The sequence below is a fragment of the Donghicola tyrosinivorans genome, from assembly GCF_003003355.1.
In the GTDB taxonomy this organism is placed as follows: Bacteria; Pseudomonadota; Alphaproteobacteria; order Rhodobacterales; family Rhodobacteraceae; genus Donghicola; species Donghicola tyrosinivorans.
Genome location: NZ_PVTQ01000011.1, coordinates 111,237 through 155,007 on the forward strand (window position 1 = coordinate 111,237; position 43,771 = coordinate 155,007).

Below are 43,771 nucleotides of genomic sequence, written 5' to 3' on the forward strand. Positions count from 1 at the left end.
AATGCTGCGCCGTACTCTGGAGGACAAGTAATTATGGTTGATATCGGAACCCTCAGCCTCATCCTGCTACTCGGGATGTTCGCGCTGCTGGCGATCGGGATGCCCCTTGGCTTTGCCTCGGCCTTCCTTGCGGTCGTCACGCTGGTCCTCAAGTTCGACGTCGACATCCTGTTCAAGACCTTCGGCAAGGGACCGTTCTCGGTTCTGGGACAGGCGGTCTACCGCCAGATGACGAACTACGTACTGATCTCGGTGCCACTGTTCATCTTTATGGCCGCTCTACTTGAGAGGTCAGGCATCGCTCGGGACATGTACAGCTCGCTGAACACATGGCTTTCGCGCACCCGTGGGGGTATCGCTCTGGTGACCTCGCTGATGGCGGTGATCATGGCGGCCATGTCCGGCATCATCGGCGGCGAAGTGGTTCTTCTGGGCCTCATCGCCCTGCCCCAGATGCTGCGTCTTGGCTATAACCAGAACCTCGCAATCGGCACCATCTGTGCGTCGGGCTCGCTGGGTACCATGATCCCCCCGTCGATCGTTCTGATCTTCTACGGTCTGGTGACCGAGACCTCGATCAAGGCCCTGTTCACCGCGTCGTTCCTGCCCGGTTTCATGCTGGCGTCGTTCTTCATGGTCTACATCCTTGTACGTACCCAGATGAACCCCGACATGGCACCCCTGCCCGCCGAAGATCCTTCTGCCCCCAAAGGCGGTGAAAAGGGTCTGATGTTCCTGGGCTTCCTTGGCCGTCTGTCGATCTGGATCATCGGTGCCCTGATCCTGCGCAACCTGTTCTTCACCGTCACCGGCATGAACGAAGTTGTCGAAGGCGTTGATCCGATCCTGCTTGGGATGGTCTCTGACCTGCCCTATCTGGCAGGTGCCCTGATCCTGTCGCTGGCGGTTGTCTTTGTCATCGTCGGCAAGGCGCGCACCAACGAAGGTTGGGAAATGGGCAAAGGTCTGGTCGCTCCCATCGTGGTGATCGGCGTTGTGCTTGGCTCGATCTACGGCGGTATCACCGGCATCACCGAAGCCGCTGGTATGGGTGTGGTTGCGGTCTTCGTGATCAGCGTCCTGCGCCGCGAGATGACCTTTGACATCGTCTGGGACAGCCTCATGCGTACGCTGAAGTCGACCGGCACCATCATCTGGGTGACCATCGGCGCTGCCGCTCTGGCTGCTGCATATACTCTGGCCGGTGGTCCGACCTATGTGGCGAACCTGATCGTGGGTTCGGACCTGCCGACCATGGGCGTGATCTTTGTGATGATGTTCATCTTCCTGATCATGGGCATGTTCATGGACTGGGTTGGTATCGTGCTGCTGATCATGCCGGTGTTCCTGCCCATCGTACTGCGCCTGCCCGTGGACGAGATCGGGTATCTGGGTCACCTTCAGCCCCAGCACGTCGCAGTCTGGTTCGGTGTGGTCTTCTGTATGAACATGCAGGTCAGCTTCCTGTCGCCGCCCTTCGGCCCCGCAGCCTTCTACCTGAAGTCCGTGGCTCCGGCACACATCAGCCTGACCGACATCTTCCGTGGGTTCCTGCCGTTCATCGCGATCCAGCTGCTGGCCCTCTCGGTCCTGCTGATCTGGCCGCCGATTGTGACGCTGTTCCTCTAACGGACCTCTGACAAAGGGGCGGCGCGGTAACCCGCGCTGCCCCGCCTCCACGACCGACCGGCAGCGGTTCTGCCGGACCCATTTCCGCCCCGTCCGATGCCTTTTACGGCGATCCGGGGCACCGGCCCGAAACAGGCCAACGTACATACCTTTGCCATACGTCTGCCAGACGCGAACCAGACCCTGATTTTTCGACCGTTTGCGCCTCCCAGACTCCCGCGATTTGGAGACCGCCATGAAGACCGTCCGCCTCTCGGAAGCAGACAATGTCGTCACCGCCAAAGCCCCTCTGGAAGTGGGTCAGGAAGGTGCCATCCAGCCCATTCCCCGCGGCCACAAGATGGCCACGCAGGACATCGCCAAAGGCGCGCCGGTCCTGAAATACGCGCAGCTGATCGGCTACGCCGCCGAGGACATCGCCAAGGGCAGCCACGTCCACACCCATAACCTTGAGTTCCGCAATGTGGACATGGCCTATGAGTTCGGAACCAACCTGCGCCCCGTGGAACCGTCTGAAAAGATTGATACTTTCATGGGCTACCGCCGCGCAACGGGACGCGTGGGCACACGGAACTACATCGCGGTTCTGACCTCGGTGAACTGCTCGGCCACGGCGGCGCGGATGATCGCGCAGCACTTTACCGACGACAAACTGGCCGCCTATCCCAACGTAGACGGCGTGGTCGCCTTTGTCCACGGCACCGGCTGCGCTATGGGCGGCGACGGTACGGGGTTTGAGCTCTTGCAGCGCACCCTTTGGGGCTACGCCCGCAACCCCAACGTGGGCGGCGTTCTGATGGCAGGTCTGGGCTGCGAGATGATGCAGATCGACTGGCTGATCGAGGCCTACGGCCTCACCCCCGGTCCCCTCTTCCAAACCATGAATATTCAAGACGTTGGCGGCCTGCGCCGCACCGTGGAACTGGGTATTCAGAAGATCACCGCCATGCTGCCAGAGGTCAACAAAGCCACCCGCCAGGAATGCCCCGCGTCCGAGCTGATGGTGGCCCTGCAATGCGGCGGATCGGACGCTTGGTCCGGCATCACCGCCAACCCCGCCGTCGGTTACGCCTGTGATCTGCTGGTCGCCCAAGGCGGCACCGGCGTTCTTGCTGAAACTCCTGAAATCTATGGGGCAGAACACCTGCTGACCGCCCGCGCCGCCAACCGCCAGATCGGCGACAAGCTGATCGACCTGATCCACTGGTGGGAAGGCTACACTGAACGCAACGGCGGCAGCATGGACAACAACCCCAGCCCCGGCAACAAAAAGGGCGGACTGACCACCATCCTTGAGAAATCCTTGGGCGCGGCAGCCAAAGGCGGCACCACCCCGCTGAATGGCGTCTACAAATACGCAGAACCCGTGACCGCCAAGGGCTTCACCTTTATGGACAGCCCCGGCTACGATCCCGCCTCGGTCACCGGCCAGATCGCAAGTGGTTGTAATCTTGTGTGTTTCACCACCGGACGCGGCTCGGCCTTCGGGGCGAAGCCTAGCCCTTCCATGAAGGTCGCCACCAACACCGAGATGTACAGCCGTCTGCACGAAGACATGGACATTAACGCCGGCACCATTATCAGCGACGGCACGACCGTCGAACAGGTCGGCCGCGAGATTTATGAGATGTGGCTGCGCATGGCATCGGGCGAGCAGTCGAAATCCGAGGCTCAGGGCCTTGGTGATTACGAATTCGTCCCCTGGCAAGTCGGAGCCGTGATGTGACGGCACAGCTTCCTCTTTGCGTGATCGGCGGCGGTTCCATCGGGATGCGCCATGTGGAGGTCGCCACCAAGTCCGAGCAAATCGCGCTGACTTGCGTGGTCGAACCCCACGCCCCCCGCCGTGCAGAGTTGCAGCAAATGGGCCTGAATGCGGTGGCCAGCATCGACGATGCACCAAGTGAAACCTGCGCGGCGATCTCGGCCACGCCCACCCAATTGCACCACGAAAGCGGCCTGCAGATCCTTGGCAAAGGTTGGGCGGGGATCATTGAAAAGCCCCTGACCGGCACTGTGGGCGAAAGCGATGCCCTGATCGCCGCGGCGGGCGATGCGCCCCTCTTTTGCGGCCACCATCGCCGCTGCCACCCGTTCAGCGTCGCCGTTCGTCAGGAACTGGCGCAGATCGGGGATATCGTCGCCGTGCAGGGCCTGTGGTCCCTGCGCAAGCACAACACCTATTACGACACGCCGTGGCGCTGCCAACCGGGTGCAGGCGTGATGATGACCAACCTCAGCCACGAATTGGACCTCATCCGCTTTATGGTCAGCGAGATTGCCAGTGTGCAGGCCATGGTCTCGAACGCGCAGCGCGGCTTGGCGGTCGAGGATACCGCCGCCATCAACCTGCGCTTTGCCAGCGGCGCTTTGGGCCAGTTCCTGATGTCGGACGCGGGCGCCTCACCTTGGGCGTTTGAGGGCGCGACAGGTGAAAACCCCGCCATCGCCGCCTCGGGCGAGGATTATGTGCGCATCATCGGCACCGAAGGCGCGGTTGCCTTCCCGTCCCTGACCCGCTGGGGTCGCAGCGACTCCGGTGAAATCGAATGGTCCAAGCCCCTGCGCCGCCATGAGGGCCAGAGCTTTGCCAAGATCGATCCGCTTCTGGCGCAGATCGAACGCTTTGCCGCCGCGGTGAACGGGGTATCAGATGACGTGCTGTGCACCCTGCAAGACGGGCGGGCAGCACTGGAAATGACATTGGCCGCCAAGCTTTCCGGCGCAACGGGACAGCCCGTCGCCGCAGGCGAAGTGCCACAAGATTACACGGGCGCATAACGCGCCAAAAGACGGAGATAACACCATGCGTTTGCAGGGAAAAAAGGCATTCATCACCGCAGCAGGCCAAGGCATCGGCCGCGCCATTGCCGAACACTACGCCCGCGAAGGGGCCATCGTCACCGCCACCGATCTGAAGGCAGACTTGCTGGACGGTCTGGATGTGGCCAAGACCATGGCGCTGGACGTGACCGACAAGGCCGCGCTGACCGCCGCCATCGAAGAGGCCGCGCCCGATATTCTGGTGAACTGCGCAGGCTTCGTTCACGGTGGCACCATTCTGGAAGCCAAAGATGACGAGTTCGACTTTGCCTTCAACCTGAACGTCCGCGCCCAGTTCCACACCATGCAGGCCGCCCTGCCCGGCATGATCGCCCGTGGTGGCGGGGCCATCGTGAATATCGCCTCGGTCGCCAGCAGCATCATCGCCGCGCCGAACCGCTGCATCTACGGGGCATCGAAAGCGGCTGTTATCGGCCTGACAAAATCGGTCGCGGTGGACTTCGTCAAACAAGGCATCCGCTGTAACTGCATCTGCCCCGGCACCGTAGACAGCCCTTCGCTGCACGACCGCCTGCGTGCGATGGGTGACTATGAAGAGGCCCGCAAAGCCTTTGAGGCCCGCCAGCCCATGGGTCGCATTGGCACCGCCGATGAAATCGCCCATCTGGCGGTTTACCTTGGCTCGGACGAAAGCGCCTTTACCACCGGCCAAGCCCACATCATCGACGGCGGATGGGCCGCCGCCTAAAAGGAGGCCCGATGGGCACGTCGAAACCCCGCGAGGAACGCTCTACCGCTGGCCTCTTACTAATGGCGCTGGCGGTCGGGTTCTTTACCTGCATCGATACCTCGGCCAAATGGCTGATCCTGTTCGGATTGCCCACGCTACAGGTGGTCTTTGCGCGCTATGCGGGGCACTTCATTCTGGCGTCCCTGTTCTACCTCCCCCGTGAGGGGCGCAGCGCGCTGGTGTCGAATGCGCCCGCGAAACAGATCCTGCGCTCGGCCTTTCTGCTGGGATCGACCGTCATGAATTTCATGGCACTCAGATACCTGCCAATCACCGTCACCACGACAATCTTCTTCGCCGGTCCCATCGTGACCAGCATCCTTGCCATCCCGATCCTAGGCGAGAAGGTTGGTATGCGCCGGATCATCGCCATCTGTGTGGGCTTTAGCGGCGTTCTGGTGGTGATGCAGCCTTGGGGCGCGGCGTTCCATCCAGCGATGTTCTTCAGCATCGCAGGCCTCTTCTGTGCCTCGCTCTATTTCATCATGACGCGCCTTCTGGCGGGGGTCGAGGCGAACGCCACCCAGCAAATCTGGTCCAGCGGCGTCGCCATGGCAGCTTTGGCCCCGTTTGCCTTGCAGAACTGGATCTGGCCGGACACCCTGCAAGCGTGGCTGGTCTTCTGCTTTATCGGGTTCTTCGGCTTTACGGGTCACGCCATCGCAACCATCGCGCACCGGTGGGCGGATGCGTCCTTGCTGGCCCCTGTGGTCTATGTGCAGGTCTTTATGGCCACCCTTGCGGGCATTCTGGTCTTTGACACATGGCCCACGGTCTGGACCCTTGGGGGCGGCGCGATCATCATCGCCTCCGGCCTTTATATCTGGCAGCGCGAGCGCAAGATCAAAGGCTGATCCCCCTCTTCCACACTTGGACAAAAAAAGACCCGCCAGACAATGCTGGCGGGCTCTAGTCGTCCGGGTTTACACCCAACAGGAAGCACGAAATTGGTTAACGAATGGTTAACCGCGCCCGATATAGGGCATGTTTGTTGCCATCACGGTCATGAACTGCACGTTCGCATCCAGCGGCAGTTCGGCCATATGCAGCAGCGAGCTTGCGACGTGTTTGACGTCCATCACAGGCTCGACCGCCATTGATCCATCCGCCTGCGGCACCCCTTGAGTCATGGCCTGCGCCATGTCGGTCAGGGCGTTGCCGATGTCGATCTGTCCGCACGCGATGCTATAGGGCCGCCCGTCCAGCGAGATGCTGCGCGTCAGGCCAGTGATCGCGTGTTTGGAGGCGGAATAAGGCGCCGAGCCCCAACGTGGCACATAGGCCGAGACCGAACCGTTGTTGATAATCCGGCCCCCTTGGGGGGCCTGTGCCTTCATCCGCGCAAAGGCAGCGCGGGCACAGATAAAGCTGCCCGTCACGTTGATGTCGATCAGGTTGCGCCACGCTTTCACGTCCACCTCGTCGATGGTGGTCCCTTTCAGGGCCACACCGGCATTGTTGAACAGCGCGTCGATCCGGCCCCATGTGGCCAAAGCCTTGTCAAAGGCCGCGTCAACCTGCGCCTCGTCGGTCACATCGCAAGGCAGTGCCAGCGCATTCTCATGGCTGTCTGCCATAGCCTGAACGCTTTCAGGCGTGCGACCAACAATGCCGACCTTCCAGCCGTTAGCCAGAAAATGCTCGGCGCAGGTTTTGCCGATGCCGCGAGCCGCGCCGGTGATGATGATAGATTTGGACAAATGCTCTTCTCCCCCTAAGAGGCCGCGCGTCAGTGGTTGTCGCGCGGCAGGTCCTTACACACTTTCTGATAAGCGGTTGCCAGTTCCAGACAGCCCCCCTTGTCGAGCTGCCCCACGTGGGTGCGGTAGATCTCTTGCCACGGGGTCTGGTGCTTGATCTCGGGGGCTTCCCAAGCATCAATCCGCGCCTGCCACTCGGCCTCATCCACAAGGGCGTTCATGGTCGAGTTGTTCAGGTCCAGACGCACCATGTCACCGGTCTTCAGGTAGGCCAGACCGCCGCCCACAACCGATTCAGGCGAGGCGTTCAGGATCGACGGGCTTTCCGAAGTCCCCGACTGGCGACCATCGCCCACGGTGGGCAGGTGGTTGATCCCCTGCTTCAGCAGAGCATCTGGCGGCTGCATGTTGACGACTTCGGCGCTGCCCGGATAGCCCACGCAGCCCACACCACGGATGAACAGGATGCATTTCTCATCGATGTTCAGCGAGGCATCATTGATGCGATCGTGATAATCTTCGGGGCCTTCAAAAACGATGGCCCGCGCTTCATGCACGCCCTCGTCACCGGGATGGGACAGAAAGCGCTTCTGGAAGTCCGCCGAGATCACCGAGGTCTTCATCAGCGCACTATCAAAGAGGTTGCCCGACAGCACCTTGAAGCCAGCGTTCTTGCGCAGCGGCGCGTCATAAGTGGTGATGACCTTCTGATCCTCAGAGCCCAGACCTTCAAGGTTCGCGCCCATGGTCTTACCAGTAGCAGTCATTGCGCCTTCGTGGATGTGACCAGCCTTTTTCAGTTCGGCCATCACGGCGGGAACGCCGCCTGCACGGAAGAAGCTTTCGCCCAGATATTCACCAGCAGGCTGCATGTTGACCATCAGCGGGATTTCGAACCCGACGGTCTGCCAGTCCTTCACATCCAGCTCGACGCCAGCGTGACGGGCAATCGCCTGAAGGTGCGGCGGGGCGTTCGTTGAACCGCCAATCGCGCTGTTGGTTTTGATTGCGTTTTCAAAGGCTTCATGGGTCAGGATGTCAGAGGGCTTAAGGTCCTCATAGACCATCTCAACGATCCGTTTACCGGTCTGATAAGCCATCTCCATCCGCTCGCGGAAGGGCGCAGGAATGGCCGAGTTACCGGTCAGCGACATGCCAAGAGCCTCGGCCATAGCGTTCATGGTCGACGCGGTGCCCATGGTGTTGCAATGCCCAAGAGAGGGCGCGGAAGAACACACACGGCTGATGAATTCGTCATAGTCAATCTCGCCTTCGGACAGCAGACGGCGGCTTTCCCAGACGATGGTGCCAGAGCCAGACCGCTTGCCTTTCCACCAGCCGTCCAGCATGGGACCGCCGTTCAGGGCAATCGCGGGCAGGTCAGCCGTGGCCGCGCCCATCAGCATGGCGGGGGTGGTCTTGTCGCAACCGGTGGTCAGCACGACGCCGTCAATCGGGTAGCCGTGCAGAACCTCGACCAGCCCCAGATAGGCAAGGTTGCGGTCCAGCGCAGCGGTCGGGCGCTTGCCGGTTTCCTGAATGGGATGCACGGGGAATTCCATCGGCACGCCGCCAGCGGCACGGATGCCGGCCTTGATACGGTCCATCAGGAAAACGTGGATCTTGTTGCACGGCGCAATATCCGAGCCGGTGTTCGCAATACCGATGATCGGCTTGCCACCTTGCAGCTCTTCGCGGGTGTATTCCTGGTTCAGGTAACGCTCAAGATACAGCGCAGTCATGCCCGGATTATTCGGGTTATCGAACCACTCTTGCGAGCGGAACTGCTTGTTCGCACGGGTATTAGACATAATTTCCCCTCCCAAGAAAATCCCCCCGCCCCTGCGAATCCCGTTGCGGGGCGGCGGTTCTTCAACAAAACTCATTTGGTATACCAAGTGCAAGATAATTTTGGTATACCAGAATCTGCGAGGCCACTCGCAAGGGAGGATACTTATGACTTTTCGCATGGGCGCGGTCTGCGCCGTATGCCTTGCTGCCTTCATGACACCGGCAACTGCCGAGGTCTCGATCGAGGCAGTGGACACCTGTCTGGAACAAGCGTTCACAGCAGGTACAAACCCCAACGAATGCGTGGATCAGGCCCATCAGACCTGTGGCACCATGCCCGAGGATATGCACTCGGCCTCGGCCCTGTGCTTTACCAAAGCGCGTGAGGATTGGGGCGCAGGCATTGCCGCACAAATGGACGCGCTGAAGGCAAAAGCCGACGACAAAATCATGTCCATCGCGGGAATCGAGGTGAAGTACGATATCCTCTCCAGCCTGCTACAATGCGACCGGATGGAAGAGTTGAACCGCCTTTCCGACCAAAGCGGTGAGCTGATCCTGCGCCAGAAGGCTGGCTGCGAGTCCACTGCCTCAGGTCTGGCCTATGTGCGGCTGGTCTGGCGTTCGCGTTCGCTGAAATGACAGAACTGACCGCGCGAAGAGCCTTCTGGCGCGGCTATCTGGACTGTGCGCCCTTCATCCTGATCGTGATCCCCTATTCAATGCTGTTCGGAGTGGTGGCGCGGGATGCGGGACTGGATCTGTTCCAGACCATGTCGATGACCATTTTGGTGATCGCAGGGGCTGCGCAGTTCACAGCACTGGCGCTGCTGCAAGACAATGCACCGGTGTTCATCGCCCTGCTGACCGCTTTGGCGGTGAACCTGCGGATGGCGATGTATTCGGCAGCCCTTGTCCCGCACATCGGCCATGCACGGTTCAGCGTGCGGGCATTGATGGCCTATCTCATGGTGGATCAGGCCTTTGCCGTCTGCGTAAAAACTTATGAAGAGCGCCCCGACATGCAGCCCGCCGCCAAGGTGGCTTATTACTTTGGCTGCATGATGCTGATCTGCCCGTTCTGGTACGGCTTTACATTCGTGGGTGCCTATGTGGGACAGGCCATTCCGGCCTCGCTGTCGTTGGATTTCGCCCTGCCTATCTGTTTCATAGCTTTGACCGGCCCGCTGCTGCGGTCGGTGCCGCACTATGTGGCGGCGCTGGTATCGGGCGTGGCGATCCTGTGCTTTGCGTGGGTGCCGTGGAACCTTGGCATCATGGTCGCCGCAACACTGGCAATGATCAGCGGCGCACAGACAGAACTTTACCTGCGTCGCCGCGCGGCGAAGGGGGCGGCATGATTTCCGATCTGGATTTCTGGGTTCTGACCATCCTTCTGGGGATCGGCACCTTTCTGATCCGCTTCTCGTTCCTCGGGATTTTCGGCGGCAAAAAGATGCCCGAATGGGCGCTGCTGCACCTGCGTTATGTGGGCGTTGCGGTGTTTCCTGCCATCTTCACACCGCTGGTGGTCTGGCCGCCAGCCACCGAAGGGCAGATCGATCCGATCCGCCTGACCGCTGCCCTTGCCGCCTTGCTGGTGGGGCTACGGGTGAACGTCATTTTCTCCATCATTGCGGGCATGGGTACATTTTACGCCCTCCGCTTTTTCTTCTGATTGAAAGGCCGAACACATGCTTGAAGAACCGCCCATCCTGCGCATCCGCCGCGGTTTCCCCCGCCCCACCGCCGCCCAGATCGAGGCGTTTCGCGGCGTTCCCACGGGTTTTGTCTGTGACGCGATGAATGGTGCAGGCTCGCTGGACACTGCCATCGCCCCCATCGGCGCGGCAACCACCAGCGGTCCCGTCGTTGGCACTGCTGTCGTGGCTGACAATGGCCCGGCCGAAATCCTTGCCACAATGGCGGCTCTGTCATTGGTTCAGGAAGGTGACATTCTGCTGTCGGCTGTCCATGGCTATCAGGGAACATCCGCTTGTGGCGACCTGATCCTTGGGATGATGAAGAACAACGGCGTCACCGCCTTTGTCACTGACGGCCCCATGCGCGATGTCGAAGGCATCGAAGAGGTCGGCCTGCCTGCGTGGTGCACGGGCCTCAACCCGAATTCGCCCTATTCCAAAGGGCCGGGCGCAGTGGGCGATGCGGCTGTAATTGGCGGTCAGCGCGTGGCCAGCGGCGATATCATCGTGGCAGACCGCAGCGGCGTTGTGGTCATTCCCCACGCCAAGATCAACGAAACCATCAAAGCTTTGGAAGCAGTCAAAGCCGCCGAAGCGGCCTTTGAGGCCAAGGTCAAAGGCGGCGCAAAGACCTTCTTCGACCTTGATGCAATGGTGGCCGAGGGCAAGGCCATCTGGATCGACTAAGCCCTGCCATCGGCTCAGGGGGGCGGGTTAGCCCTGCCCCTTTTTCACTTCTTCGGCCATGTTCATGCCGTTCATCTCGGCCACGATATCGCCAAGCATGGGCACATAATCACCGCCGCGCCCGATGGCCTCGGCATGGGTGTAGTACTGCTTGACCGCCGCCGCCATGATCCCCACCACACCTGCATCTGAGGCCATGTTGTTGGCATAGCGCACGTCTTTCGAGGCGTTGGTGATCGTGAACAGATGCGCATTGCGATCGCGATCCACGGTGTACTTCATAAAGGTGTCGAAGAACCCGTTTCCTAGCCGGCTAGAGCCGATCACCTGCCGTACGATCTGCGGCGAGATACCGACCTTGGCGCCAAGCACGGTGGCCTCGGAATAAAGCGCCGCATAGCCCATCGCCATGAAGTTCATCAGCAGCTTCATCTTGTGACCTGATCCGGTGCCGCCCGTGCGGGTGATGTTGCCTGCCCAACATTGAATCACCGGCTCAACCTTGGCGTAGGTGGCGTCATCGGCACCGACCATCGCGTCCAGATTGCCCTCTTCCGCTTCTTTCGGGGTTCGTCCCAAAGGCGCATCCACCAGCGTGCCGCCCTTGGCCGCCAGTTCCTCTGCCAGCGCCATGGTCGAGGTCGGATCGGCGGTCGATGTCTCGATCACGATCAGCCCTTCGCGGGCACCGGCCAGAATCCCGTCTTCATCGCGAAAGATCGCCTCAACTTGCGCCGAGTTCGACAGGCAGATGTGGATGATATCGCACTTTTCCGCCATCTCGCGGGCGCTGGCCACCTCGGCCGCGCCCATGCCGGTCAGGCTGTCCACAGGGGCACGGTTGCGGTTGCCCTTGATGAACAGCGTGTAGCCATTCTTGATGATGTTCTTGGCCATGCCGTGGCCCATGTAGCCAACGCCAATGAAACCGATAACCGGTTTGTCACTCATGTCTTTTCCTCCCCAGTAAAGACGGTGTGTGTTTTACAGACTTGCGGTGATGCCCCCGTCCACGAACAGAGTATGTCCGTTCACGAAGGACGCGCCATCGGACGCAAGGAAGATGCAGGCCCCGACCAGCTCTTCGACCTTGCCCCAGCGCCCTGCTGGGGTGCGCTTTTCCAGCCATGCGCTGAATTCAGGGTCCGCGACCAAAGCCGCGTTCAGGGGCGTATCAAAGTAGCCCGGCGCGATGGCGTTGCAGTTCAGACCATGCTTGGCCCAATCGGTTGCCATGCCCTTGGTCAGGTTGGTGATCGCCCCTTTCGAGGCTGTGTAGGGCGCAATCCCCGGACGGGCCAGCATCGACTGTACCGAAGCGATGTTGATGATCTTACCTTTTCCACGCGGGATCATATGCTGCGCCACCGCCTGCCCCACATAGAAGGCCGAGTTCACATTGGTGCGCATTAGGCGATCAAAGGCATCCACCGGAAACTCTTCCAGCGGGGTACGGTGCTGCATTCCGGCGTTGTTCACCAGAATGTCGATGCCGCGGCCCATTTCATAGGCGGCCACTGCCTCTTTCACCGCTTTCGCATCGGTCACGTCAAAGATCAGCGTGTCCACCTGCGCGCCAGTGCTACGCAGCTCTTTCGCGGCCTCATCCAGACGATCGGGGTTGCGGGCGTTCAGGACAATCCGTGCCCCGGCCGCCGCCAAACCCTTGGCCAGCGCAAAGCCGATCCCCATCGACGAGCCCGTAATCAGGGCCGTCCGCCCGCTCAAATCAAACAGTTCCATGAATCCTCCATAGGCAGCGGTCTTGGGTGGTTGACAAACCTTACCAAAATCGCCTTTTTGAAATGGTATACCATTTTGGCGATGATGCAAGTCGCCAACGGTTCGGGAGGAGACCGTCCGTGAAAGCGATTTATGCCCATGGCGCAAAAGATCTGCGCCTGACTGAGTGTGCCGTTGATCCATTGGGATCCGGCGATGTGCGTGTGCGTCTGGCCCGTGGCGGGATTTGCGGATCGGATCTGCATTATTTCAACCACGGTGGCTTTGGCACCGTGCGCCTGAAAGAGCCCATGATTCTGGGCCATGAAGTGTCCGGCTATGTGGCCGAGGTCGGCGCAGATGTGACCGGCGTAAAGGTGGGTGATCTGGTGGCCGTATCCCCGTCCCGCCCTTGCGGAGACTGTGTGGAATGTCATCGCGGCCTGCCGAATGAATGCCTGAACATGCGGTTCTATGGCTCGGCCATGCCCTTCCCCCATATCCAAGGGGCCTTCCGCGAAGAGATCACCGTCATGGCCAGCCAGTGCCACGTGGCCACGGGCCTGAGCGCCGGTGAGGCCGCCATGGCCGAGCCGCTGTCGGTCTGTCTGCACGCTGTGCGCCGCGCGGGCCAGATGATGGGTGCGCGGGTGTTGGTGACGGGCTGTGGCCCCATCGGCCTTTTGACCATTCTTGCCGCCCGCCGTGCTGGCGCGGCTGAGATCATTGCAACCGACATCTCGGACAACTCACTGGCGATGGCGAAAAAGGTGGGCGCGGATGTGGTGTTGAACACCATGACAGATGCCGATGCGCTAGCCCCCTACAAGACCGGCAAAGGCACGCTGGACGTGCTGTTCGAATGCTCGGGCGCGGCGGTGGCTTTGGCGGGCGCGATCCCTGCCCTGCGGCCCCGCGGCGTGATCGTGCAGCTTGGCCTGTCGGGCGATATGCCCCTGCCGATGATGCAGATCACAGCGAAAGAACTGGAGTTGCGCGGATCGTTCCGCTTCCACGAAGAATTCGCCGTGGCGGTCAAACTGATGGCCGCTGGCCTGATCGATGTGAAGCCCCTGATCACCCATGATTTCGCGCTGGACGATTTCCAGACCGCATTTGAGACCGCCAACGACCGCACGCAGGCGATCAAGGTCCAACTGGCCTTCGGCGCGTAAGGAGAGAGACATGACCAAACCCTATACCGGCATCTGGCCCGTCGCCCCCACCCCTTTCAATCCCGATGGCACCCTTGATCTGGAGGGGATGAAGCGGGTTCTGGACTGCATGATCGATCAAGGCGTCGATGGCATCTGCATCCTTGCGAACTTCTCGGAACAGTTCCTGATCTCGGACGCGGAACGCGAGACCCTGACCCGTCTGTGCCTTGAGCATGTGGCAGGCCGCGTGCCGGTCATCGTCACCATCAGCCACTACGCCACCCCCATCGTGGTCGAGCGGGCGCAATTCGCCAAAGACCTTGGCGCGTCGATTGTCATGATGATGCCGCCCTATCACGGTGCGCTTCTGAAAGGCACGCCAGAGCAAACCTTCGAGCAGTTCCGCGCTGTGGGCGAAGTGGGCATCCCGATTATGCTGCAAGACGCGCCCCTTTCGGGCGTTGATCTTCCAGTGCCGCTGCTGGTCAAGATGGCGCAAGAGATCGAGATGCTGAAGCTTTTCAAGATCGAATGCCCGCAGGCCGCGATGAAGCTGCGCGCGTTGAATGAACAAGGCGGCGATGCCATCGAAGGCCCCTTTGACGGCGAAGAGGCGATCACGCTGCTGGCCGATCTGGATGCAGGCTGCACCGGCACTATGACCAGCGCGATGATCCCCGACCTGATCGGCCCCATCGTGCGCGATTTCCTTGCGGGCAACCGTCAGGCTGCATTTGACGGCTACGCCCGCGTATTGCCTGCCGTGAACCACGAGAACCGCCAGTGCGGGTTCCGCTCGGCCAAGGCGGCGATGATGGAAGGCGGTGTGATCAAGTCCGACTTCTGCCGTCACCCCATCGCGCCGCTGCACCCCGCCACCCGCGCCATGCTGCTGGAATTGTTGAAACCTCTGGACCCGATCGTCCTGAACTGGGGTAAGTAATTATGCACGACGCCGCCATTGCCGCGCTTTCCGACCTGCTGGGGGACCGCCTGGTCACCACCAGAGCCGACCGTGAATTGCACGGCCAGAACGAGACCTATTATCCTCTGACGCTCCCCGATGCGGTGGCCTATCCGGAAAGCACCGAAGAGGTCTCGGCGATCCTGAAGATCTGCAATGAACACCTCTGCCCCGTCGTGGCCTATGGTGCGGCCAGTTCCCTAGAGGGTCAGCACTTGGCCGTTCGGGGCGGCATCAGTCTGGACATGAACCGGATGAACAAGCTGCTGAAGGTCAACGCCGAAGACCTGAACGCAGTGGTTCAGCCGGGACTTACCCGATTGACCTTGAACGAGGAATTGCGGGCCACGGGCCTGTTCTTTCCAGTCGATCCCGGTGCCGATGCCAGCATCGGCGGCATGACCGCCACCCGCGCCAGCGGCACCACCGCCGTGCGCTATGGCACCATGCGCGAAAACATTCTGGCGATGGAGGCTGTGCTGGCCGACGGCACCATTGTGCGCACCGGCTCGCAGGCGCGCAAATCCGCGACCGGTTATGACCTGACCCACCTGTTGGTGGGCAGCGAAGGCACGCTGGCGATCATTACCGAACTGACCGTCCGCCTTCAGGGCCAGCCCGAAGCCATCAGCGCCGCCACCTGCCGTTTCGACAGCGTCGAGGATGCGGTGAACTGCGTGATCCTGACCATCCAGTCGGGCCTGCCGATGGCGCGTATTGAACTGCTGGATCAGAACATGGTCAAAGGGTTCAACAAATACGCGAACGCGGGTCTACCCGAGACCCCGCATCTGTTCCTTGAGTTCCACGGCACCCCTGCGGGCGTTGCCGAACAGTCCGAAACCTTTGGCGCGATTGCCGAGGACTTCGGCGCGCAGGATTTCAAGACCGCCACCAAGACCGAAGACCGCAACGCCCTGTGGGCCATGCGCCACAAGGCCCACTATGCCAGCGCCGCACTTGGTGATGGCGGGCATCTGATGACCACGGATGTTTGCGTGCCGATCTCGCGTCTGGCCGAGGCCGTCACCCAGTCGCAAGAGGCCGCTGGCCGCTATGGCCTGTGCGTGACCATCGTGGGCCATGTGGGCGATGGTAACTTCCACTGCGGGATCAGCCTTGATCCCACCAATGACGAAGAGCTGAAACGCGGCAAAGCCTTCAGCGCCGAGTTGAACGAGCTTGCCCTGCGCGTTGGCGGCACCGTCAGCGGAGAGCATGGCATCGGCGTCGGCAAGCAAGCCTATATGGAGGCCGAGCATGGGAGCGCGCTGATCATGATGCGCGCCATCAAGACCGCTCTGGACCCCAAGAACATCCTCAATCCGGGCAAAATGTTGCCCTCGAACGCATGAGGCCCAATGATGCTGCCCAATAACAACCACGCTTCCGAAGGAACCTTTGTCGGCCGCGTCTGGCGCCCCGGCATCGGCCCCGCCATCGTCACCCTGCGCGGCGATCAAGTCATCGACATCACCAGCAAGACCGCACCCACAATGCGCGACCTCTTGGAACTGGCCGATCCGATCGCCTATGTGCGCGACACCGAAGGCACGGTGATTGCCACCCTGCCCGATCTGTCTTCGGCCAGTGTCGAGGGCGCAGGAAAGGACGATCTGCGCATTCTGGCCCCTTGTGACCTGCAAGCGGTCAAAGCCTGCGGCGTGACCTTTGCCGAAAGCATGGTCGAGCGGGTCATCGAAGAACAGGCCGCAGGCGATGCCGACCGCGCCGAAGAAATCCGCGCCAAGGTCAAAGAGCGCATCGGTGACAGCCTGTCCGGCATCACCCCCGGTAGCGACAAGGCGATGGAGGTCAAAAAGATCCTGATCGCCGAAGGTCTCTGGTCCCAGTACCTAGAGGTCGGCATCGGCCCCGACGCCGAAGTCTTCTCCAAGGCCCAACCCATGAGCTCCATGGGCTGCGGTGCCGCCGTCGGCCTGCACCCGATCAGCAACTGGAACAACCCCGAGCCCGAGATCGTTCTGGCCGTCAACAGCCGTGGCGAGATCAAAGGCGCCGCCCTTGGCAACGACGTGAACCTGCGCGATGTGGAAGGCCGCAGCGCCCTGCTGCTTGGCAAGGCCAAGGACAACAATGCCAGCTGCGCCATCGGCCCCTTCGTTCGCCTCTTTGATGACAGCTACGGCATGGAACAGGTCGAAACAGCCGAACTGACCCTCAAGGTCACTGGCGAGGATGGCTTTATCCTGAACGGCCATAGTTCGATGACCAAGATCAGCCGCAAGCCCGCCGATCTGGCCCGTCAGACCTGCGGGCGCCATCACCAGTATCCGGACGGGTTCTTCCTGTTCCTCGGCACGCTGTTCGCCCCCATTCAGGATCGCGACAATCCGGGACAGGGTTTTACCCACAAAGTCGGCGATCTGGTCGAGATTTCCGAGCCCAACCTCGGCACGCTGACCAACACCGTCCGCCTGTCCACCGAATGCCCCGAATGGACCTTTGGCACCAGCGCCTTGATGCGCAATCTGGCCGGCCGCGGCCTGCTGTAATCCGTCTTTGGGAGGAGACCCCATGAAAGTACTTATCATCGGCGGCGGCGGTCTTGTGGGCCAAAAGCTGGCCCGCGCTCTGGCTGCCCGCGAAACCCTGCGCGGCGCCCCCATCAGCAGCCTTGTGCTGGCGGATGTGATCGACCCCGCACAGGTCGACGCTCCTTTCGAGGTGCAGACCGTCACCTGCGACATCGCCGATCCGGCCAGCGTTGCCAGCGTCATCGATGCCGACACCGATGTGATCTACCTGCTGGCGGCCATCGTATCGGGCCAAGCCGAAGAGGACATGACCCTCGGTTATCAAATCAACATGATGGGCACCATGAACGTGCTGGAACGTTGCCGCGAGTTGGCCTCGAAACCGGTGGTGGTTTTCACCTCATCGATCGCGGTCTACGGCGGCGAAGTGGCCGACCCGATCATCGACGACAGCTTCCTGAACCCGCAAACCAGCTACGGCGCGCAAAAGGCGATTGGAGAGCTGTTGATCAACGACTACAGCCGCAAGGGCATCGTGGACGGTCGCGGCTTCCGCCTGCCCACGATCTCGGTCCGCCCGGGCAAGCCGAACCGCGCCGCCAGCGGTTTCATGTCGTCGATCTTCCGCGAACCGTTGAACGGGCAAGAGGCCGTCTGCCCTGTCGATCCGGACTTCCCGCACTATTACCTCAGCCCCCGCAAATGCATCGAGAACCTGATCAAAGGCGCGGAAATCCCTGCGCAGGACTTAGGCAAAAACCGATGCATGATGATGCCGGGCCGTATGTGGACCATCGACCAGATGATCGAGGCCATGCGCAACGTCTGCGGCCCCGAGCCGGAAAAGCTGATCCGCTGGGAAGAACAGCCCGAAATCCTTGCCATCGTCAAAGGTTGGCGCTTCGATCTGCGCCCCGAAAAGGCGCTGAGACTTGGCCTCACTGCCGACGACAGCTTTGAGGACAACATCCGCTACTATCTCGAAGACGACAAACCTGTCGTGTGAATACCAAAGGCCCGCCTCTCATAAGGCGGGCCTTTTTCGTTACGCCAGACCGATCACACAGGTACCGCGAAACCCCGCGGCCGGATCGCCGGTCAGCTTCAGCATCTGCTGGTCTTTCTGAGCGTCGGAATTGTCCTCAAAGATCATGTCACGATTGAAATCCTGCCGCGCTAGATGTCGCGACCCGTTGCTATATATCCCGCTCTCGGCCTCATATACCGCCACACAGTCCGCCTCCGGTAGGGATATCTGCGATGTCAGCACACTCTCCCGCCCCGAGACGATCTGATCCGCGCTGGTAAAAACCTCGAAATGGAAATGCGGCCATCGACCGTCATAGCAGCCTGGAAAGATCGTCGTGAAACGCACAACCCCGTCTTCATCTGAAATTCCGACGCCACGCAGGTAGTTGCGATCACCATCGTCGTACAGGGAATAATTTCCCACCGCATCGCAGTGCCACAGATACACCGCCCGCCCCGCCAAAGGCGAACACCCGTCTGCCGCATCTACCAAGGTCAACGCCACATCCAGCGGCACGCCTGCCGCAACAGGCGTCATTCCGTTGAAACTCGGGCGCAGGTCCTGACGAATGATCCCCTCCTGCGTCAGGACATTGACCGAGCCCCCGCGCCCGCCAGCACCATCCGCAGGAAAGGGTCCCGCCGTCTCACGGCTATTGACCACGCATTGCAGCAGGCCCGCAGCAGAACTGGGTGTCGCCACCATAGCCCCCGCCCCCAGCAAAAAGCCCAACGCACTGCGGCGCCCCAATAAACGCGGCAAGTCGTGGCGCAGACCCAAATCGTGGTCGTCCGTGTGGCTGTTCACTGCGATACTCTCTCTGGTCATGAAATTCTCCTTTCATGACACAAACGCAGCAACAGATCATTTCCGCCAGATTGCCACGTTCACAACCCCGCGACCGCAAACGGACCCAATTCATCTTGGCAAAAATACCTCGGGGGTGAATTGGGCCCGAAGGCCCAAGAGGGGGCAGCGCCCCATCCCCTTAACCGTAGGCCTTACGCGCCGCGGCCAGACTGTCGCGCACCGTGCGCTGCATGGCGATCATATCCAGATCGACCGCAGTAAAGACGCTGCCCGCCTCAACCGCCATTGCCGTCAATTCAGGGTCCAGCGACAGGAAGCCCGCAGGCTTGCCGTGGGCCCGCACCCGTTTGATCCCATCCACAATCGCCGCACGCACATCGGGGTGCCGCGCATTGCCTGCATGCCCCAATGAGGCCGACAAATCCGCAGGGCCAATGAACACGCCGTCAATGCCGTCCAGCGCGGCAATCTCGTCCAGATTGTCCAAGCCCTTCTGGGTCTCGATCTGCACCAGCAGGCACACCTCTTCCCTTGCACGGGAAAAATAGTCCTTCACCTGCCCGAACTTGTTGGCTCGGGTCGAGCCGCCCATGCCGCGAAAGCCCCGCGGTGCATAGTCCACAGCGTCCACCGCAAGCTGCGCTTCCTCGACGGTCTGCACATAGGGGATCAGCAGGGTCTGCGCGCCGATGTCCAGCAGGCGCTTGATCTCGCCGCTGTCCAGTTGGATGGGACGAACGACAGGGTGCGTTTCATAGGCCGACATTGCTTGCAGCATATGCAGAACACTAACCACATCATTGGGTGTATGCTCGCAATCCAAGAGCATCCAGTCATAGCCCACACCCGCCAGCATCTCGGTCGCGGCCACATCGCGGACAGTGGACCATAGACCGATCTGTTGCTGACCGGCCTGAATGGCGCGTTTGAAACCGTTGGCGATCTTTTCCATCAGTTCACCGGCGTGACCAGATCACGTCCCTCAAAATATGCGGTGACGTTGGACAGTTGTAGTTCTGCCATATCGCGGCGGGTCTCATGGGTGCCCGAACCCTGATGAGGCTGCAGCACCACATTCTTCAGTGCATAGAAGCGTTCATCGATCTTTGGCTCGTTCAGGAAAACGTCCAATGCCGCACCGGCGATCTTGCCCTGCTCCAGCGCGTCCAGCATCGCACCTTCATCAATGGTCGACCCGCGCGAGATGTTGCAGATGATGCCCTTTTCGCCCAGAGCGTTGATGACCTCGGCGCTGACATAGCCTTCGGTCTCGCTACCGCCCACAAGCGCCACAACGAACCAGTCCACCGCTTTAGCAAGGCTGACGGGGTCCGCGTGATAGGTCCAACCGGGGGTCTCTTTCTCGCTGCGCGAATGGTAGTGGATATCCATCTTGAAGGCTGCCAGACGGTCAGCGATCTCGCGCCCGATGCGGCCCATGCCGCAGATACCGACGGTGCCACCGGACATCTTGCGGTTCAGGGGCAGATTGGTCCCCGCCGCCCACTGCCCCGAGCGGGTCAGCGCGTCGCCTTCGACCATGTTACGGGTCTGGGCCAGCATCATGCCAACGGCCAGATCGGCCACATCATCATTCAACACGTTCGGCGTATTGGTGACTTTGACGCCACGTGCGCTGGCAGCCGCCACGTCGATCGCATCATAGCCGACGCCAAAGTTGGCGATCAGACCCAGACCGCTAAGCGGGTCCATCGCCGCGCCGCCAAAGGGCGCGTGCCCCTTGAAGACCACCGCCGTGATCCCTGCGCGAATATCCTCAGCCACGGCTGCGATGTCATCAGGCGTTTCCGCGTAGATGTTGGGATAATTGGCGTCGAAACGGGCACGCTCTTCATCATTGAATGCGCCACAGACAAGCAGTTTAACTTCGGTCATTTCGTGTTTCCTTTCCGTGGCTTAAAGAAGCTTTTTGATGCGCGAAATCGCTTCGAGAATATTCTCGGTCGAGTTCGCATAAGAGAACCGCAGGTAGCCTTCGCCCCATGCGCCGAAAGAGGTGCCCGCCACCGTGGCAACGCCAGCCTCTTCCAAGAACTTGTCCTGAGCCTGCTTTGAGGTCAGCCCCGTGCCTTCGATGTTCGGGAAGGCATAAAAAGCCCCCGCCGCATCGGCGCAGCGCACGCCGGGCAGATCGTTCAGCGCATCGACGATCACCTGACGGCGGGCGTCGAATTGGGCCACCATGTCCGTGACGCAATCCTGCGGGCCGTTCAGCGCCGCAAGGCCTGCGTACTGGGTCGGCGCATTCACACAGGAATGGTCGTTGATGCAAAGACGGGTCACGTGATCCACCGCCGCCTCAGGCCAGACCGCATAGCCAAGACGCCAGCCGGTCATGGCATAGGTCTTGGACCAGCCATCCAACATGATCAGGCGATCACGGATTTCAGGGTATTGCAGCAGGCTGGTGTGCTCGCGCCCGCCATACAGCATCTGGCTGTAAATCTCGTCCGACATCAGCGCCACATGGGGGTGATCCATGAGACCTGCGACCAGCTTGTCGATCTCGGCCTTGGGGGTCACGCCGCCGGTGGGGTTGGCGGGGCTGTTGATGATAATCAGGCGAGTACGTTCAGTGATCTGTGACAGAACCTGTTCCGCGCTGAAGGCAAAGCCGTTCTTCTCTTCCAGCGCAATCGGCACCGGCGTTGCGCCCGAGTATTTGATGACCGATTCATAGATCGGAAAGCCCGGATTGGGATACATGATCTCGGCTCCCGGTTGGCCGAACATCATCACCGCAAAGAACATGGTGGGCTTGCCGCCGGGCACCACGACCACGTTGTCAGGGTTCACCTCTACCCTGTGACGGCGATGCAGGTCTGCGGCCACTGCTTGGCGCAAAGGCAGGATGCCGTTGGCGGGCGTGTACCCGTGCTGACCGTCGCGGATCGCTTTGATGGCGGCCTCGCTGATATGCTCTGGCGTGGCAAAGTCCGGCTGGCCGATCCCGAGGTTGATAATATCCTTGCCCTGCTGCGCCAAAGCCTGAGCCCGCGCCAGCACCACAAAGGCAGACTCGGTTCCCAGACGCGACAGACTGTCGGCGAAAATCATGCCCGACATAAGCGCTCCTCCCAACTGAAATAGGCGGTTCCGGTGCCCCTCCTCCGACCACCGGAACCATTCAGGAAATTTGGTATACCAAAATTTCCCTTATGCAAAGAGCCATTGCCGCCCTGCGCGGCAAATCCTCAGAGATAGTCTTTCAGCCAGTCCAAAGTCTCTTCGGTGCTGCCGGTGGGTTTGTATTCAGCCCCCACGGGTGCCTTGTAGCCAAGACCCTCAATGACCTTGAAAATATGGGCGTAGTTCACCTCGCCATGATCAGGCGCGCCGCGATCGGGGACCGAGGCAAACTGGATATGGCCAATCTTTGGCAACAGGCGCTCAATCGCGTGGCTCAGATCCCCCTGCATCAGCTGCATGTGGTAGCAATCGAACATCAGTTTGATGTTGGGCTCGTCCACCAGTTCGATGATCTGTTCTGCATGATCGCTGGTGGTCATGAAGTAGCCCGGCACATCATAGGTGTTCAGCGGCTCGATCAGGATGGTGATGCCGTGGGGCGCGGCCTGTTTACAGGCATAGCGCAACTTCGAGACGAACATCTTCTGCGCCTCAACACCCTTTGCCTTGCCCGCCATAACATGGATCGCGCCTGCGCCAATCTCGGCGGCATAGGCAACGGCTTGATCGATGGCTGCGCGTGCATCCACCTCGCGTCCTGGCAGCGCGCAAAGGCCGAACTCGCCCCCCGCCACATCACCGGGGATGGTGTTGAGGCCAAGCATCTTCAGCCCTGTCTCTTCCAACGCCGCCTTCACCTCTGCGGCTGGGGTGTCATAGGGAAAATGGCATTCAACCGCGTGAAATCCCGCCGCTTTGGCAGCGCGGATGGCATCGGGCAAGGACAGTTCTTTCCACAGAAAGCCAAGATTTGCAGAAAATTGCATCAGTCCCACTCCACATTAAATTTCGTAACAACTTGATTGATCTGTTCCGGCGTTAGCTGATTGGCGTCATAGCCACGCATCAGGATCGCCAGACGGGCGGTGTCTTCTAATTCCTCTATGGCATTGCAGGCAGCCTCAATGTCTTTGCCCGCGACGACCGGCCCGTGGTTCGCCAGCATCACCGCGCTGCGCTTGCCCGCCAGCCCGCGTACCGCATCGCCCATGGCCGGATCGCCGGGCATGAAGAAGGGCAGCAGTTTGACTTTACCCAGTTTCATGATCGAGTACGGCGTCAGAGGCGGCAGAAAGTTATCCGCGTCCACCTCTGGCATCAGTGACCACGCGACCGAATGGCACGAATGCAGATGCACCACCGCGCCGCACTGGTTGCGGGTCTCATAGAATGCCGAGTGCAGGGGCATTTCCTTGGTGGGCTTATCACCGCCAATCAGGTTGCCCGCCGCATCAAAACGCGACAGCCGCGCCGGGTCAAGCCGACCAAAACTGGTACCTGTGGGCGAGACCAGCAGCCCCCCATCAGGCGTGCGAGCCGAGATATTGCCGGTCGAGCCACCCGTCAGACCCCGATCAAACATTGACTTGGCCAGCAGGCAGATCTGTTCGCGCAATGCGCTTTCTTCGGTCATGCGTCCTCCAGCAGGTTCAGGGCGTTAGCAAAAAAGCCCTCTTTGCCAAAGTTGCCGGATTTCAGCGTCAACGCAATCTTGTGGCCCTCTGCCTCGCAATAGGTCCACGGAACACCCGGCGCGATTTCCTTCCCGATGTCCAACTGCGTGACACCAAGTGCCTTGGTCACGGCACCCGAGGTCTCTCCGCCCGCCACTACAAACCGGCGCACACCGGCGGTCAGGGCCGCGTGAGCCAGTTCGGCCAACGCATCCTCGATCATCGCGCCGACCTCTGCCACACCAAAGGCCTCTTGTGCTTTGCGGACGGTTTCGGGCTGCGCTGTGGCATAGAACATGGGCGCGGCGGTCAGGTCTTGCTTGGCCAGCCATGCCAGCGCAGGACCGATCCCCTTGGCGTCCAGTTCGAACGGATCAAGCCGGTAGCTGGCCGCCGTCACCCCATATTCACAGACTTGCTTGCGCGTCATGGCCGAACAACTGCCCGACAGGACAATCGCCTTGCGGTCCAGTTCGGGCCTTTGGGGACGCTCGGCATCCGCCGCCAATACCCCGTCCCGCACGTAGAGCGCAGGCAGAGGCATGGCCACGGCACTGCCGCCCGTCATCAGGGGCATATCGCGGCAAGCTTCGGCGATGGTGTAAAGGTCTTCGTCCGCGACGGCGTCGATCACCACATGGGCCACGCCTTGGTCCGCTAGTGCTGCCAGCTTGTCCTTCAGCGCCTCGGCCCCTTTGGCGACGGTCAGGCGATTGGCAAGGCCAACCTCTTTGGTCACCTGCGGAGCAAGCAAGCGCATCAGGTTGCTGTCGCGCATTGGCGTCAGGGGGTGATCCTTCATTGGACTTTCCGCTAAAGGCTGATCACCCACAAAGAGATTGCCCATAAAGATCGCGCGCCCGTTTTCCGGAAACGCAGGGCAATACATGGTCTGGGTCGCTCCCAGATCGGCCATCAGCGCTTCGGCCACAGGGCCGATATTGCCCTTCTCCGTGCTGTCGAAGGTCGAGCAATATTTCCAGAAGAACCGCTGCGCGCCCGCAGCCTGAAGCCATTTCAGAGCCTCACGGCATTCGGCCACCGCCTCATCCACCGGAGCCGTCCGGCACTTTAGCGCGATGACTTCGAACGGCGCGGTCTCGGTCGGGGGCTCATCCGGCACGCCCATGCGCAGGGATACCCGCACGCCGGATCGCGCCAGAAGGCCCGCCAGATCGGTGGCGCCGGTAAAGTCGTCAGCGATGCATCCAAGGACAGTGGTCATCATTCCTCTCCGGGCAATTTCAGGCCGGACTGGCGAGCATAGACCTTGGCGACCGCTGCGTCATCTTCGGCCCCAAGACCCATTCCTTGGGCAGCCAGATACATTTGCAGCGCCGCCGCAGAGATCGGCGCACTGAACTGAGCTGATCTGGCAATATCCTGAACGATTCCAAGGTCTTTTGGCCAGATATTCACCTGACTCTTCGGGCTGTAATCTGCATCTACAATATGCGGCGTGCGGTTCTCCAGCGCCCAAGAGGTGCCCGCGGATTTGGTGATGATCTCATAGAACTTATCGGGCGTGACACCTTGGGTCATGCCAAAGGTCAGAGCCTCGGCCATGGTCGCGATATGCACGCCGACCAGCAGCTGGTTCACCGCTTTCATTGCGCTCCCCGGTCCGGCCTCATCACCCATGTTGAAGACGTGGCTGGCCATGCCATCCAGTACCGGTTGCAGCGCCGCAAAGGTATCAGCCGTACCCGAGGCCAGCACCGACAATTCGCCATCCGCCGCACGGATCGGCCCACCCGAGATCGGCGCGTCCAGATACATCACACCGGCCTCAAGGCAGGCAGCCTCCATCCGGCGGGCGAAATCGGGGGCGACGGTGGCGCAGCTCATGACCGCCGCGCCTTTGCGCAGCAACGGCACAGCGCCGCCTTCGCCAAACAGCACCGCCTCGGTCTGGGCCGCGTTCAGAACCACGGTCACAACCGCGTCCAGATCGCCCGCCACATCCGCCAGAGTGCCCTCGGTGCCGCCTTTGGCCACAAAGCGGGCCACCGCATCGGGGTTGATGTCAAAGCCATAGACCGTCAGCCCCGCCCGCAGCAGCGAGCTGGCCACACCAAAGCCCATAGAACCAAGGCCGATCACGGCCACTTTTGTCGTTTGCGTCATATGAAGTCCCCTCCTCCATCGCACCTTCGTCGGCGCATAGGCTGGCCGGATCGCCAGAAACTGGTATCGGTACCAGTTCTACGGAGATTCCCGCGCAGGTCAAGCGGTATGGAATTGAAACGCCGCCGCCCCGCCGTTACCCTCTCTCAACGACAAACGTTCCGGAGACGCGCCCCATGCCGCGCAAAGTAACCTTGGCCGACGTGGCCGCCGCAGCTGGTGTCAGCAAGATGACCGCGAGCCGCGCTATGCGTGGGGCAAAGGACGTCAGCCAGAAGAATTTGGACAAGGTACGCAAGGCTGCTCAGGACATCGGCTATGTAGGCAACCACGTAGCTGCCAGCCTGTCGAACAACCGCTCGGATCTGATTGGCGTTGTAGTGCCATCCCTTTCGAACATCGTCTTTTCCGAGGTGATGTCGGGGATTGAACGGGCCATCGACGGCACTGGCTTTCAGCCGGTCTTCGGAGTGACCGATTATGACACCGAAAAGGAATATGACATCGTCCGCCGCATGTTGTCATGGCGGCCTGCGGGCTTGATCGTGACGGGTCTTGACCAGTCAGATGCCACGTTGCGCCTTTTGCAAGAGGACAGCCTACCGGTGGTGCAGATCATGGACACCGATGGCACGCCGGTCGATGTAAGCGTGGGCTTTTCCCAAGACAACGCCGCCGAAGAAATGGCCAAAGCTCTGGTGGCTTCTGGCCGCCGCCGCATCGGCTATGTGGGTTGCAATCTTGACCAAGACACTCGTGCTGCCCGTCGCCGGATACGTTTCGCCCAAACGCTAGAGGAACTTGGACACCCCTTAATTGGCGAAGAGATTGCAGATGGCATGTCTTCGGTCGCAGCGGGGCGCTGGCTGACCTCGGCCCTGCTAGAGAGGCATCCGGATCTGGATTGCATCTATTATTCGAACGATGACATGGCCGCTGGCGGATTATTCCACTGCATGGGCAACAATATCAAAGTCCCCGAAAAGGTGGTGCTGGCGGGGTTCAACGGCCTTGATCTGCTGACCAGTCTGCCCGCGCCAATTGCCACGACCCGCACCCCTCGGGATCAGATTGGCCGCCGTGCAGCCGAGGCCATCCTTGACCGCCTTAACCGGACCGAGCGCGACGGACCAACGGTGATTGAACTGGCTCCGGAAATTCGACTTCCCTGAGGGACGGGCCATGGGCGCGGCGCCCCAACGCCAAAACGTTCTGCAAATAGGCATCGGGAGCATAGCGCGCACCCGATGGTGTTGCCAAAGCACGCCGCACGATAATGATGCCAAAGTCACGCGCGATCTGCTCTAGCACCTCTTGCGGGGCGCTATAATCACACAGGACATGGCTGACCAAATCTGAAGGCGCTGCATGGGACGCATCCTTCGACAGATGATCCAGCAAAGCCCGCACCTGCCCGTACAAATCCAACCCCAGACATTCGGGATCAGCCCCAAGACTGGGGGTGTAGATCTTTGGCGCGGATGAGGCGGCAATCGCCTGCCCCGTTCCCGCAGGCAAAAGCGTTGCGATCACGCTGGTGAACAGGCTACCCGGCGCATAAACGATCCGCCGCGCCCCGCCGATCAGCTGCCTGTTGCGCAGAGGTATCCGCACCTCATGTGCGGGAACATTATGATGACCGTCGTGCAGGAACAGATGCTGCAAGCCGCAATCCAGTGGGCGCACTTCCTTGCCGGTCAGTGACCGCTGGCCGACCACCCGCCGCCCATCCTCTAACGTAGCACCGATGTGCAGGTTCACATCCGCCGCAACAGTAACCTGCCCCCGCACGCCCAGAAACTCGGCCAAGGCATCCAGCGCCGGCTGCAAGGCGCAGTCATGCTCTAACCACAGACCTGTCAGCATCAGGTTCCCGACGCTGGCCCCGCGCAGATCAAGGTCGGCAGGCATGTGGTCCGCGATCAGGCGCAACGGACGCACCAACTGGGGCCAGAGCCGGATAGAGACATCCCGCGTCAGCGGATGCACCCCTTGGCACATCAGCCCGAATTCATGGCGCAAGGCGTCCGCGCCAGCATCTTTCGGCAGCCGGTAAGAGATAAGGCGATGCGCCGCTCGCTGACCGGTCTCGGATCGCTCGGCCAGAGCCACCAGACGACTACGCGCATCCCCGACAGCGGGCATCCCGAAGGCCTCGCGCAGCACGCGCGAACTGCCGCCACTATCAAAGGGCGTCAGGATATGGGCCGAGTTGTTAGTGTAGGACGGCAAGGCCCGCGCGATCTCATTCAGGGCGCTACCGCCGCTGAAAAACAGAATCGAGGGGTCAGGCCGAAGGGCGGTGATACGCGAAGTCACAGGTGAAGCAATGTCCCTGATAGGTAGAATACTCCATCACAAAGACACACGAAAAACGTGAATGTCCAGTCGGGGTAACCTGTCTTGCGCGCAAACCAGCCAGTCTTTGTCACAATTCGTGAAGAAGGCCGCACAGAAATGCGGCCCTCATTTAATGCACTTACAGCTTTGTGCTTACACCCAGCCGCGTATCTGCTCGGCCACTTTCGTAACCGAGAGGCCATACATGTCGTGTAAGGTGGGCAATGCGCCTGCTTCCAGAAACTCATCCGGCAGACCGATCATTCTGAACGTCGGCGTGATTCCACGGGTCAGAAGCGTGGTCGCCACAGCCTCGCCCAAGCCGCCAACCTTGGTGTGGTTCTCGGCTGTGACAACCAGACGGCCACCCTTTGCGGCCTCGGCAGCGATGGTTTCCACATCCAGCGGCTTGATGGTCGGGCAATGCAGAACCGCCACGTCCACCCCGTCCTTGGCCAGAGCCGTCGCCGCATCCAGCGCCCGCATGGTCATGAAACCGGTCGAGATCACCAACACATCGCGCCCTTCACGGATCATCTGCGCCTTACCAAGCTGGAACTTGTAGTCCGGCTTGTGACGGGTCAGCACCGAAGGCACCTTGCCACGCAAAAGACGCGTATAGACGGGGCCATTGTGTGCCGCAATCTGGGGCACCATGCCCATCAGATCATCGGCATCACAGGGATCGATAAGCGTCATGTTCGGCAAACCGCGGAAGATCGCCAAATCCTCGGTCGCCTGATGGCTGGGACCGTAACCGGTGGTCAGACCGGGCAGCGCACAGCAGATCTTTACAGGCAGGTTTTCCTCGGCGATCGCCATCGCGATAAAGTCATAGGCGCGGCGCGAGGCGAACACGGCGTAAGTAGTAGCAAAGGGAATGCAGCCTTCGCGGGCCATACCGGCGGCAGCCGACATCAATAGCTGCTCGGCCATACCCATCTGGTAGAACCGATCAGGCATCGCCTGCCCCAGAATATGCAGGTCGGTGTACTTGCCCAGATCGGCGGTCAGCCCCACGATCCGGGCATCGGTACGAGCCAGATTGACCAGCGCATGCCCGAAGGGCGCGTTCACCGTCTCATACCCTTCCGCCGCCAGAGAGGCGATCATGGCGCTGGTGGCCTGACGTTCCTCTTTCGGGGTGACTTTGCGGGCCTCATATTTGCGGGCCATGGACGCGTGGGTCATGCGGGTTTTCCTTCTTCCAATACGTCCAGAGCCTTGGCCCATTCGTCCGCCTCGACGCGGACAAAGTGCGTGATCTCTCGGGTCTCGAGGAATGGCACGCCTTTGCACATGCGGGTGTCAAAGATGATGACGCGCGGGCCGGGATGATCGGTGTTGCGGGCCTCATCAAAGGCAGCAACCACAGCGTCCAGATCATTGCCATCCACCCGTTGCGCGTGCCAGCCAAAGGCCGCCCATTTCTTTTCCTCATCCCCCTGCGCCAAGGCATCCCGTGTGGGGCCATCGGCCTGCTGGTTGTTGAAATCCACAAGGCAGATCAGATTATCCAGCTTCCACTGAACAGCGGACATGACCGCCTCCCAAGTGGAACCTTCGCCCAACTCGCCATCAGACATGAGGTTATAGATGAAGGCAGGGTTTTCCTTGCGCTTCAGCCCCATCGCCATGCCCACAGCGATCCCAAGGCCCTGCCCCAGAGAGCCGCCAGTGATCTCCATCCCCGGTGTGTAACTGGCCATGCCGGACATAGGCATACGGCTGTCATCCATGCCGTAGGTCTCAAGCTCTTCTTCGGGCAGGATACCAGCCTCCATCAGCACCGCGTAAAGGGCGATGGCGTAGTGGCCGATGGACAGCAAGAACCGGTCGCGTCCTTCCCATTCGGGATCATCGGGACGGTGAGACATGGCATGGAAATAGCTGGTAGCCAGCACGTCAGCGATGCCCAATGCCTGACCGATATAGCCTTGGCCTTGCACCTCGCCCATCAACAGCGACTTGCGCCGGATATTCCATGCCCGCCGAGCCAACGAAACGTTGGACAACGCGGCAGGTCTTGTCTCTGTGGTCATAAAGTCCTCCCCCCACAAAAGCCTGCAATCTGGCGCTGGTGTAACAGCCCCGCCCGCCAGAGTATTTTAAGAAAAATTCAAAGCAACTTTAGCCAAGCTAAGCAAATGGCGCTCCATTGCCAACAGGTATAATGAGTACTACAGTCGCGCCAACTGAAGGAACGAGGTCCCATGTCTGCCGATCTGATCAAAGTCACCTACCGTATCGAGACCGCTGGCGATCCCGCAGCGATGGCGGCCAACATCGCCTCGGATCAAAGCACGGGCACCTTCACCGAACTACCGGGCGAGACAGAGGCCGTACGCGCCCGCTGCGCCGCCCGCGTGTTGTCCGTGACCGCCCTGCCCGATCTTGATCAACCGTCGTTACCGAACACCGGCGCGACCGGCCCTGTCAAACGGGCTGATGCGGTGATCGCCTATCCGCTGGACGCAGTGGGCACCGATATCGCGGCGCTGATGACCATCACCATCGGCGGTGTCTTTGCCATTCGCGGCGTTACCGGCATTCGTGTCATGGACATAGACCTGCCCGAAGCATGGTCCTGCCATCCGGGGCCGCAATTCGGTGTCGAAGGCTCGCGCCGTCTGATGGGCGTGCAAGAGGGGCCGATGATTGCCTCAATCATTAAGCCATCGCTGGGTCTTCTGCCCGATGAAACCGCCGAGGTCGTGCGCCAGTTGTGCGAGGCAGGCGTGGACTTCATCAAGGACGACGAAAAACTGATGAGCCCCGCCTACTCTCCCCTAGAGGCGCGTGTGAAAGCGATCATGCCGGTGATCGAAGACCACCAGCAGCGCACCGGCAAGAAGGTGATGTATGCCTTCGGGATCAGCTCGGCCGATCCGGATCAGATGATGCGCAACCATGACATCGTGACCGCCCACGGCGGCAATGCAGCGGTGATCAACATCAACTCGGTCGGCTATGGCGGCATGAGCTTTCTGCGCAAACGCAGCGCCCTTTGCCTGCACGCCCACCGGAATGGCTGGGACATCCTGACCCGCCACCCCGCATTGGGAATGGAGTTCCGCGCCTACCAGAAAATCTGGCGGCTGCTGGGTGTGGATCAGTTCCAGATCAATGGCATTCAGGCCAAATACTGGGAGCCGGATGACAGCTTCGTCGCCAGCTTCAAAGCCGTGCGTGAACCGATCTTCAGTGACGCTGACCGCCCCCTGCCGGTGGTGTGCAGCGGCCAATGGGGCGGTCAGGCCTATGAGACATACCAGCGCACGGGCAAGACGCTTGACCTGATGTATCTGGGCGGCGGCGGCATTCACGGGCACCCAATGGGGCTGGCCTCAGGCGTCCGCGCCATCCGTCAGGCGTGGGATGCGGCGGCAGCAGAGACTCCGCTGGCCACCTATGCGGCAACCCATCCGGAACTGCGTGCAGCGCTGGACAAATGGGGTCCGGTCTAAGCTGCCGCCCCAAATCCGAAATCACAGCTTACACGACAGGCGCACCCGCTTCGGGTGCGCCATTGCTTTCGACACGCTCAGACCCGCGCGAAGCCACCACTCGGGTCGCTCTGGCACCGGAACGTGGGCCACAAGCGAAACACCACGACCAAGCCCGCAGCCCCGCCATGGTCAGCCCTGCTAACTTGCGACTTCAGCCCACCTGACAAAACAACCCAAAATTGATTGACACTTTCAAAGGCCGCGACTGCGCACGCAAATGCACACATCGAAAGATTACTCTTACAGTCGCGAAATTTATCCATAAAACCTGCATATTTGGACTACCACCTAAGAGGCATCGCGCAAGAATCGCAGGCAGCAGCCCCACAATGATTCAACCATTGAGGGAAAGAAGCATTGAAATGTTCCCCTTATTCATATTATCAAACAGGTATTCATTTCGCTTTTCATTCTATCAGATTTCGTTGTCCCATGACCTATTCCGAGACCCTCCTGCCCCTAGACACAATCGCGCTTTCGCCCACCGAAAGCAGCCTTTCCGCCTTGGCCGCCAGTGAAGGTGATCTTGCCTCCTGGTCACTTCGCGCGCAGGCCATGAGCCTGATCGGCACCGCCGCCTGGCCGACGGGAACCGTTACCATCTCTTATCCCGCCGCTGCGCCCGCAGATTATGCCGGCAGCGTTTACGAGACCGCCTTGCAGCCCCTCACCGCCAGCCAGATCGAGGCCGCAAGCCTTGCGTTTGACCTGCTTGGGGATCTGATCGGCCTGACGTTCACTGAACAAGAAAACGGCGGCAGCATGCGGATCATGGGCGTGTCTGACGCGGCGCTGGCCAGCGCCTTCGCCGCGGATGCAAGCGGCGCGGGCGGCGATCTACTGATTGCTAATCACGGCAGCGCACCGGGATCCCTTGGCTTTCACATGATGATGCGCGGCGTGGGCCAGATATTGGGTCTTGTCAGCACCGGCGCCACTGTCGAGGAGAGCTTTGCGACCAGTGCGCAATATCTTCAGGACAGCAACATCTACACCATGATGAGCCCCCTCTCGGCGGGCTTTGCAGGGGCCCGCTGGCTGACCGACTATGCAGCCACCCCGATGCTGGCGGACGTCAGCGCCTTGCAACTGATCTACAGCCCCAACTTCGACACGCGCACAGGCGATACCACCTACGGCTTTGGTTCGACCGCGGACCGGATCGTTTTTGACTTTGACGCGATGATGAAGACCTACGGCGCTGTTGCCGCAGTCACCGTCTGGGATGCCGATGGTGAGGATGTGCTGAACATGTCCGGCTTTGGGCAGGACGCAACGATCAGCCTGAGCGACGGCACCTATTCGAACATCGGCGGCGGCATCGCGAATTTCGCGATCGCGAACGGCACCATCATCGAAAATGCCGTGGGCGGTGTTGGCGATGACTGGATCATCGGCAATGGCACCCGCAATGATCTGTTCGGCGGCTACGGCGGCGATACGCTGGAAGGTGGCAATGGCCGTGACAGACTGTTCGGCGAAGCCCGAAACATGGAAGAAATCGACGTCACCCATAGCATGGTCTCGCTGGATTTCGAGGCGCCTTTGACCCTTTCCAGCGACGCGCAAATCGCGGGCTTCACCGCCGAGATGCTGGTAGCCTTCACCGATCTGGCCGCTGGCACGCAAACGATCACTTTACCGAAGGGCCTGACGCTGGTTCTGGATGAGGCCAATGAAAAGCTGCAACTGGTTGCCGGTGACCAAACCTTCGATGCACCGATATTCCTGTCGGATCTGGCAGACGGTGATGTTCATCGCCTCAGCATCAGCGTTGGTGGTGTTGTCCGCTTCTACATCGACGGGCAATTGGCTGGCACGCTAGAGGATGTGCCCACCAACGGCACCGCCGCTGAGGTCAGTTTTGACATGACCGGCTTGGTCGGCGATGTGCGCCTCTTCGCTGGCGTGCGAGGCCCGGCCCTGATCGAGGCTAACGCCTTCACCCCGCTCGACACCGCCTCTGAGAGCGAGTTGCTGTGGGATATCCGCGCCGACAAAGCCAGCGCCACGCTGACCGACGCGCTAGAGCAAGCAACCTTCATCCTGCCCGAAACCGTCAGCTACACCCGCGCCACAGCGGTCAGCTTTGACGACCTATTGGATGGCGGTTCTGGCGCCGATGTTCTGCGCGGCGGAATTGGCGATGACACCCTGATCGGGGGTGAGGGCAATGACATACTGGATGGGGGCGTCGGTGCCGACGTTCTGCGCGGCGGTGATGGTGAGGACACGGTCGATTACCGCGCCTCGGACAAGGCCGTTCAGGTGGCCCTGAACAACGGCTATGGGCGCGGGGGCGATGCTGCCGGAGACCGCCTTTTCTCGATAGAGAAGGTGATCGGAACCGATTACGGTGACCAACTTGTGGGCGACAAAGGCGACGAAACCCTTTGGAGCGGCAACGGCGATGACACCATCTCGGGTCTTGATGGTGACGATGCCCTCAAGGGTCAGGACGGCAAGGACGTGCTGAACGGCGGTAACGGTGATGACCGCCTGACCGGCGGAGCCGATGCGGACGTTATAAACGGCGGTGCGGGCGACGACATGGCGCGGTACTACAGTTCGGGCGGCGCAGTTGAGATTGATCTAAGCGCGGGCACCACCGACGGCACAGATGCTGTTGGGGACGTTCTAATTTCCATCGAAAGCCTGCTTGGCAGCCGCTATAGCGACAAGCTGACCGGATCAGCTGAGGCCAACCGCCTGTTCGCTGCCGAAGGCAACGATACGCTGACCGGCATGGAAGGTGATGACCTGATGCGCGGCGGCGACGGCAATGACACCTTTGTCTTTGCCGGTGGTCACGGCAACGACACGATCTTCGACTTTGAGAATGGCAGCGATACCCTCGCGCTTGCGGGCATATCTTCGCTGGACGGCGTTAGTATCCAGCAAAGCGGGGATGATGCCCTTATCAGCTTTGCGGGCACCACTGTGACCCTACGCAACATGCTGATCGACAGCATTGATGCGACTGACTTTATCTTCGATTACGATCTGTAACGCGTCTTGCGGCCACTGAACCTTAGCGTTCGGTGGCCTCTTTCAGGATCAAGGGAATGGGGCGCTGGCCTGCGTCCGCCTCTTGTTCCCGCCAACGCTCTAGCATCGGTTTGCCCGAGTTAACGCAGTGATCCCGCATGGCGACACGCGCGCCATTTGCATCCCCTGCCCGCAGCGCGGTAACGATCGCGGCATGTTCATCCCGCGAGAACCGCGCGATGTCTTCAACATCCCGACGATTGCTCAGTCGGGTCCATTCAGGAAAGCGCGTCCGCGCCCGCCAAAAATCATCAACAATCGTCACCAGAACCGAGTTGCCAGTCGCGCGGGCAATGGTCAGATGGAAATCCCGGTCATAAGCCTCGATCTGTAGCAGTGACAGCGTGGGATCGCACATGCCTTCAACGCAGCGTTCCAGATGGGCAATGGTGCCCGCGTCGATCTGGGTGGCCGCAGCGGCGGCGATTTCGGGCTCGATCACATAGCGGGCCTCGACAAGTTCGAAATATCCTGGCAGCCCTGTATCCACGGGCGCGGCAGGCACAACGTTTGCCACGAATGCCCCTGCCCCGAACCGCGTCACCACATAGCCCATCAGTTCCAGCGCGATCATCGCCTCACGCACTGTGGTGCGGCTAACCCCCAGTTGGGCCACCAGATCCTTGTCTGCGGGCATCTTCGAGCCCGGCTCGAAATCGCCCGCCCGAATACGCTCGGCAATCTGGTCGGCCACAAGGCGGTAACGCGGTGTCTGGATGATGGAGGTCAGCATGGCCCCTGCTTTCAGGTCTTGGGAAGATCGTCTTCCATATAGTACCTGACATTTTCCTCGAAACTCTGGTCAGCTTCAAGCCCAAGGGCCGTGGCCTTGTCAAAGCGGTAGTCAAAGCGCCAACCGCGCACGATGGCGGCGATGTCGGGTTGTTCTTCCCAACGGATCAGCTTGGCCGGCTCTGGCCCTGCCACCGCTGTCAGCGCGTCGATCATCTGGCGGATCGACAGGCGCAGACCCGGCAGGGTCATGCAGCGTTGTTGCCCCAGATCGGAAGCGTCCAGTTCCGCCCCTTTGATCAGGTTCTGCACACAGCGACGGGGCGAGAGGTAGAAATGCTCTTGCTCGGGATCCACGGGGCAGATCGCGGGTTCGCCATTCAATGGCTCGCGGATGATCGAGGACATAAAGCTGCTGGCGGCCCTGTTCGGCTTGCCTGGCCGGACCGAGATCGTCGGTAGCCGGAACCCGCGCCCGTCGATATAGCCCTTGCGGCTGTAGTCGTTGATCAGCATCTCACCCACGGCCTTTTGCATCCCGTACGAGGTCTGTGGGTTGGGGATTGTAAAATCGGTGATCGGGTCGGGAACCTCCCCGCCAAACACGGCGAGCGAGCTGGTAAAGACCACAACAGGACAGGTACCCAAGGCGCGGCAGCGTTCCAGAATATTGTAGGTGCCAAAGAGGTTCACCTGCATGCCGGCCTCAAAATCCGCCTCTGCATGGGCCGAAACAACGGCGGCCAGATGGAAGATCACATCCACATCCGCACCGATCAGCCCGTCCACAGCTGCGCGGTCAGTGATGTCACAGGCCGCACCGGTCACGGGGAACGGGGCCTCAACCGGATCGGGCTGCGCCACGTCCGCCAGAACCAGTTTGGTGATCGGCTGCCCGCGCAGGCTACCTTTTTCCGCAAGAGATGCCGCAATTTTCCGGCCTACAAAGCCGCCGCCGCCGATGATCAGGATATTCATGTCAGTGTCTTTCAGAGAAAAAAGAAGTCCGAAGGCGCAACTCAGCACGCGCCTTCGGACACAGCAGATCAGAGCTTAGTTGACGCTAAGACCAATCCGCTGGAGGAACGCTTTATGGCTGTCCACAAGGGTGGCAGCTTCGGGGGTGCGGGCGGCCCATTCGTCCCAACGGCCAATGGCCGCCTTACGGAAGGTGGCGCGATCTTCGGCCGACCAGTCGTAGATGGTGACGCCCTGCTCTGGCAGCTTGGCCAGTGCCTCGCCGTTGTTGACCAGCGTCATGGTCATCAGCTTCAGGGCCAGACTGTCCATCGCCGTGGTCAGGATTGCCTGATGCTGTTCACTCAGGCCATTCCAGACGTCAGTGTTACAGGCCAGATGGTCTGCCGCCATCGAATGGAAACCGGGGTATGTGGTGTGCTTGGCAATGTCATAGATCCCCAGACCCACGTTATTCGCCAGAGTCGAGGCATCTGCCCCGTCGATAATACCGGTCTCAAGCGAGGTAAAAATCTCGGTAAAGTCCATGACGATCGGCGTCGCGCCGAGGGCTGCGAAAATCTCGGACTCCATGCCGGGGGGCGAACGGAACTTGAAGCCTTCAAGATCAGCAATGCCCGCCAGCGGACGGGTCGAGTTCAGGCTTTCCTGACCGCCCAGATATGTCCCGACAAAATGCATGCCGTTGGCCTCGTAGAGCTGGTTGATCAGCTCGGCGCCGTCGCCGTATTTGATCCACGCCACCCATTCCAGCGGCGTGTTATAGCCGCCCATCGTGTCGGCCACGAACTGGAACGCCGCGTTCTTGCCGGTCTGGTAGTTACCGTTGGTCATGTCGCAATCAAGGATACCATCCGCCGCGGCGCTGAAGGTCTCCGCCGACGCAACGACTGCCGAGCTAAAATACATCTCGATCTGCAATTCGTTGTTCGACATGGCGTGAACCTGATCGACAAAGTCCTGCACCAGCTTGCCCGATACGGACTCTGGCGACTGATGGGTTTGAATCCGCAGGTTCGTGGTTTCAGCTGAAACGGCACCAGCGGCCAGTGCGATGGCCGAGGCGGCCGCGACATACTTGAAAGACATTCATACTCCTCCCGATTGAATCACTTTCACTGAGGCCAGCGTAGCGGAATTTTGCCGGATTGCCAGACAATCCAGCAATCAAACACAAAATTCCCTGCACAGATCATCTGTGCGCGCCAAGCATGGCGTTCAAGCTTTTGATAAGTTGTATATTTTCAGGGATTGGCGCCTTGCGACACTTACGGCTGATCCAAAGCCGCAGTGCCGTTAAGCCGTCATTTCACGCCAGAACAGCGGTAGGAAAAGAACGAAGACCGTCATCATCTCCAATCGGCCCAGATACATGCCGACTGTCAAAACAACCTTTACGGGATCACTTAGCGGGGCAAAGTTTCCGGCGGGTCCGATGATCGGACCGATCCCCGGCCCTACGTTCGCAAGAGCCGTCAGTGCCCCGCTAGAGGCCGTCACCAAGTCCAGCCCAAGCATGTCCAGCAAGATGGTCAGCATCATAAAGGTGAACAGATACAGCGCCAGAAATGACATCACCCCGTTGATCACGTCATCATCAATCCGCCGACCTTCGTATTTCAGGGTCATCACCCTATTGGGTGATCTCAGGCGGCTCATTTCGACCAGAATGGCGCGGCCCATGATCAGCCAGCGCATGGCCTTAGCCCCGCCTGCGGTCGAGCCGGTACAGCCCCCGACCCCAGTTAAGAAAAAGAACACGCCCGCCGCGAAGGGGCCCCAAAGCTGGTAATCGTTGATCGCGTAGCCTGTGGTCGTGACCACCGAAACCACGTTGAAGGACACCATACGCAATGCGTCAGCAAAGCTGATTTTGGTGGTCGCAAATAGCCAAAACGTCAGAACAGCAATCACAATTCCCAGAGTGATCAGCATAGACTCGACTTGTTCGCTGCGGAAAGCGCCCCGCTGCAGACAGCGGATATACCACGCAAATGGCAGCCCCCCAAACAGCATGAACAGCGTCGCGGTCCACTGTAGGAACGGACTTGAGAAATGCCCGAAAGAGGCATCATACCCCGAATACCCGCCTGTCGAGAGGGTCGTCATGGCGTGGGTGATCGCATCAAAGATGCTCATCCCGCCAAGCCAGTACAGCGCCGCACAAATCAGGATCAATCCGCCATAAACCCGCATGGTCAGAATGCCAAACCGCGTGGCACTGTTGACCTCTTTATCCCCCTTGTCCGAACTTTCAGTGCGGAACAGCTGCATGCCGCCCACCCGCAGCATCGGCAACAGGGCGATACCGGTGACGATAAAGCCGATCCCCCCGAGCCCTTGCAGCAAGGCCCGCCAGAAGATCACACCCTTCGGTGTCCCATCCAGCCCCGTCATCACGGTCGAGCCGGTCGTGGTGATGCCGGACATCGCCTCGAATACCGCATCTACGAAGCTCAGCCCGAAGGTGGTCAACGGGATCGCCCCCGCAAGGGCAGCAATCAGCCAGACCGATGCGGTCAGCACAAAACCGTGTAGCCGATGAAAGGTCGGGGGCTTGCTGGAATAGCTCGCGATACACAAAAAAGCGCTCGCCACACCGACAAGCACCCCGCAAAACGCGAAAATGTCGCGGGTTTCTGGAAAGAGAAGCGCGTCAAAAAGCATCAGCAGAGCAAAGCCGCCAAGCACAAGACCATTGAAAAACACAACAAACGTCATGAGGCTGCTTTCAAAGGCCGAGGATCATTGATCGTTTGGGTGCAAGACGACAGAGTTTACAGCACCTGTCAGGGGATATTTTACCCAAGAAAAACAACGGCTTTCCTTAACTGGCGGGCCTCACGCCCCACCTGATGCGCGCGCAGAATCTGCACAATCCGATTTTATCACCCCGTAGAACAGTAGCAAGCCACCGCGTTAACCACGCCCGTCAACCCTGACTTTTAGTCAGATTTGCTTATTCTATAGATAGTTTCACCAGCCTTGCGAATTCTCATATCTGTACGATTGTATTTTGATTGGACTGGCTCATGAACTCTTCAATTGCTGCCGCCAGCACCGCGCCCAAGCCCAAAAGCATGCCTCTTCGTCGCTGGCTTTGGGTCTCGTACCTGAGCGCGGCTCTTGCTCCGCTGCTTATGATCGAACTGTCGTTTCTGGGGATTTACTGGGGCACCGCTCAGTTTGTTCACGACCGCAGCACTGCGGCCGTCATCGATCTGTCCCAGAGCATTCTGGAAGACGCAGCCGTGCGCGAAGCCAAGTCGATCTCTGAACAACTGGGCACGATCGAGGCCCTGACCAAGGTCTATGCAGATGCCACCGGCACCGCGCTGGCAAGCCCCAGCAGCCTGACACCGGAAGAGATCGGAACCTACGCCTACAGCCCCGATGGCGTCTATTACACACGCAAGGACAATGGCGGTTCTGCGGTCTATTACAGCGGCATCATTCCCGTCACGGGGACCGAGCGTGAAAAGGCTTGGCGCACCGCCGCGCTGGACCCGCTGATGAAATCGATCCAGCAAAGTGACCCGCTGATCACTCAGGTCTATCTGAACACCAAGGACAGTCTGAACCGGATTTACCCCTATTTCGACGTGCTGGATGTCTATCCGCCCAAGATGGATATCCCTTCGTACAACTTCTACTATGAGGCGGACCCCCAGCATAACCCTGAAGGCAAGGTTGTCTGGACCGATGCCTATGTGGATCCGGCGGGCTCTGGCTGGATGATCTCGGCGATTGCGCCGGTCATGGATCAGGACCAGCTTGAGGCCGTCGTGGGCATCGACATCACCATCGACACCGTGATCGATCAGGTTCTGAACGTGGAACTGACCGGCGGCGGTTATGCGATGCTGGTGGGCAGGACCGGCACCATTCTGGCCCTACCCCCTGCGGGCGAAGATGATCTGGGCCTGACCGAACTGACCGACCACAAATACGACGAGGCGGTTCTGAACAACGTGCTCAAACCATCCGAGTTCAACATCTTTCGCCGCAATGACATGACCGATCTGGCCCTTGCCATGGTCGATGCCCCCTCGGGACTGGTCAAACTGGATCTGGCCGAACCGTCCTATGCCTCATGGGCGACAATCGAAGGGACTGACTGGAAGCTGATCAGCGTCGTTCACGAAAGCGCCCTGCTGACCACCGCCACATCCCTGCGCGATATGCTGACCGACATCAGCAAATGGATGCTTGCCGCCCTCTTGCTGTTCTATCTGATCTTCTTCGCTGTGCTGTGGAAGCGGGCCTCATCCCTGAGCGCCACGGTCGCCGAACCTCTGACCGCCTTAGAGGCTGACATGACGCTGATCTCTTCGGGGGGCTCTCTTACCCGCATCCGCCCGCAGACCATCGAAGAGCTCAAAAGCCTGAACAAACATCTGGTGACCATGAGCACCAAGCTGCAGTCAGCAGCGAAAACCAAGGCGGCGTTCCTGTCCACCATGAGCCATGAATTGCGCACGCCTTTGAACGCAATCATGGGCCACGCGCAACTGCTAGAGCTGTCCGCAGGCAAGCCGCTGGACAGTGAGCGGATCAAAGAGGTCCAGCAGATCATCCGCTCGGGCACCGAGCTACTGCTGTTGATTGAGGCAGTAATGGACATCAGCCGTCTGGAACGGGGCGAGGTTCAGGCCAGCGCCCGTGCCATCGACGTGATGCCGCTGATCCGCAACGCCTATATCCCGCTGCAACCCTTGGCAGAAGACCACGGGATTATCATGGAGATCGTTCCCACCGCCGGCGTGGACACTCGGATCGAAGCCGACCCCGGCATCGTGACCCGCGTTCTGTCACACATCATCGCCAACGCTGTGAAGTACAACAAAGAAAACGGCAATATCCGCATCGCCCTAAACGAACGGGACGGCGCCTTGGAGGTTGCAATCAGCGACACCGGCGAAGGCATCCCCGCCGCCGACCTGAGCCGCCTGACTGAACCCTTCGACCGGCTTGGCAAGGGGGGCGGTACCATCGTTGGCGCTGGGGTGGGCATGTCGATCACCAATCGACTGATCCAGATTGCCCGCGCTAGCCTGAAGATCGAAAGCACCGTTGGCGAGGGATCGACCTTTACGGTAACCTTCCCGCGCTCGGCGAACGAATGATGTGACTTCGGTGCCCCGCCTCGGTGCACCGAAGTCACAGTCCCCGCGAAAGCAGCGCGCCTGCGGCGACCTTTGCCGCACTCTCATGGTAGATGGATAGGGAACCATCCTGCCGCCCAATGACTTGGGGCAGTAGGACCGATGTCGGACGGACAGATTTCTAAGGGTATTTCGGACTATGAGTGGACTAATCGCGCTGCTGGATGATGTGGCTGCAATCGCAAAGGTGGCCGCAGCCTCGGTGGACGATGTGGTTGGTCAGGCGGTCAAAGCCTCTAGCAAGACCGCTGGCGCCGTGATCGACGATGCGGCTGTCTCGCCCAAATATGTCCACGGATTCGAACCCCACCGCGAATTGCCCATCGTGTGGAAGATCGCCAAAGGATCGTTCTTTAACAAAATCGTACTGCTGCTACCCGTGGCCTTGCTTCTGTCCACCTTTGCCCCTTGGGCCATCGCCCCGCTACTGATGCTTGGCGGCTGCTATCTGGCCTATGAAGGCGCGGAAAAGATCTGGCATGCGGTCAGCCCCGCACACCACGATCAGGCAGAACTGGTTGAAGAAAAAAGCCACAAATCCGGCTCTCTTCTGGAAGAGCAAAAGGTCAAGGGCGCGATCAAAACCGACTTTATCCTCTCGGCCGAAATCATGACGATCGTGTTGTCCAGCGTCCCAGAAGGCGACAGCATCTGGATGAAAGCGGCCGTTCTTGCTGTCGCAGGCATCCTGATCACCGTTGCAGTCTATGGTGCCGTTGCGTTGATCGTGCGGGCCGATGATTTTGGCGTCCACCTTGCCCAAGAGGGCCGCTTGGCCGCCACGCGCAAGCTTGGCCTCGGGATCGTTCATGCGGTGCCTTTCGTGATGGATGCGCTGATCGTCATTGGCACCGCCGCAATGGTCTGGGTCGGTGGATCAATCATCGTCCACGGCCTGCACGAGATAGGCGTCCATGTCCCCTATGACTTTATCCACCACGCAGCAGAGGCGGCCGCGCTTGCCGTTGGCCAGTTCCAAGGCGCGGTGACATGGGCCGTCACGGCGTTGCTGGACGGCATTCTGGGCCTTGCGCTGGGTCTTGTCCTGATCCCGATTGTCAGCGTCGCAACCGGCCTATTTGGCGCGAAAAGCGCTCACTAAGAGGGGTTCAAGCAGGACGCCGCGCGACCAGATCAACCAAGGCCGAGGGGCCGCTGTGCCCCTGCCCCTCTTGCAGCTCGGCGTCATAATCGCGCAAGGACAACACGTCCCAATGGCCGAAACGATCCTGTAGCATCTGGGTGGTGTAAAGCTGATCAGCCTCTTTCGGGCCGCCGGTGCCATAACCCAACTGCCGCACCTCATAGCCATGTAGCAAAAGCAGCCCGCCGGGTTTCAGCGCATCCTCGATCCCATCGAATATCTGAGCGCGAAAGGCCGGTTCAGCGAACTGGAAAAAGATGGCCGCAATCACATCGTATTGCGCCTTGTTCCAATCCCATGTGCGCAGGTCTGCCAGCCGGAAATCAATCGAGACGCCTTTTTCAGACGCCAGCTTGCGCGCCTTGGCAACGCCACTCGCGGCACTGTCCACTGCGGTCACTTGCATCCCGAGACCGGCCATATAGACCGAATTGCGCCCCTCTCCATCGGCGATGGCCAGAGCGGTCTGACCCGGTTTTAGAAGATGTGCATTGGCCTTCAAAAACTGGCTTGGTTCAGTCCCGAACACATAGTCCGGCGTCGCGAAACGATCTTCCCACATGGCTGCGCTCCCGTGCATGGTTCAAGCTAGGAAAATAGCCATGCGAGTGCGTCCACGCACGTCTTGCTTGCCACTATTGACAAGATTGCGCAGCCGATTGTCCCAAAGTGTAATGACCCAGCGTTTTCTGCTCAGTTTAGGGCGTTAGTCTGAATGCCTCGGCAGGCGTGCGCATGGCAAGGGCCTGATGAGGACGACGGTTATTGTAAAAACTGATCCAGTCGCCGATGACGCGTG

General features: G+C 60.2%; 41 protein-coding genes (1 of these 41 running past the window's edge). 20 read left to right on the top strand and 21 right to left on the bottom strand.

All coding sequences use genetic code 11. The annotated features are described in order from the left end of the window. From CLV74_RS15290 to CLV74_RS15315, 6 genes are all read left to right on the top strand, one after another. Positions 1 to 31, top strand: partial view of a TRAP transporter small permease subunit gene (locus CLV74_RS15290; RefSeq protein WP_106266447.1) — the 3' end only. The gene continues 776 nt to the left of window position 1, outside the view; the window shows 31 of its 807 coding nt (coding positions 777-807); its start codon lies beyond the left edge, outside the window; it ends in the stop codon at positions 29 to 31. Between the two features lie 2 nt (positions 32 to 33). Further along, entirely contained in the window at positions 34 to 1,629 is a 1,596-nt protein-coding gene (locus CLV74_RS15295) for a TRAP transporter large permease (RefSeq protein WP_106266449.1), read from the top strand. A gap of 235 nt (positions 1,630 to 1,864) precedes the next feature. Next, positions 1,865 to 3,355, top strand: coding sequence for a UxaA family hydrolase (locus tag CLV74_RS15300; protein ID WP_106266451.1), 1,491 nt, complete (start codon positions 1,865 to 1,867; stop codon positions 3,353 to 3,355). Next, a complete protein-coding gene (locus tag CLV74_RS15305; RefSeq protein WP_106266453.1) occupies positions 3,352 to 4,410 on the top strand; it encodes a Gfo/Idh/MocA family protein in 1,059 nt (352 codons plus the stop codon). The genes CLV74_RS15300 and CLV74_RS15305 overlap by 4 nt, the downstream gene beginning before the upstream one ends. A 25-nt stretch (positions 4,411 to 4,435) precedes the next feature. Then, entirely contained in the window at positions 4,436 to 5,161 is a 726-nt protein-coding gene (locus CLV74_RS15310) for an SDR family oxidoreductase (protein WP_106266455.1), read from the top strand. 11 nt (positions 5,162 to 5,172) lie between these two features. Beyond that, positions 5,173 to 6,057, top strand: coding sequence for a DMT family transporter (locus CLV74_RS15315; protein WP_106266457.1), 885 nt, complete (start codon positions 5,173 to 5,175; stop codon positions 6,055 to 6,057). Positions 6,058 to 6,165: 108 nt separating this feature from the next. Here CLV74_RS15315 and CLV74_RS15320 read toward each other — a convergent pair whose 3' ends face one another. Further along, a complete protein-coding gene (locus CLV74_RS15320) occupies positions 6,166 to 6,903 on the bottom strand; it encodes an SDR family oxidoreductase (RefSeq protein WP_106266459.1) in 738 nt (245 codons plus the stop codon). 29 nt (positions 6,904 to 6,932) lie between these two features. Further along, entirely contained in the window at positions 6,933 to 8,714 is a 1,782-nt protein-coding gene (locus CLV74_RS15325; RefSeq protein WP_106266461.1) for an IlvD/Edd family dehydratase, read from the bottom strand. 145 nt (positions 8,715 to 8,859) lie between these two features. Between CLV74_RS15325 and CLV74_RS15330 the strand changes: the two genes are divergently transcribed. From CLV74_RS15330 to CLV74_RS15345, 4 genes are read left to right on the top strand one after another with little or no spacing between them, the layout of a single operon-like run. Further along, positions 8,860 to 9,336 (top strand): hypothetical protein, encoded by a 477-nt coding sequence (locus tag CLV74_RS15330; RefSeq protein WP_106266463.1) that lies wholly within the window; start codon positions 8,860 to 8,862, stop codon positions 9,334 to 9,336. Then, positions 9,333 to 10,055, top strand: a complete 723-nt coding sequence (locus CLV74_RS15335) for an AzlC family ABC transporter permease (RefSeq protein WP_106266465.1) — start codon at positions 9,333 to 9,335, stop codon at positions 10,053 to 10,055. Before CLV74_RS15330 ends, CLV74_RS15335 begins: the two co-directional genes overlap by 4 nt. Continuing rightward, a complete protein-coding gene (locus tag CLV74_RS15340; protein WP_106266467.1) occupies positions 10,052 to 10,372 on the top strand; it encodes an AzlD domain-containing protein in 321 nt (106 codons plus the stop codon). Before CLV74_RS15335 ends, CLV74_RS15340 begins: the two co-directional genes overlap by 4 nt. A gap of 16 nt (positions 10,373 to 10,388) precedes the next feature. Continuing rightward, entirely contained in the window at positions 10,389 to 11,084 is a 696-nt protein-coding gene (locus CLV74_RS15345; RefSeq protein WP_106266469.1) for an RraA family protein, read from the top strand. Positions 11,085 to 11,111: 27 nt separating this feature from the next. Here the strand turns inward: CLV74_RS15345 and CLV74_RS15350 are convergent, their stop codons facing one another. Together CLV74_RS15350 and CLV74_RS15355 are read right to left on the bottom strand one after the other, a co-directional pair. Next, the gene (locus CLV74_RS15350) at positions 11,112 to 12,035 is read right to left on the bottom strand and encodes an NAD(P)-dependent oxidoreductase (protein ID WP_106266471.1); all 924 of its coding nucleotides are present in this window, start codon (positions 12,033 to 12,035) and stop codon (positions 11,112 to 11,114) included. A gap of 33 nt (positions 12,036 to 12,068) precedes the next feature. Further along, complete coding sequence (locus CLV74_RS15355) at positions 12,069 to 12,827, bottom strand: SDR family oxidoreductase (RefSeq protein WP_106266473.1); 759 nt, start codon at positions 12,825 to 12,827, stop codon at positions 12,069 to 12,071. Between the two features lie 119 nt (positions 12,828 to 12,946). On the opposite strand from CLV74_RS15355, the gene CLV74_RS15360 reads away from it, so the two are divergent. Genes CLV74_RS15360 through denD (CLV74_RS15380) form a run of 5 tightly spaced genes read left to right on the top strand, consistent with a single transcriptional unit; the run spans position 12,947 to position 18,431 of the window. Then, the gene (locus CLV74_RS15360; protein ID WP_106266475.1) at positions 12,947 to 13,981 is read left to right on the top strand and encodes an L-idonate 5-dehydrogenase; all 1,035 of its coding nucleotides are present in this window, start codon (positions 12,947 to 12,949) and stop codon (positions 13,979 to 13,981) included. A gap of 10 nt (positions 13,982 to 13,991) precedes the next feature. Further along, complete coding sequence (locus tag CLV74_RS15365; RefSeq protein ID WP_106266477.1) at positions 13,992 to 14,906, top strand: dihydrodipicolinate synthase family protein; 915 nt, start codon at positions 13,992 to 13,994, stop codon at positions 14,904 to 14,906. Positions 14,907 to 14,908: 2 nt separating this feature from the next. Continuing rightward, the gene (locus CLV74_RS15370) at positions 14,909 to 16,282 is read left to right on the top strand and encodes an FAD-binding oxidoreductase (RefSeq protein ID WP_106266479.1); all 1,374 of its coding nucleotides are present in this window, start codon (positions 14,909 to 14,911) and stop codon (positions 16,280 to 16,282) included. Between the two features lie 9 nt (positions 16,283 to 16,291). Continuing rightward, positions 16,292 to 17,443: a fumarylacetoacetate hydrolase family protein gene (locus CLV74_RS15375; RefSeq protein ID WP_106266533.1), complete on the top strand. Its 1,152-nt coding sequence runs from the start codon at positions 16,292 to 16,294 to the stop codon at positions 17,441 to 17,443. Between the two features lie 22 nt (positions 17,444 to 17,465). Then, positions 17,466 to 18,431, top strand: a complete 966-nt coding sequence (denD, locus tag CLV74_RS15380) for a D-erythronate dehydrogenase (RefSeq protein WP_106266481.1) — start codon at positions 17,466 to 17,468, stop codon at positions 18,429 to 18,431. A 39-nt stretch (positions 18,432 to 18,470) separates the two neighbouring features. Here the strand turns inward: denD (CLV74_RS15380) and CLV74_RS15385 are convergent, their stop codons facing one another. The 8 genes from CLV74_RS15385 to ltnD all read right to left on the bottom strand — a co-directional run bounded on the left by CLV74_RS15385 (position 18,471) and on the right by ltnD (position 26,056). Next, entirely contained in the window at positions 18,471 to 19,283 is an 813-nt protein-coding gene (locus tag CLV74_RS15385; protein ID WP_106266483.1) for a dioxygenase family protein, read from the bottom strand. Between the two features lie 160 nt (positions 19,284 to 19,443). Next, on the bottom strand, positions 19,444 to 20,217 hold the full coding sequence (locus CLV74_RS15390) for an HpcH/HpaI aldolase family protein (protein ID WP_106266485.1): 774 nt from the start codon (positions 20,215 to 20,217) through the stop codon (positions 19,444 to 19,446). Beyond that, complete coding sequence (locus CLV74_RS15395; protein ID WP_106266486.1) at positions 20,217 to 21,161, bottom strand: 2-hydroxyacid dehydrogenase; 945 nt, start codon at positions 21,159 to 21,161, stop codon at positions 20,217 to 20,219. Before CLV74_RS15395 ends, CLV74_RS15390 begins: the two co-directional genes overlap by 1 nt. A gap of 21 nt (positions 21,162 to 21,182) precedes the next feature. Continuing rightward, complete coding sequence (locus tag CLV74_RS15400; protein WP_245888566.1) at positions 21,183 to 22,352, bottom strand: pyridoxal phosphate-dependent aminotransferase; 1,170 nt, start codon at positions 22,350 to 22,352, stop codon at positions 21,183 to 21,185. Positions 22,353 to 22,480: 128 nt separating this feature from the next. Beyond that, the gene (locus CLV74_RS15405) at positions 22,481 to 23,242 is read right to left on the bottom strand and encodes a hydroxypyruvate isomerase family protein (protein ID WP_106266488.1); all 762 of its coding nucleotides are present in this window, start codon (positions 23,240 to 23,242) and stop codon (positions 22,481 to 22,483) included. Then, positions 23,242 to 23,889 (bottom strand): 3-oxo-tetronate 4-phosphate decarboxylase, encoded by a 648-nt coding sequence (gene otnC / locus CLV74_RS15410; protein ID WP_106266490.1) that lies wholly within the window; start codon positions 23,887 to 23,889, stop codon positions 23,242 to 23,244. The genes CLV74_RS15405 and otnC overlap by 1 nt, the downstream gene beginning before the upstream one ends. Beyond that, on the bottom strand, positions 23,886 to 25,154 hold the full coding sequence (gene otnK, locus CLV74_RS15415; protein ID WP_106266492.1) for a 3-oxo-tetronate kinase: 1,269 nt from the start codon (positions 25,152 to 25,154) through the stop codon (positions 23,886 to 23,888). The genes otnC and otnK overlap by 4 nt, the downstream gene beginning before the upstream one ends. Beyond that, positions 25,154 to 26,056, bottom strand: a complete 903-nt coding sequence (gene ltnD, locus CLV74_RS15420; RefSeq protein ID WP_106266494.1) for an L-threonate dehydrogenase — start codon at positions 26,054 to 26,056, stop codon at positions 25,154 to 25,156. Before ltnD ends, otnK begins: the two co-directional genes overlap by 1 nt. 176 nt (positions 26,057 to 26,232) lie before the next feature. Here ltnD and CLV74_RS15425 point away from each other — a divergent pair, with 176 nt between their 5' ends. Beyond that, the gene (locus tag CLV74_RS15425; protein WP_106266496.1) at positions 26,233 to 27,228 is read left to right on the top strand and encodes a LacI family DNA-binding transcriptional regulator; all 996 of its coding nucleotides are present in this window, start codon (positions 26,233 to 26,235) and stop codon (positions 27,226 to 27,228) included. On the opposite strand, the gene CLV74_RS15430 is transcribed toward CLV74_RS15425, so the two are convergent. The 3 genes from CLV74_RS15430 to CLV74_RS15440 form a co-directional block, all read right to left on the bottom strand. Continuing rightward, positions 27,164 to 28,375, bottom strand: a complete 1,212-nt coding sequence (locus CLV74_RS15430) for a GAK system CofD-like protein (protein WP_170108074.1) — start codon at positions 28,373 to 28,375, stop codon at positions 27,164 to 27,166. The genes CLV74_RS15425 and CLV74_RS15430 overlap by 65 nt on opposite strands. Positions 28,376 to 28,549: 174 nt before the next feature. Further along, complete coding sequence (locus tag CLV74_RS15435; protein ID WP_106266501.1) at positions 28,550 to 29,587, bottom strand: transketolase family protein; 1,038 nt, start codon at positions 29,585 to 29,587, stop codon at positions 28,550 to 28,552. Continuing rightward, entirely contained in the window at positions 29,584 to 30,438 is an 855-nt protein-coding gene (locus CLV74_RS15440) for a transketolase (RefSeq protein ID WP_106266503.1), read from the bottom strand. Before CLV74_RS15440 ends, CLV74_RS15435 begins: the two co-directional genes overlap by 4 nt. Positions 30,439 to 30,609: 171 nt before the next feature. Between CLV74_RS15440 and oiaX the strand changes: the two genes are divergently transcribed. Beyond that, the gene (gene oiaX / locus CLV74_RS15445) at positions 30,610 to 31,863 is read left to right on the top strand and encodes a 3-oxo-isoapionate-4-phosphate decarboxylase OiaX (RefSeq protein WP_106266505.1); all 1,254 of its coding nucleotides are present in this window, start codon (positions 30,610 to 30,612) and stop codon (positions 31,861 to 31,863) included. Positions 31,864 to 32,337: 474 nt separating this feature from the next. Next, positions 32,338 to 34,914, top strand: coding sequence for a M10 family metallopeptidase C-terminal domain-containing protein (locus CLV74_RS15450; RefSeq protein ID WP_106266507.1), 2,577 nt, complete (start codon positions 32,338 to 32,340; stop codon positions 34,912 to 34,914). Between the two features lie 22 nt (positions 34,915 to 34,936). Here CLV74_RS15450 and CLV74_RS15455 read toward each other — a convergent pair whose 3' ends face one another. The 4 genes from CLV74_RS15455 to CLV74_RS15470 form a co-directional block, all read right to left on the bottom strand. Further along, positions 34,937 to 35,686: a FadR/GntR family transcriptional regulator gene (locus CLV74_RS15455; RefSeq protein WP_106266508.1), complete on the bottom strand. Its 750-nt coding sequence runs from the start codon at positions 35,684 to 35,686 to the stop codon at positions 34,937 to 34,939. An 11-nt stretch (positions 35,687 to 35,697) separates the two neighbouring features. Next, positions 35,698 to 36,663, bottom strand: a complete 966-nt coding sequence (denD, locus tag CLV74_RS15460; protein ID WP_106266510.1) for a D-erythronate dehydrogenase — start codon at positions 36,661 to 36,663, stop codon at positions 35,698 to 35,700. Positions 36,664 to 36,738: 75 nt separating this feature from the next. Continuing rightward, positions 36,739 to 37,752 carry a TRAP transporter substrate-binding protein gene (locus CLV74_RS15465; RefSeq protein ID WP_106266513.1) on the bottom strand — a complete coding sequence of 338 codons (1,014 nt, stop codon included), beginning with the start codon at positions 37,750 to 37,752 and terminating at the stop codon, positions 36,739 to 36,741. Between the two features lie 207 nt (positions 37,753 to 37,959). Next, positions 37,960 to 39,384, bottom strand: coding sequence for a TrkH family potassium uptake protein (locus CLV74_RS15470; protein WP_106266515.1), 1,425 nt, complete (start codon positions 39,382 to 39,384; stop codon positions 37,960 to 37,962). Positions 39,385 to 39,695: 311 nt separating this feature from the next. On the opposite strand from CLV74_RS15470, the gene CLV74_RS15475 reads away from it, so the two are divergent. Further along, on the top strand, positions 39,696 to 41,789 hold the full coding sequence (locus CLV74_RS15475; RefSeq protein ID WP_245888567.1) for a sensor histidine kinase: 2,094 nt from the start codon (positions 39,696 to 39,698) through the stop codon (positions 41,787 to 41,789). A 178-nt stretch (positions 41,790 to 41,967) separates the two neighbouring features. Continuing rightward, positions 41,968 to 42,930 (top strand): DUF808 domain-containing protein, encoded by a 963-nt coding sequence (locus CLV74_RS15480; RefSeq protein ID WP_106266517.1) that lies wholly within the window; start codon positions 41,968 to 41,970, stop codon positions 42,928 to 42,930. 7 nt (positions 42,931 to 42,937) lie between these two features. Here CLV74_RS15480 and CLV74_RS15485 read toward each other — a convergent pair whose 3' ends face one another. Further along, the gene (locus CLV74_RS15485; RefSeq protein WP_106266519.1) at positions 42,938 to 43,534 is read right to left on the bottom strand and encodes an SAM-dependent methyltransferase; all 597 of its coding nucleotides are present in this window, start codon (positions 43,532 to 43,534) and stop codon (positions 42,938 to 42,940) included. A 136-nt stretch (positions 43,535 to 43,670) separates the two neighbouring features. After that, the gene (locus CLV74_RS23475) at positions 43,671 to 43,763 is read right to left on the bottom strand and encodes an integrase core domain-containing protein (RefSeq protein WP_425430984.1); all 93 of its coding nucleotides are present in this window, start codon (positions 43,761 to 43,763) and stop codon (positions 43,671 to 43,673) included. Between the last annotated feature and the right edge of the window lie 8 nt (positions 43,764 to 43,771).

What these genes read in the sequence shown, in the direction of transcription:
- CLV74_RS15425 (WP_106266496.1), top strand. Translation starts at nt 26,233, where the DNA reads ATGCCGCGCAAAGTAACCTTGGCCGACGTGGCCGCCGCAGCTGGTGTC.
- CLV74_RS15435 (WP_106266501.1), bottom strand. Translation starts at nt 29,587, where the DNA reads ATGACCCACGCGTCCATGGCCCGCAAATATGAGGCCCGCAAAGTCACC.
- CLV74_RS15480 (WP_106266517.1), top strand. Translation starts at nt 41,968, where the DNA reads ATGAGTGGACTAATCGCGCTGCTGGATGATGTGGCTGCAATCGCAAAG.
- denD (WP_106266481.1), top strand. Translation starts at nt 17,466, where the DNA reads ATGAAAGTACTTATCATCGGCGGCGGCGGTCTTGTGGGCCAAAAGCTG.
- CLV74_RS15475 (WP_245888567.1), top strand. Translation starts at nt 39,696, where the DNA reads ATGAACTCTTCAATTGCTGCCGCCAGCACCGCGCCCAAGCCCAAAAGC.
- CLV74_RS15465 (WP_106266513.1), bottom strand. Translation starts at nt 37,752, where the DNA reads ATGTCTTTCAAGTATGTCGCGGCCGCCTCGGCCATCGCACTGGCCGCT.
- CLV74_RS15310 (WP_106266455.1), top strand. Translation starts at nt 4,436, where the DNA reads ATGCGTTTGCAGGGAAAAAAGGCATTCATCACCGCAGCAGGCCAAGGC.
- CLV74_RS15400 (WP_245888566.1), bottom strand. Translation starts at nt 22,352, where the DNA reads ATGTCGGGCATGATTTTCGCCGACAGTCTGTCGCGTCTGGGAACCGAG.
- CLV74_RS15395 (WP_106266486.1), bottom strand. Translation starts at nt 21,161, where the DNA reads ATGACCGAAGTTAAACTGCTTGTCTGTGGCGCATTCAATGATGAAGAG.
- CLV74_RS15345 (WP_106266469.1), top strand. Translation starts at nt 10,389, where the DNA reads ATGCTTGAAGAACCGCCCATCCTGCGCATCCGCCGCGGTTTCCCCCGC.
- CLV74_RS15315 (WP_106266457.1), top strand. Translation starts at nt 5,173, where the DNA reads ATGGGCACGTCGAAACCCCGCGAGGAACGCTCTACCGCTGGCCTCTTA.
- CLV74_RS15300 (WP_106266451.1), top strand. Translation starts at nt 1,865, where the DNA reads ATGAAGACCGTCCGCCTCTCGGAAGCAGACAATGTCGTCACCGCCAAA.
- ltnD (WP_106266494.1), bottom strand. Translation starts at nt 26,056, where the DNA reads ATGACGCAAACGACAAAAGTGGCCGTGATCGGCCTTGGTTCTATGGGC.
- CLV74_RS15355 (WP_106266473.1), bottom strand. Translation starts at nt 12,827, where the DNA reads ATGGAACTGTTTGATTTGAGCGGGCGGACGGCCCTGATTACGGGCTCG.
- CLV74_RS15485 (WP_106266519.1), bottom strand. Translation starts at nt 43,534, where the DNA reads ATGTGGGAAGATCGTTTCGCGACGCCGGACTATGTGTTCGGGACTGAA.
- CLV74_RS15470 (WP_106266515.1), bottom strand. Translation starts at nt 39,384, where the DNA reads ATGACGTTTGTTGTGTTTTTCAATGGTCTTGTGCTTGGCGGCTTTGCT.
- CLV74_RS15330 (WP_106266463.1), top strand. Translation starts at nt 8,860, where the DNA reads ATGACTTTTCGCATGGGCGCGGTCTGCGCCGTATGCCTTGCTGCCTTC.
- CLV74_RS15340 (WP_106266467.1), top strand. Translation starts at nt 10,052, where the DNA reads ATGATTTCCGATCTGGATTTCTGGGTTCTGACCATCCTTCTGGGGATC.
- CLV74_RS15350 (WP_106266471.1), bottom strand. Translation starts at nt 12,035, where the DNA reads ATGAGTGACAAACCGGTTATCGGTTTCATTGGCGTTGGCTACATGGGC.
- oiaX (WP_106266505.1), top strand. Translation starts at nt 30,610, where the DNA reads ATGTCTGCCGATCTGATCAAAGTCACCTACCGTATCGAGACCGCTGGC.
- CLV74_RS15325 (WP_106266461.1), bottom strand. Translation starts at nt 8,714, where the DNA reads ATGTCTAATACCCGTGCGAACAAGCAGTTCCGCTCGCAAGAGTGGTTC.
- CLV74_RS15455 (WP_106266508.1), bottom strand. Translation starts at nt 35,686, where the DNA reads ATGCTGACCTCCATCATCCAGACACCGCGTTACCGCCTTGTGGCCGAC.
- otnC (WP_106266490.1), bottom strand. Translation starts at nt 23,889, where the DNA reads ATGACCGAAGAAAGCGCATTGCGCGAACAGATCTGCCTGCTGGCCAAG.
- CLV74_RS15370 (WP_106266479.1), top strand. Translation starts at nt 14,909, where the DNA reads ATGCACGACGCCGCCATTGCCGCGCTTTCCGACCTGCTGGGGGACCGC.
- CLV74_RS15365 (WP_106266477.1), top strand. Translation starts at nt 13,992, where the DNA reads ATGACCAAACCCTATACCGGCATCTGGCCCGTCGCCCCCACCCCTTTC.
- CLV74_RS15335 (WP_106266465.1), top strand. Translation starts at nt 9,333, where the DNA reads ATGACAGAACTGACCGCGCGAAGAGCCTTCTGGCGCGGCTATCTGGAC.
- CLV74_RS15440 (WP_106266503.1), bottom strand. Translation starts at nt 30,438, where the DNA reads ATGACCACAGAGACAAGACCTGCCGCGTTGTCCAACGTTTCGTTGGCT.
- CLV74_RS15295 (WP_106266449.1), top strand. Translation starts at nt 34, where the DNA reads ATGGTTGATATCGGAACCCTCAGCCTCATCCTGCTACTCGGGATGTTC.
- CLV74_RS15375 (WP_106266533.1), top strand. Translation starts at nt 16,292, where the DNA reads ATGCTGCCCAATAACAACCACGCTTCCGAAGGAACCTTTGTCGGCCGC.
- otnK (WP_106266492.1), bottom strand. Translation starts at nt 25,154, where the DNA reads ATGACCACTGTCCTTGGATGCATCGCTGACGACTTTACCGGCGCCACC.
- CLV74_RS15390 (WP_106266485.1), bottom strand. Translation starts at nt 20,217, where the DNA reads ATGGAAAAGATCGCCAACGGTTTCAAACGCGCCATTCAGGCCGGTCAG.
- CLV74_RS15405 (WP_106266488.1), bottom strand. Translation starts at nt 23,242, where the DNA reads ATGCAATTTTCTGCAAATCTTGGCTTTCTGTGGAAAGAACTGTCCTTG.
- denD (WP_106266510.1), bottom strand. Translation starts at nt 36,663, where the DNA reads ATGAATATCCTGATCATCGGCGGCGGCGGCTTTGTAGGCCGGAAAATT.
- CLV74_RS15385 (WP_106266483.1), bottom strand. Translation starts at nt 19,283, where the DNA reads ATGACCAGAGAGAGTATCGCAGTGAACAGCCACACGGACGACCACGAT.
- CLV74_RS15450 (WP_106266507.1), top strand. Translation starts at nt 32,338, where the DNA reads ATGACCTATTCCGAGACCCTCCTGCCCCTAGACACAATCGCGCTTTCG.